We start from the raw sequence: 49,509 nt of genomic DNA on the forward strand, positions 1-49,509 counted from the left end.
GCTCCGTACCGATGTAGTTGTGGTTGAGCATCCGGGCCTCTTCCTGGGCCAGGACGACAACCCGTCGCGCTCGGTCGGTGAACCGCTCGAACATGCCCTCGTGCTCCTCACGTGCCGTGCGCCTTGATGTCAGATCTCGGCGGGGCCGGTGCGCGGACGTCCGGGACGGGCGTCCGTGCCTCATTACTCTATCGCCGCAGACCGACTCCGCTGAGGTCGTGTGTCCCCGCCGGAGGCCGCGTACGCGTCGTTTTACACAACCGTCCGCGCTCAGGGGGTGTTCCGCGACCCCCACCTGTACGCGCAGAGCGAAATTCCGCCACCGCCCGGACCGCGTCCGCGGGCCGGCGCTGGAGTCGAAGCGGCCCCGATCCGGGCCGCCCGGGCAGCCATCCACAGGCTGTGGACAGACTCTCCACCGGCTGTGGACAACCGCCACCGGGACGAAATTCTTCCCGGTCCGGCACGCCACCGGGCCGATACGGCCGCGCCGGCCCGGAACCAGCACAGCCACGCCCGGCCCGGAGCCGACCACCGGGCGGACACAGCCACGCCGGCCCGGAGCCGACCGCCGGCGGATACGGCGACGCCGGCCCGGAGTCGTGCTCCGGCCCGGCGTCTGTCGCCCGTCGGCGGTCGGGTCAGTGACCGGCCTTGGAGTGGTATTCGTCGACGATCTCCTGCGGGATCCGCCCGCGGTCGGAGATGTCCTTGCCGGCCTTCTTGGCCCAGGCCCGGATCGCCTTGTTCTGCTCGCGGTCGGCGGTCGCGCCGCCCCGGCCGCGCGCGGCCCGCCCGCCCACGACAACGCCGCCCCGGCCCACCTTGGTGCCGTGGGCGATGTACGGAGCGAATACGTCACGCAATTTCTCGGCGTTCGAGCTCGACAGGTCGATCTCGTACTGAACGCCGTCGAGCGCGAACTTGACGGTCTCGTCAGCGTCCCCGCCGTCCAGGTCATCGACCAGCTTATGAATGATCTGCTTGGCCACGTCCCACATTCCTTTCGAGCAGGGTGCTCCTGCAAACTGAGAGCACAATAACCTGTACGACGCTTGTCGCGTCAATAGGATGCGGTAACGACCCGGTGCGAGTACCCGACTACTCGGGACGCACCAGGGGGAAGAGGATGGTTTCCCGAATTCCCAGGCCCGTCAGCGCCATCAAGAGCCGGTCGATTCCCATTCCCATACCCCCGGCCGGCGGCATTCCGTACTCCATCGCCCGGAGAAAGTCCTCGTCCAGCCGCATGGCCTCGTCGTCGCCCCGGGCCGCGAGCTGCGCCTGGGCGAGCAGCCGCTCCCGCTGCACCACCGGGTCGACCAGCTCCGAGTACGCGGTCCCCAGCTCGAATCCGAGCACGTAGAGGTCCCACTTCTCGGCCAGCCCCGGCTCGCTGCGGTGCGCCCGGGTGAGCGGGCTGGTCTCCTCCGGGTAGTCGCGTACGAAGGTGGGCGCCTGGAGGCCGGGAACGACCAGTTCCTCGAACAGTTCCTCGGCGAGCTTGCCCGCGCCCCACTTCGGGTCGACGGCCAATCCGACCTTGTCGGCGTACTCGACGAGGCGGGCGTGCTCGGTGTGCACCGTCACTTCCTCGCCGAGCGCCTCGGAAAGCACCCCGAAGAGGGTCACCGAGCGCCACTCGCCACCCAGATCGAACTCGCGACCGTCGGCGTGGGTCACCACGGTCGAGCCGCCGACCGCGATCGCGGCCCGCTGCACCAGATTGCGGGTCAGCTCCGCCATCGTGTCGTAGTCGCCGTAGGCCTGGTATGCCTCCAGCATCGCGAACTCGGGCGAGTGCGAGGAGTCGATGCCCTCATTACGGAAGTTGCGGTTGATCTCGAAGACCCGATCGACGCCCCCGACGACGGCCCGCTTGAGAAACAGTTCCGGCGCGATTCGCAGATACAGATCGGTGTTCAGCGCGTTGCTGTGGGTCACGAATGGCCGCGCCGCCGCGCCGCCGTGCAGCAACTGCAGCATCGGGGTCTCCACCTCGATGAAGTCCCGCTCGTGCAGCGAGTCGCGCAGGCTGCGGACGGCCGCCGCCCGGGTGCGTACCATCTGGCGGGCCTGCGGCCGGACGATCAGGTCGACGTACCGCTGGCGGACCCGCGCCTCCTCGCTGAGCGGCTTGTGCGCCACCGGCAGCGGGCGCAGCGCCTTCGCGGTGACCGCCCACTCCTCGGCCAGCACCGACAGCTCGCCGCGCCGGCTGGTGATCACCTCGCCGGTCACGCCCACGTGGTCGCCGAGGTCGACCAGGCGCTTCCAGTCGTCCAGTCGGTCGGCGCCGACGCGGTCCAGGGAGAGCATGGCCTGCAGCTCGGTGCCGTCGCCGTCCCGGAGCGTGGCGAAGCAGAGCTTGCCGGTGTTCCGTACGAAGATCACCCGGCCGGTGACCGAGACCCGGTCGCCGGTGGCGGTGTCGGTGGGCAGCTCGGCGTACTTCTCGCGGATCTCGGCCAGCGTGCTGGTCCGCGGGAAGCCGACCGGGTAAGCCTCGACGCCCTCGGCGAGCATCCGGTCCCGCTTCTCCCGGCGGACCTTCATCTGCTCGGGAAGGTCGTCGGCGGGGTCGACTGGCACGGGAGTCTGCTCGGTCACGGCACGCTTCCTCAGAAGGAGATTTCGGGCGGGGTCAGGCCCCGAGCGTACTCAAGGGGCCAGGAGGCCGTTACCGGATAACCTGCCGGCCATGACCGATCCCACTCAAGCCCTGTCGTTCGGGGCCGTGGCGCGCGAGTACGACCGGTTCCGCCCCCGCTATCCGGAGGCCGCCGTGCGGTGGGCGCTCGCCGGAATGGCGGTGCCCGCCCGCGTCGTGGACCTGGGCGCCGGCACCGGCATCCTCACCCGGGGCGTACTCGCCCTCGGCCACGAGGTGGTACCCGTGGAGCCGGACGCCGCGATGCGCGCCCAACTGGAGGTCGCCACCCCGGGCACGACCGCCCTGGCCGGCAGCGCCGAGGCGGTGCCGCTGCCCGACGGCACCGTCGACGCGGTGGTCGCGGGGCAGGCGTACCACTGGTTCGACCGGGAGCGGGCGCACCCCGAGATCGCCCGGCTGCTGCGGTCCGGCGGGACGTTCGCCCCGATCTGGAACACCCGGGACGAACGCGTCGAGTGGGTCGCCGAGCTGAGCCGCATCGCCCACCTCGGCGACAACGCCGGCAGCGTGGTGGAGAAGTACGGCGACTTCGGCCCCGCCTTCGAGCCGACGGAGCTGGGCGAGTTCGCCCACACCACGACGCTCACCCCCGACGGGGTGGTCGCGATGCTGCACACCCGCTCCTACTGGCTGACCGCGTCCGCCGACGAGCGGGACAGGATCGACCGGGAACTCGGCAGGCTCTTTGCGAGCCACCCCGACCTGGCCGGTCGAGAGTCTGTCGAACTCCCCTACCGCACGTTCGTCCTTCGCGCCCGCCGGCGCTGAACCACTGGGGGTTCGGGGGCATCCCGGCCGGCGGAGAGGGCATAGCCTGACCTGCCCGGAGCCGGTCCGGCCGCCCGGAGCCAGCCGGGTCGCCCCCGCGACCCCACGCTCAGACGTTGCGCTCGTAGACCATCCGCAGGCCGATGAGGGTGATCATCGGCTCGTGGTGGGTGATCGTGCGGCACTCGTTGAGCACCAGGCCGGCGAGGCCGCCGGTGGCGATGACGGCCCGCACCTCGCCGATCTCCTCGACCATCCGCTCGACGATCCGGTCCACCTGGCCGGCGAAGCCGAAGTAGAGGCCGGACTGGAGGCACTCCACGGTGTTCTTGCCGATCACCGAGCGGGGCCGGGTCGCCTCCACCTTGCGGAGCTGGGCGGCCCGGGCGGCGAGCGCGTCGAAGCTGATCTCGATACCCGGGGCGAAGGCGCCGCCGAGGAACTCGCCCCGCCCGCTGATCACGTCGAAGTTGGTGGTGGTGCCGAAGTCCACCACGATCGACGGCCCGCCGTAGAGGGTGTACGCGGCGAGGGTGTTGACCACCCGGTCGGCGCCCACCTCCTTGGGGTTGTCGATGGCGAGCTGCACGCCGGTGCGCACCCCCGGCTCGACGATCACGCTCGGCAGGTCCGCGTAGTAGCGGGACAGCATCGTGCGCAGCGAGCGCAGCGCGGCCGGCACGGTGGAGCACGCCGCGACCCCGGTGATCTCGACCGCGTCCCCGGCGAGCAGCCCACGGAACTTGAGGCCCAGCTCGTCGGCCGTCGAGCGCGCATCGGTCTTGATCCGCCAGGAGTGCACCAGCTTGTCGCCGTCGAAGGTCGCCAGCACGGTGTTGGTGTTTCCGATGTCGATGCAGAGCAGCACGCCCCGCAGCCTAGACAACGACGCGCCGCCAATTCACTCGGTGCGCAGGTCCATGGCGATGTCGAGGATCGGCGAGGAGTGCGTCAGCGCGCCCACCGACAGGAAGTCGACGCCGGTCGCCGCGTACCGCGCCGCGACGTCGAGGGTCAGCCCGCCGGTCGCCTCCAGCTCCGCCCGGTCCCCCACCGAGGCGACCACCTCGGTCAGCATCTCCGGGGTCATGTTGTCCAGCAGCAGGAAGTCCGCCCCGGCCTCGACCGCCTCCACCGCCTCGGCGACGGTGTCGACCTCGACCTGCACCGGCACGTCCGGGAAGGTCTCCCGGACCCGGCGGAAGGCCGCCGTGATGCCGCCCGCCGCGAACTTGTGGTTGTCCTTGATCATCGCGACGTCGTGCAGGCCCATCCGCTTGTTCGTGCCGCCGCCGGCGCGGACCGCGTACTTCTCCAGGGCGCGCAGGCCCGGGGTGGTCTTGCGGGTGTCGAGCACCATCGCCTTCGTGCCGGCCAGGGCGTCCGCCCAGGCCCGGGTGTGGGTGGCCACCCCGGACATCCGGCAGAGCAGGTTGAGCGCGGTGCGCTCGGCGGTCAGCAGCAGCCGGGTCGGGCCGGTCACCGTGGCCAGCACGTCGCCGCGCGCCACCCGCGCGCCGTCGTGGGCCACCACCGACACCTCGACCGTACGACCGGCGCCGGTCGCCTCGCCGACCAGCTCGAAGACGGCCGCCGCCACGGCCAGCCCGGCGACCACCCCGTCGGCGCGGGCCACCAGGTCGGCCGTGTCGGTCTGCCCGGCCGGGATGGTGGCGACGCTCGTGACGTCCAGGAAGTCGGGGCCCAGGTCCTCCGCGAGCGCGTTCTCGATCACCCGTCGCACCTGCGCCGGGTCCAGGCCGGCGTCCCGCAACGCCCGCTCCGTCGACTCCGTCATCGGACTTCCTCCCACTGAGACGTCAACCGGCCCTGCGCCCCGACCGCGCCGACGAGGTGGCCGTGCCAGCGCTCGTCGGCCGTCGGGAAGTCCTCCCGCCAGTGGCAGCCCCGGGTCTCCCGGCGGGCGTACGCGGCGGCGACCAGCGCCGACGCCACGGTGAGAAGGTTCGTGGCCTCCCAGTCGGCCGTCCGGGGCCGGCCCCGGCCCGCGCCGAGCCCGGTCAGCGCCTCGGCGGTCGCGGCGAGGGTGTCGGCCGAGCGGAGCACGCCCGCGCCCCGGGTCATCGCCCGTTGCAGCGTCGGCGTCGCCTCGGCCGGCACCACCCAGCCCTCGCCGCCCACCCAGGCGCCGGTCGACGCCGGCTGGGCCTGCTCGGGCAGCCCGGCCGCGACGTCCTCGGCGATCCGCCGGGAGAAGACCAGCCCCTCCAGCAGCGAGTTGCTGGCCAGCCGGTTCGCGCCGTGCACGCCGGTGCAGGCGACCTCGCCGCACGCGTACAGGCCGGGGATCGAGGTGCGGCCGCGCAGGTCGGTGCGGACGCCGCCGGAGGCGTAGTGGGCGGCCGGGGCGACGGGGATCAGGTCGGACGCCGGGTCGACCCCGATGGCCAGGCAGGACGCGACGATGGTCGGGAAGCGCCGGGCCAGGAACTCGCCGCCCAGGTGCCGGGCGTCGAGGAAGACGTGGTCCGTGCCGGTGGCCAGCAGCACCCGGTGGATGCCCTTGGCCACCACGTCCCGGGGCGCCAGCTCCGCCAGCTCGTGCTGCCCGAGCATGAACCGCTTGCCGTCGCCGTCGACCAGGTGGGCGCCCTCGCCGCGCAGCGCCTCGGAGACCAGCGGCTGCTGGGCGTGCCCGGCGCCCGGGACGCCGGTGCCGGCCGGGGTGATCAGCGCGGTCGGGTGGAACTGGACGAACTCCACGTCGGTCACCGCCGCGCCCGCCCGCATCGCGAGGGCCACCCCGTCGCCGGTCGACACGGCCGGGTTGGTGGTGGCCGCGAAGACCTGGCCCATCCCGCCGGTGGCCAGGACGACCGCCCGGGCCAGGATGGCGCCCACGCCGTCCTCGCTGCCCTCGCCGAGCACGTGCAGGGTGATGCCGCAGGCCGGGCCGAGCCCGCCCGGGCCGTCGCCGGGCGCCCGCAGCAGGTCCAGCACCAGGGCGTGCTCGACCAGCCGGATCCACGGGTCGCGCCGGACGGCGGCGTGCAGGGCCCGCTGCACCTCGGCCCCGGTGGCGTCGCCGCCGGCGTGCACGATCCGGTCGGCCCGGTGGCCGCCCTCGCGGGTGAGCATCAGCGAGCCGTCGGGGTTGCGGTCGAACTCCGCCCCGATCCGCATCAGCTCGCGCAGCCGGGTCGGGCCCTCCTCGACCAGCACCCGTACCGCCGCCGGGTCGCAGAGCCCGACGCCGGCGATCTCGGTGTCCGAGGCGTGCGCGGCCGGGGTGTCGTGCGGGTCGAGCACGGCGGCGATGCCACCCTGCGCCCAGCGGGTCGAGCCCTCGTCGATGTCGACCTTCGTGACCACGGTGACGTGCAGGCCCGTCTCGCGCAGGTGCAGCGCGGCGGTCAGCCCCGCCACCCCGGAACCCACCACGATCACGTCGGTGGTCTCCACCCAGCCGGGCGCGGGGGCGGCCAGCAGTCTGGGCAGCGCCGGCAGGTCGACGGTCGGAAGCTCCATGCCCACAGTCAACCCGAAGGGCCCTCGCGAGGGGCAGCCGGGGCGGGACGAGTGGTTTGGGCCATCGCGTCCCGACCGGCAGGGCTACTCGGTGCGGACCGGGAGCGCGGCCGGGCCGGCGCCCCTGAGGGACCCGGTCACCGTACGGTTGTCGAGCCAGAGGTAGCAGCGGACCCCGCGGTCGCCGACGCGCCACCGCCCGGCGCCGGGCGGGCGCACCACCACCCCGCTGCGGAAGCGCAGGTCCGCGTCGTCCGGCACCCCGACGTAGCGGCCGAGCACGGAACGGCAGCCGGCGTAGAGCGGCGCCCAGTCGGCGGCCCGGGACGGGTACGCACGGTCGGGCGCCCGCCACACCCCGACGAACTCGGCGTCGTGCCGGGTGGCGCAGTCGACCGGGAGCAGCGCCCGCACCGCACCGCCACTGGCCCGCGCCCGCTGGCAGCCCAGCCGCAGCGGCGACGGCCCCGCCAGGGCGCCCCGCAGGCTGCCGGAGCGGATCACGACCGTGGCGGCGGCCTCGACGGTGCTCACCTCGGCCAGGTCGCAGCGGTACCACCGGGAGCCCGCCGCCCAGCCGGCCGCGGAGGGCAGCGCGACCGCCAGCCGGAGCCGGCCGGCCCGCCAGTCGTCGCCGACGTGCCCGGTGGCGCGCGCGTCACACTCGGCGAACGCGCCCCGCAGCTCCGCCGAGCCGGTCGCCGGCGGGGTGGCCCGGTCGGCCGGGAAGGCGCCGACGTGCACGGTCTCGATCCGGTGCGGTGCCGCGCAGTCCATCGGCGCGTACGCCGCGAGGGTCACCACGTCGGCGAAGTCGGCGGCCTGGCAGACGCCGGCGGCCGGGGTGAACGGGCCGGGCGCGGGCAGGGCGGCCCAGTCGTCGACCAGGTCACCGTCCAGCCCGGCGGAACCGGCGCAGCCGACCAGGAGAGCCGCAGTGGTGACGGCCGCGAGCAGGGTGGTCATCGAACGGCGCATCGCGGCCTCCCCCACCCACCGCGTCTCCGACGGCCACAGCCTACCCACCGCCCCCACTCAGTAACAGACCGCGCACGCCCCCTCCCACCCCACCTCCGCCGCGATCTTGCACTTACCGCCCCGACAAAAGGGACTATTGACGCAAAAGGCGGGCCGAAAGTGCAAGATCGCGGGCGAGTGGGGTGGGGAGGGCGGGGCGGGAGGGAGGGGGTGGGTTAGACGGCGGCGTAGGGGTTGGGGAGGGGGGTGCCGGCGGTGCCGGGGGCGGCGGTGGTGGGGTCGGCGTTCAGCTCGACGACCCGGTTGTCGGCGTCGACGTGCACCACCCGCGGCCGGTACGCCCGGGCCTCGGCGTCGTCCATCTGCCCGTACGAGATGAGGATGACCAGGTCGCCCGGGTGCACCAGGTGGGCGGCGGCACCGTTGATGCCGATCACGCCGCTGCCCCGCTCGCCCGGGATCACGTACGTCTCCAGCCGGGCCCCGTTGGTGATGTCGACGATCGCCACCTGCTCGCCCGGGATCAGGTCGGCGGCGTCGAGCAGGTCCTCGTCGACGGTCACCGAGCCGACGTAGTGCAGGTCGGCCTGGGTCACCGTGGCCCGGTGGATCTTCGACTTGAGCATGGTGCGCAGCATCGGGGTGCCCTTTCGCGGGAACGTGGTGGGGGTCGGGTCAGGGACGGGGGGCGAGCCGGATCGCCGCGTTGTCGATCAGCCGGGTGCCGCCCACCCAGGCGGCGACGAGCAGCCGCGCCGGACCGGACACCGGCCCCGGCTCCAGGTCGGGGTCGGTGAGCACCAGGTAGTCGAGCCGCGCGCCCGGCGTACCGGCGCCGAAGGCGGCGTGCGCGGCGGCGAGCACCGCCCCCGCGTCGGCGCCCGCGTCGGCGGCCCCGGCGCCGGCCCGCAGCGCGGCCGACAAGCTCAGCGCGGCCTCCCGCTCGGCCGGGGAGAGGTAACGGTTGCGGCTGGACAGGGCCAGCCCGTCCGGCTCCCGCACCGTGGGCACGCCGACCACCTCGACCGGCACGTCGAGGTCCCGGGCCATCCGCCGCACCAGGGTGAGCTGCTGGTAGTCCTTCTCGCCGAAGAAGGCCAGGTCGGGACGGGTGAGCTGGAGCAGCTTCAGCACCACCGTCAGCACCCCGTGGAAGAACCCGGGACGGCTCTGCCCCTCCAGGTCCTCGCCCAGCGGGCCCGGGTTGACCCGGACCCGGGGCTGGCCGTCCGGGTACATGTCCGCCACCGACGGGGCGAAGACCACGTCGGCGCCGGCCCGCCGGCAGATCTCCAGGTCGGCGTCGAGGGTGCGCGGGTAGCGGTCGAAGTCCTCGTTCGGCCCGAACTGGAGCGGGTTGACGAAGATCGTGACGAGCACGTGGTCGGCCCGCTCCCGGGCCGCCCGCAGCAGCGTCTCGTGCCCGGAGTGCAGCGCGCCCATGGTCATCACGACGCCGACGGTGCCCTTGAGCCCGTCGCGCGCCGCGGCCAACTCCTCGCGGGTGTGCACCACCTCCACCACGCGGTCACCTCCACCGCCCATTGGCCCGTTCACGCGGCCACCTCCCGTCGGATCCCGGCCAGCACGCCGAGCAGCGACTCCGCGTCCACCGGGCGGAGCCGGCCGGCGGCGATGGCCCGGTCGGCCGTACGGCGGGCCAGGGCCAGGTAGGGCGCGACCGACTCGGGCGCCGTCGCGGCCAGCCGCGCCAGGTGGCGCTCCACCGTGCCGGCGTCGCCCCGGGACACCGGGCCGGTCAGCGCGTCGTCGCCGAGGCGCAGGGCGTTCTCCAGGGCGGCGCGCAGCAGCGGGGCGAGCACCTTCTCCGGCTGCGCCACCCCGGCGTCGCGCAGCCGGTCGGCCGCCTCGTTGACCAGGGTCACCAGGTGGTTGGCGCCGTGCGCCAGGGCCGCGTGGTAGAGCGGCCGGTCCGCCTCGCCGACCCACTCCGGCACGCCGCCGAGGTCGGCGACCAGCCGGGCGGCCAGGGGACGCAGCTCCGCCGGGGCGGTCACCCCGTACGAGATGCCGGCCAGCCGCGCCAGGTCGTCCGGCGTACCGGTGAAGGTCATCGCGGGGTGCAGGGCGAGCGGCCGGGCGCCCGCCGCGACCACGGGGGCGAGCACGGCCAGCCCGTGCGCGCCCGAGACGTGCGCGACCACCTGGCCGGGGCGCAGCGCGCCGTCGTCGGCCAGGCCGGCGACCACCCCGGCGAGCGCGTCGTCCGGCACGGCCACCAGCAGCAGGTCCGTGGCCGCGCGGGCGACGGCGGCGGCGGAGCGGCGGGGCACCCGGGGCAGCAGCAGCGCCATCCGGGCCCGCGAGGCGCCGGAGCCACCCGTGGCGGCGACCACCCGGTGGCCGGCGGCGGCGAGCGCGGCGCCCAGCACGGCGCCGACCCGGCCGGCGCCGACGACACCGACGGTCAGGGTACGGGGGAAGGAGAGCGGGGCGCCGGATGTGGCGCCGCCCGACGGTACGACAGCCGCACGCGGGGCGGCCGCGCGCGGGCGCAGCGGTGCGCTCATGGCAACGATCCAGTCCTCGGAAGGGGGTACCGGTCGATCGCAAGTATGCGCCGGGGCCACGGAGCCGCAACAAGGGTCTGTGAAAACGTTCACCGGCCGGTGCGGCGGGGCGGTCCCGGCGGCGCGGGCGGCCGGCCGCGGCTACAGTGCCGCCTGTGACGCAGCGGGGCGTGGCCGACGATGCCCGACCGGCGGACCCGCTGCCCTGGCGGGTCGCCATCGACCGGGCGCTCTACGGGCCGGGCGGGTTCTTCGTCTCCGGGCCCGGCCCGGCCGGCCACTTCCGCACCAGCGCGCACGCGTCGCCCGCCTTCGCCGCTGCGATCCTGCGGCTCGTCGAGCAGGTGGACGCCGCCCTCGGCCACCCCGCCGACCTCCGCGTGGTCGACGTGGGAGCGGGCCGGGGCGAGCTGCTGCGCGCGCTCGCCGCCGCGCTGGGGGCTACCGGGGAGCCCGCCCGCCCAGGACGGTCCGGCCCGATCCCGCCGCGAGCCGGCTCCCCGGCGACCGCGCCTCCCCCGGCCGCCCGGCCCTCGGCCCCGACCGGCCCGTCGTCCGCCGGTCGCGCGACCGCCGCGCCGGTGCCGCTCGCCTCCCGCGTACGCCTCACCGCCGTCGAGAAGGCCCCCCGACCGGCCGACCTGCCGGACGGGATCGACTGGCTGGACGCGATCCCGTCCGGGATCACCGGGCTGCTGGTGGCCACCGAGTGGCTGGACAACGTGCCGCTCGACGTCGCGGTGCACACCGCCGGGGGCTGGCGCTACGTGCTGGTCGACCCGGCCACCGGCGCGGAGACCGTCGGCGACCCGGTCGACCCCGCCGACGCGGACTGGCTGGCCCGGTGGTGGCCGGCGCCGGCGGCCGGAGTCGACGGGGCCGGCCCGACCGGGTTCGGGGCGGCCCGGTCGGCGGAGGGACCGAGCCTGGCCGCCCGGAGCCGGTCGGGCCGCCCGGAACCCCTGCCGGCGGTCAGAGCCGAGATCGGCCGGACGCGCGACGAGGCGTGGGCGGACGCCGTGGGCCACGTCGACCGGGGGCTGGCGTTGGCCGTGGACTACGGGCACCTGCGGGACGACCGGCCGGTCGACGGGAGCCTGACCGGATACCGGGACGGGCGGCAGGTGCCGCCGGTGCCGGACGGGAGCCGCGACGTCACCGCGCACGTCGCCGTCGACTCGGTCGCCTCCGCCGGTGAGCGGGTCGCCGGGTGCGCGTACTCCCTGGTGTCGCAGCGGGAGGCGCTGCGGGCGCTCGGGGCCGACGGCGGGCGACCGCCGCTGAGCCTGGCCGCCGAGGACCCCGCCGGATACGTGCGGGCGCTCGCCGCCGCGTCGGCGGTGGCGGAGCTGACCGACCCGGCCGGGCTCGGCGGGCACTGGTGGCTGCGGCAACCGGTCGGCGTCGGCGTTGAGCGGTTCATGGCACGATGACGGGCATGACCACGGACGCCGGCGACCTCCGCGAGCTGACCGTCGGCACCGGGGCCGGCCTGGTGGCGGGCACCGGCGGGGAGCGGCTCGGCGCCGACATGGTGCTCAACATCGGGCCGCAGCACCCCTCGACGCACGGCGTGCTCCGGCTGAAGCTGGTGCTCGACGGCGAGCGGGTGGTGGCCTGCGAGCCGATCGTCGGCTACATGCACCGGGGCGCGGAGAAGCTCTTCGAGGTCCGCGACTACCGGCAGATCATCGTGCTGGCGAACCGGCACGACTGGCTCTCGGCGTTCTCCAACGAGCTGGGCGTGGTGCTCGCCGTGGAGCGGCTGATGGGCATGGAGGTGCCGGAGCGCGCGACGTGGCTGCGGATGGCCCTCGCGGAGCTGAACCGGGTGCTCAACCACCTGATGTTCCTCGGCTCCTATCCGCTGGAGATCGGCGCGATCACGCCGATGTTCTACGCCTTCCGCGAGCGGGAGGCCATCCAGGCGGTCATGGAGGAGGTCTCCGGCGGCCGGATCCACTACATGTTCAACCGGGTCGGCGGGCTCAAGGAGGAGGTGCCGGCCGGCTGGACGGGCCGGGCCCGGGCCGCCGTCGCCGAGGTACGCCGGCGGATGCCGGACCTGGACAACCTGATCCGACGCAACGAGATCTTCCTGGCCCGCACGGTCGGCGTCGGGGTGCTCTCCGCGGCGGACGCCGCCGCGTTCGGCGCGTCCGGCCCGGTCGCCCGCGCCTCCGGCCTCGACCTGGACCTGCGCCGCGACGAGCCCTACCTCGCCTACGACCAGCTGGACGTGCCGGTGGTGACCCGCTCCGCCGGGGACTGCCACGCCCGCTTCGAGGTGCTGCTCCACCAGGTGTACGCCTCGCTCGACCTCGCCGAGCAGTGCCTGGACCGGGTGGACCGGCTCACCGGGCCGATCAACACCCGGCTGCCCAAGGTGCTCAAGGCGCCGGAGGGGCACACCTACGCCTGGACGGAGAACCCGCTCGGCATCAACGGCTACTACCTGGTCTCGCGGGGCGAGAAGACCCCCTGGCGGCTCAAGCTGCGCACCGCGTCGTACGCGAACGTGCAGGCGCTGGCCACCCTGCTCCCCGGCTGCCTGGTGTCGGATCTGATCGCCATCCTGGGCTCGATGTTCTTCGTGGTCGGCGACATCGACAAGTGACCGGGCCCCTCGGGGCGCCGTCCTGATCGCGGGCCCCGGTCGGCCTGATCGCGGGCCCTGACCGCTCTCGTCGCCGATCCCGGTCGCCCTGGTTACCGGCCCTGGTCGCTCTCGTCGCCGGCCCCGGTCGCCGGCCGGTCGCCCTGTGCGTCGGCGGTCCTGGTCGCGGATCGGACGGTCGTCGGGTCGGGGCGGTCAGCGCCAGCGGTCGGCGGAGCGGGCGCCGCCCGCGCGGGGCGTGTCGTCCTGCGGCGGGTAGCCGTAGCGCTCCTCCTGACGGCGGCCGTACCGCTGCGGCTCGGGCTCCGGCTGGTGGGCGCGGTGCGCCTCGGGCTGCTGGCCACGCTGGCGCGGCGGGCGCCACTCCTCGGGCACCGGCACCCCGCCGGCCGGCAGGGCCGGCGCCTCCTCGGGCTCCGCCCAGCCGCCCCGCCACCCGTCGTTCGCCCGGTCCCGGCGCGGCTCGTCCCGGCGGACCGTCGCCCACCGGTCCGCGACGCGGTACTCGGTGCCGGTGGCGTCCGCGTGCACCTCGGCGCGCCGCTCCCCGACCCGCAGTTCCCGGCCCCGGTCGTCGTCCCGCACGGCCGCCCACCGGTCGCCGGCACGCAGCTCCGACCAGTACTCGCCGTCCTCCGGCCCCGCCTCGTCGGGCTGGTGCGGTCGGCCCGGCCCGGGCTGCTCGGCCGGCCGGGCCCAGCCCGCCGACCCGCCGGCGCCCGCCCAGCCCCGGGCGTCCCACTGCTGCCCGTGCCCCGGCTCCTGGCCGCCGTCGTCGCGCCGCTCCGACCAGCCGCCCTCGCTCCCCTGACCGGACCACTCGCGCTCGCCGCGTGACCAGTCGCGGTCGTCCCGGGGTGCGCCGGGCGCCGCCCACCGCCCGGGGTCGTCGCCCCGCCGGGACCGGTCGTCGTCGCGGTGGGACCGGTCGTCGTGGGCGCCGTGGCCGGCCCAGGGCCGGTCGTCCGTCTCGCCGTGGCCCGCGCGGGGACGCTCGTCCGACCCGCCGGGCCACGACCGCTCCTCCGGCGCCGGTGACCAACGTCCCGCGTACCCGGCCCCGTAGCGCGCGCCGGGGTCGCCGGGCACGGACGCGGCACCGTCCACGATGGTGTGCCGGGTGGTGACGTGCACCGTCTCGGTGTGCCGCACCACGCCCAGCGGGCGGGCGGCGGACTGGCCCTCGGGCTCCGCCGGGCGGGCCGCCCCGTACACGCCGGCCGAGCCGCCGGCGGGACGGTCGACGCTGGGCGCCCCGGCGGCGGGCCGGTCCCCGCCGTACGCGCCGGCCTGAACCGGTGCCGACCGATCGGCGCGCGGCACCGGCCGGGGCCGGCGGGTGGGCTCGTCGTCGTCCCGGTCGGCGCGTCCCCGCCGGGGCGCCGCCTCGTCCTGACCCGGCACCCGCCCCCGACCGGAGAACCCGTCGTCGGCGGCGGCCCGGGCCGGACCGGCACCGGCCTGGTCGTCCGCCCCGGCCAGCGCGGCGCTGGTGGCGTCCAGGCGCCGGCGCAGCGCCGCGACCGCCTCCTGGGCCCGTTGGGCCTGGTCGAGCGCCTGGTTGCCGCGCTGGGCGGCCGCCACGATCTCCCCCCGCAGCTCGCGGCGGAGCTGCTCGATCTCCTCGAGCAGTTCCTCGGTCCGGGCCGGTGCCGCGCCGTCGGCGCGCAACGCGATCGACAGGCCGATCAGGACCACGGCCAGGATGGCGAGCACGGCGGCGAAGCGCAGCGGACCGTTGCTGTCGGCGACGAGCAGCATCAGCGCCGCCACCGGCGCCAGCGCGACACCGATCCAGAAGAGCACGGTGAGCAGCGACGGACTGCGCTTGTCGGCGGAGGCGACCGGGGCTGGCATGGGTCCGCAGCCTACCGAGAGTTCCCCCGCCTGGGAACGGCTGGAGAGTTCCCCGGCGGGCCGGAGCAGGACCGCGCGCCGGACGGCCGGCTCGGGTCAGCCGGTGGCCCGACGCGCGTCGTCCGATGATCGGCCGGTGGCCCGGCGCCTGCCGCCCCAGGATGAGCCGGCACGCCGTCCGGGTCAGCCGGCGCGCCGCCCGGAGATCAGCCGGCGCGCCGTCCGGAGGGTCAGCCGGTGGCCAGGGCGCCGTCCGAGGAGAAGACCAGGCCCACGCTCGCGGCGCCGGTCTTCAGGGCGTTCTTGGTCTGCGGGCCGCCCTGGTCGAGCGAGCTGAACGAGCCGGACTTGAAGTTGTAGACCTGGACCAGCCCGGCCTCGCACTTCGGCCGCTGCGGGCACTCCGGCGGCCCGGCCAGCACGGTGGCCTGACCCGAGCACTTCGCGGCCAGCTCGGAGAGCGTGCGGACGCCGTACTTGTCGGCGAACGCCTTGGTCACGGCGAAGGCGTTCTGGTCCTGCGCCGCGGCCGGCGCGCCGAAGACGATGCCCGCCTTGTCGCCGGCCGTCTTGAGCGCGGCGACGGTCTTGTCCAGGTCCGGCGAGGACACCGGCGCGGCGTCCTTGCCGTTGACCTTGGTGTTGAGGAACTCGGCCAGGGTCGCCGCGTACTCCGGGACCACCTGGATCTCGCCCTTCTCCAGGGCCGGCTCGTAGAGCTCGCGGTTGCCGATCTGCTGCACCTTGACCTCGTAGCCGGCGGCGGTCAGCGCGATCTTGTAGAGCTCGGCGAGGATCTCGTTCTCCGTGAAGTTGGCCGCGCCGATCACGACCTGCCCGCCGGGCCCCTTGGCGATGCCGGCGGTGACGTTGTTGGCCGCGGCGAACTCCTCGGCCGCCTTCCGCGCCGTCTTGCGGTCCACGTCGACGGCCTTGTTGAGCTGGATCAGCTTCGGCGTGTCGAGCGCCGCCGACACCTTGTCGAGCGCCGCGATCAGCTGCGGGTTGGCGGCCTTGGCGTTGACCGCCGGGATGACGTTGTCGGTGTTCTGCAGCTTCTTGTCGTCGTCGAGGACGACGAGCTGGTCACCGGCGACCGGGGCGCAGCCGGCCCCCTTGGCCGCCGGCTCCGGGGCGTCCGTGCCGGAGGAGCCGGCGTCACCGCAGCCGGTCAGCATCCCCGCCGCGGTGAGGGCTCCCACCGCACCGATCGCCAGGCGTGTACGTGCGCGCATCAGTGCCCGCCTTCCGTGTCCCGGCGCGACCCCTGCGGGCCGGCCGCGTGTCCGACGGGCGATCCGCTCTACCGGTCGCCCGCTGTGTCCGACGGGCGGCCCCGATGTCCGGTCGCCCGCGATCTCCCACCCAACATCCTCCACGCGGGTCCGACAACCCGAGGGGACGTTTGTCACCGGATCGTCACCGGGGGTCAGCCGCCGGCCAGGGCGTCCGCCGCCCGACGCCGGGCCCGACGGCGGTCGGCCCGCAACGGGCGCGGGGTGACCAGCCGCTCGACCAGCGCCAGCACGAGCTCCACCAGGACGGCCAGCCCGGCCACGAGCACGCCGCCCGCGAGGATCTGGCCGCCGCCGGCGGCGATGTCCAGCCCGAAGCCGGCGCGGATGATCTGGCCGAGGCCGCCGCCGTTGACGAAGGAAGCCAGCGCGGCGGTCGCCACCACCTGCACCGCGGCCGTACGCAGCCCGGCGGCCAGGTACGGCACCGCCAGCGGCAGCTCGACCCGGCGCAGCAGCTGCCAGCCGGAGAAGCCCATCCCCCGGGCGGCGTCGCGCGCCTCGGGGTCGACCTGCCGCACCCCCGTGTACGCGTTGGCCAGCAGCGGCGGCACCGCGAACACGGCCAGCGCGACCACCACCGACGGCCGGCCGAACCCCAGGAAGGTCAGCGGCAGGATGGTGAGCAGGGCCAGCGTCGGCACGGCGAGCGTGACGTTCGACACCAGCACCACCAGGCCGCCGCCGCGCCCCGCATGCCCGAGCCAGAGCCCGACCGGCCAGGCGATCAGGCAGCCCAGCGCCACCGCCAGCGCCGACATCGACAGGTGCTCGCCGAGCCGGTCCAGGATCCCGCCCGGGTTGGTCCAGTTCAACGGGTCGTTGAGCCAGACCAGCGCCGCCTCGACCGGGTTCACCGGGCCCGCCCCCCGCCCGCCACCACGCGGCTGCGCCGCACCACCGTCGCGCTCATGCCGTCCTGCTCCGCAGCCAGGGGGTGAGCAGCCGGCCCACGCCCGCCAGGACCAGGTCGAGCACCAGGGCGAGCAGGACGCAGAGCACCGTCCCCGTCATGATCTGCGCCTTGTAGAAGTTGTTCTGGAAGCCGGCGAAGATCAGCTGCCCGAGGCCGCCCCGCCCGATCACCACGCCCACGGTGACCAGGGCCACAGTGGACACCGTGGCCAGCCGCAGCCCGGTGAGGATGCCCGGCAGCGCCAGCGGCAGCTCGACCCGGAACAGCCGGCCCCAGCGGCCGTAGCCCATCCCCTCCGCGGCCTCGCGGACCTCGGGGGGCACCTGGTTGAGCCCGGCGACGGCGTTGCGGACGATCACCAGCAGCGCGTAGAGGACCACCACGGTGAGCACCGTCACCGCGCCGATGCCCAGGTAGGGCGCGACGAACGCGAACAGCGCCAGCGACGGGACCGTGTAGAGCACCCCGGTGAGGGCCAGCACCGGCCCGGCCAGCGGCCGGAACCAGTACGCGGCCACGGCCAGCGGCAGGGCGATCAGGGCGGCGATCAGCACCGCGCGCACGGTCAGCGAGGTGTGCTCCCGCACGGCGGCGAGGATCGTGTCAGAGTTGTCCCGCACGTACTGCCAGGAGAACCACGGGTTATCCGGGTCGGCCCGGTAGCTCAGGCGGAAGGACATGTGTGGACGTTACCCCGGCAACCACGGGTCACGACGGGCCCCGTGCGGCGTCGATCGCGCTGGAGGGCATCCACAAGCGCTATCCCGACGGCACCGAGGCCGTACGCGAGCTGAGCCTGGACATCGCCGCCGGCGAGCTGGTGGTGCTCATCGGGCCGTCGGGCTGCGGCAAGTCCACGGTGCTCCGGATGGTCAACCGGCTCATCGAGCCGACCGGCGGGCGGATCCTGCTCGACGGCGAGGACGTCACCCGGGTGGACGCGGTCCGGCTGCGCCGCCGGATCGGCTATGTGATCCAGAACGTGGGGCTCTTCCCGCACCAGACGGTCAGCGCCAACGTCGCCACCGTGCCCCGGCTGCTCGGCTGGCCCCGCGAGCGCAGCCGCCGCCGCGTCGACGAACTGCTGGAGCTGGTGGGGCTCGACCCGGCCACGTTCGGCCGCCGCTACCCGCACGAGCTCTCCGGTGGGCAGCGGCAGCGGGTCGGGGTGGCCCGGGCGCTGGCCGCCGACCCGGTGGTGCTGTTGATGGACGAGCCGTTCTCGGCCGTCGACCCGATCGCCCGGACCCGGCTGCAGGAGGAGTTCCTCCGGCTCCAGGCCGAGGTGCGCAAGACGATCGTGCTGGTCACCCACGACCTCGACGAGGCCGTCCGGCTGGGCGACCGGATCGCCGTGCTCTCCCAGGGCGGTCGCCTGGAGCAGTACGACACGCCCGCCGCCGTGCTCGGCGCGCCGGCCACGCCCTTCGTCCGCGAGTTCGTCGGCGCCGACCGGGGCATCCGCCGGCTGGCGGTCACCCCGCTCACCGGCGCGGCCGTCGAGCCGCTGCCCGAGACCGGGGTGGTCGACCTGCCGACGGTGCCGCTGGGCGGTTCCGCGTACGACGCGCTGGGGGCGCTGCTGACGTCGGCGGCGGACCGGGTGGTGGTGACCGACGAGGGGCGGCCGGTGGGCGTGCTCAGCCGGACGCGGCTGCTCGAACTCGGCCGACCGGGCGGTAGCTGACGCGGGGGCGGAACGAGGCGGCCTGGACGGAGGGTGTCGTCGCGATGCCCCGGGCCTCGGCGGTCAAGCGCGACCGCCGAGGCTGGCCGTGCCGATGATCCAGCCGGAGAGGAAGCCGTACGTCGCGCCGGCGCCGGCCGCCTGGAGCGCCACGAGCAGCGACGCGTCGGGGCCGAGGAAGGCGGCGAGCAGCGAGGCGAAGCCGCTGGCCAGGACGTACGCGGCCCAGCCGGAGAAGAACTGCGTCCCCGAGCCCTGCACCCGGGCCACCTGCGAGGCCGGCAGCACGTAGAGGAAGACCGCCGCCAGGATCACCAGCAGTACGGCCCGCAGGTTCGCCACGACCAGCCCGCCGGCCGCCCCGTCGCCGTCGAGGCGCCAGGCCGGCCAGGCGAGCAGTTGCAGGAACCAGCCGCCGGCGGAGTTGGGGTCGGTGCCCGCGGCCCAGTCGACGTACGCCGGACTGCCGCAGACGGCGACCAGCAGGAGCGCGGCGAGCGCCCCCGTGCCTGCCGCCGTCCCGTAGCGGCCGCCGGCACGCGGCGGGTTGGAGAGCGCCATGATCCGCTCAGTTCCCGGCGGACCGAGGGGGGCAAACCTGCCCGGGGCCGCCGGCCGCCGTCACCGTCGCGGATGCTTCATCAGGTAGTCGATGAAGGCGGCCCGCAGCAGCGGCGCGGACTCCTCGTAGCCGTGCCCGGTCAGCTCCCGCCACAGTGCGGCGGCCTCGTCGATCGTCGGCCCCACCGAGTTGGGCGCGCCGTCGAGGGCGGCGGCCTCGTCCGCGTTCGGCAGGTGCCGCAGCACCGACCAGAAGAAGCCCACGTCGCGGTGCTCCCGGGCGACCGCGAAGGCCCGCTCCCGCAGCTCCTCAGTGGACAGCGCGTCGAGCTCCTCGAACGAGGGGCCCGCGGAGGTCGATGGTGTGTCGGTCATGCCGCCGAGCCTAACCGCCGAGATCACTCCCGGCCGGGTGGACGCGGCACCCCGCCGCCACCTCGGCACCGGTCGCCACCTCGGCACCGGTCGCCACCTCGGCACCGGTCGCGTCGAGTCACCGGCCGTGCCGGGTCACCGGTCGTCGCTGTCCCACCGGCGGGGCTCGGTGTCCCACCTCGGCACGCTCCAGGGATCCACCGGGTTCTCCATGGACTGCGCCGGCAGGGCGGGCGGCCAGTCGCCGACCGGGTCGGGCCGGGGCGCCGTCCAGCTCGTGCCGATCCGGCCGTCGCCGACCGGGACCGGCTCCGTCGCCGCACCGGCCGCCGGCCGCCCGTACGCCTCGACCAGGCGAGTCGCCAGCAGCCCCACGCCGAGCGCCGCCGCGCCGACCGCCCACCGGCTCACCGTCCAGCCCCGGGCCTGCGCGTACTCGACGAGGACCGCGACCAGGCAGACCGCCAGCAGGGTGCCGAACACGCCGCCCCGCCGGCCGTACGCGCTGGTGCCGGCGAGCAGCGCCACGCCGACCGCCAGCACCGTCCAGTCCAGCCCGGTCTCGGGGGCGACCGGCCCGATACCGCGGGAGGCGGCGAGCATGCCGGCGAGCGCGGCCAGCACCGTGGAGCCGACGAGCGCGCCGCAGGCCACCACCGCCGCGACCACCCCGCGGCGGCGGGCCGGGTCGGCGACCGGACGGAACCGGCCGACCAGCCGGCGTACCGCCCGCACCGCCGCGAACATCCCGCCGAGCACGGCGACGGCCGCGAACCCGGCGAAGAGGTGCAGCGCGCCGCGCCCGGGGTCGTAGTCGCCCTGCGGCAGGACGGGCGCGGAGCGCTGTTCGACGTACACGATCACCCCCGCCGCGCCGGCGAGGGTGGCGGCCCAGCCGGGGACGTGCAGCACCACCACGACCAGCGCCAGGGCGAGCCCGCCCAGCGCGGCGACCGCGACGGCCGGCCCGGCCGCCGCCGTGACCCCCCGGTCGCCCTGCTCGGCCACGTGCAGCGCGGCGGCGACCGCCACCGGGCCGACCGCCAGGTTGACCGCGGCGGTGCGCAGGCTCAGCCCGGCGGCCAGCGCCAGCAGCCCGAGCACGACCGCGTCGAGCAGCAGCGAGCGCAGCCCGTCTCCGCGCAGCGCGTCCGGTTGCTCCCGCCAGAGCAGGAACGTCCCGGCGGCGAGGGCGGCGAGGAGCAGCAACTCCCAGACGACGTGCACGCCGAACCGGTCCCGGCCGGGTTCCCCGTGCGCCGGGTCGTCGAAGACGTTCTCCAGGACGGCGGCGGGGATGCCGGACGAGGGCTCGGCGGACGGGTCGCGCCCCGGTTCGTCGTACCCCATCGCGGCCGCCTCCCACGTGGCCGCTCGTCCAGGTCCGACGCGCGGGCGGGCCGGGGCGGCCGTTGCTCTCCGGTCGCAGGCACCGTACCCGCGCGGAGGGCCGGGCGTAACCCCCCGGCGTCAGCGTGAGCCGGGGCGGTTGTCCCGGTCGCCGGGCTCGCGGTCCTCGTCGTCCTCCTGCTCGGGCACCCGGCAGGAACGCTCCAGCCAGAGCGCCGCCGCCACCAGGGCCAGCCCGGCGAGCAGACCGGCGCCGGCGATCGGCCGGTCGTCCGCCGCGGCCTCCGTCCGCTCGACGAGGAGCCACCCGGTCAGCCCGCCGTAGAAGCCGGCGAAGATCGCACCGGCCAGGGCGGATGCCTTGGCCAGCACCACGAAGCGGGCGACCAGCAGCGGGTTGACCGGGTCGCGGCCCGGCCGGCGCTCGATCCGCCCTCGGGTGTTGACCGCGGCGTACGCCTCCAGCACGGCGAGCGCCGCCAGCGTGACCACGGGCAGCCACGGCAGGTCGGGCAGGTAGTCGTAGTAGAGGGTGCTGATCAGCAGCCAGGCCACCGCGGCGGCGGCGAGGCCGGCCACCACCAGGGTGGAGATCCGGGTGGGCCCCATCCGGGACCGGTCGGGACCCGTTCCGCCCGGGCGTGGGGATCGCGCCTGCGTCATGCCGGCCGGCTCCACTGGGTCATGCCGTCGACTCTATCGCCAGATCCGGCCGGGGGCGCAGATCCAGGGCGTCGGCGGCGGCGGGTCCGGTGTTGAGCAGGTCGGTCAGCCAGCCGTGCCCGGGCAGCCGGCCGTACGGCTGGATGTCGATCCACGGCCGCAGCACGAAGGCCCGCAGGTGCGCGCGGGGGTGCGGCAGCGTCAGCTCCGGGTCGTCGCTGAGCACCGGCTCGTCGTCGGCCCAGACGGCGATGACGTCGACGTCCAGGGTGCGCGGCCCGAAGCGCCGCCGCGGGTCGCGGGTCCGCCCGGCGGCCCGCTCCGCCGCCCGGGCCCGCTCCAGCCAGTCGCGCGGCGTCGCGGCCGGATCCTCGGCGAGCAGCACCGCGTTCAGGTACGCGGGCTGGTCCGCGTCCCCCCACGGTGGAGTCTCGTAGACGCCGGAGACCAGGAGCACGTCGGCGCCGAACCCCGACACGGCCGAGCGCAGGTGCGCCAGCCGGTCGCCGAGGTTGCTGCCGAGGGAGAGGACGGCGCGGGTCACCGGTCCCGCCGCCGGGTCATGGTGACGGCCACGTCGGTGAAGGCGTGCGGGACGGGTGCCTCCGGCTTGTGCACGGTGACCGTGGCCGCCTCGACCCGGGGGTCGGCCAGGCAGACTGCCAGCAGCCGGTCGGCGAGCGTCTCGATCAGGTTGACCGGCTCGCCGGTCACCACCGCCACCAGCCGCTCCGCCAGTTCGCCGTAGTGGACGGTGTCGCCCACCTCGTCGGTGCGCGCCGCCGGGGCGAGGTCCATCTCCAGCACGGCGTCGACGACGAAGTCCTGCCCCTGCTCGCGTTCGAAGTCGTACACCCCGTGCCGGCCGTGCGCCCGCAGGCCGGTCAGCTCGATGCGGTCGGTCATCGGTCTCCTCCGTGGTCGGCGGCGCGGTCCGCCGGGGCCGCGCCGGTGCTCGCGTACGCCAGGCGGGGCGCGCCGGTGGCCCGCCAGACGGCGAGGGCGTCGGCGGTGGCGCGGACGTCGTGCACCCGGACGCCCCAGGCGCCGGCCGCGACCGCGAGCAGGCTGGTGGCGACGGTGGCCACGTCCCGGTCGTCCGTCGGCCGGGGGTCGCCGTCGGGGCCGGCCAGCAGCCGGCCCAGGTAGGCCTTGCGGCTGGACGCGAAGAGCAGCGGGAAGCCGAGGTCCAGCAGCTCGGGCAGGCGGGCGCTCAGCTCCCAGTTGTGCGCGGCCGTCTTGGCGAAGCCGAGCCCCGGGTCGATCACGATCCGGTCGGCGGCGACGCCCGCCCGCAGCGCCTCGTCGACGCGCCGGCCCAGCTCGGCGCGGACGTCGGCGACCACGTCGCCGTAGCGGGCCAGCTCGCCCATCTCGCGGGCGTGGCCCCGCCAGTGCATGAGCACCCAGGGGCAGCCGGCGTCCCGGACCACCCGGGCCATGTCGGGGTCGGCGAGGCCACCGGAGACGTCGTTGACCACGCCCGCGCCGGCGGCGAGGGCCGCCTCGGCGACCCGCGCGCGGGTGGTGTCGATGCTGACCGGCACCCCGGCGGCGGTCAGCTCCCGCACGACCGGCAGCACCCGGGCCGTCTCGGTCTCCGCGTCCACCCGGTCGGAGCCCGGCCGGGTGGACTCGCCCCCGACGTCCACCAGGTGCGCGCCGTCGGCCAGCAGGCGCACGCCGTGTCCGACGGCGGCGTCGAGGTCGGCGTACCGTCCGCCGTCGGAGAAGGAGTCGGGCGTGACGTTGAGGACGCCCATCACCACCGGGGCCGCGGCCCGTACCAGATCGGTCACGACTAGACGGTACCGGTCGGCCGGAGTGCCCCGGGCCGGCCGGGTCGAGGGCGGTGACATGCACATTCGAACGGGTGTACGATCGGACGCCTGGGCCGGATCGGGCAGACTCTTCGCGGCTTGTCGCAAAGAGTGGGTGCCCGTACGCTTTGGAATTGCCCGGCATCGAGATGGCGAAGCCCGGAGGGAGGGCCGAAGCGGGAAAATCCGCCCAAAGCTCGCCACCCTCCGTGGTGAGCAACGAACGCAGGGTCGCCGACGCTACGCCCGGTGACCACCGTTCCCGCAAGGCACACCTACTGCACCACCGCGGCACCGCCGGCCGCGACTTGGGGAGGTTCCAGTGATCGCCATCGAGCTGATGGAGACGGTGACGTCTGCCGCCGCCCACACGCTCTCCACCCTGGCGTCGACTCCACTCGCCGAGCCGGCGCCGAAGGGCATCGACACCGAGGGCGTCGTCACCTTCTTCGCCAGCAAGATCGCCCCGATCCTGCTGGCCGTGCTGGGCGTCATCTTCATCGGCCGGGCCAGCCGGGGCGAGATCTCCAAGGTGCTGACCAGCTCGGCCATCGCGATCGTCGGGCTCGCCTTCATCGCCGGAGCGGCCACGCTCTTCTTCATCGGCGACTACCTGATCGACCTGATCTTCGAATAGGCGCGGGCACGAGATGCGGCTGCGCACCGACGACGACATCTACCGGGCCCGCCTGGTCTACCTCGGGCCGCCCGGCTACACCCTTCCGGTCCACCTGCCCTACGCCCAGTACGGGCTGTTCATGCTGCTCGTCCCCCTCTACATGTTCATCCACTGGCTGTTCACGTTGCAGGTCGAGCTCTTCCCCGCCTGGGAGATCGCGCTCGCAATCGTGACCACCTCGTTCATCTTCCGGTACGTCGATCCGGACCGGCCGGCGCGCATGGTGATCCGCACCGCGCTGACCGACTGGCGACGCACCCGGGAGCCGGCCGCCGAGCAGCGGGACCCCCGCCTGATCGGCAGCCGGATCAGGATCCGGGAGGAACTGGCATGACCGGGCGTACGTCGATCAGGCAGTCGAACGACGCGGGTGAGGCGGTCGCATGAGTCGCTCTTCCACGCCGGGATCCCCGGCCGGGCGTCCGGCCGCCCCGAACGGTAACCGTGCGCGGTCGTTCGACTACGCTGACGACCCCGAGCGGGACGAGGTCGTCCTCGACCCGGCCCTGGTGACCACGCCCGGGCACGGCGGGGTCGGCGTCTTCCAGGCGCCCCGCCCGGCGCAACGCCGCACGCCACCGGCCGGCCCGGTCCCGCCCACGGACAGCGCCGACATCGACTCGCCCTTCCTCGACCTGTTCGGCGGCACCCGGCCCGGCGCGGCGCGACCGGCCACGCCGCAGCGGGTCACCGGGCGGGAGCAGCGGGCCATCCCGCAGCAGCCGGCCGCCGTCGAACCCGCCCCGCCGGGCCCGGCCGACCCGCCGCCCGCCGGCCGTCCCGCCGGCCCGGTCGACCGGGCGCCCGCCGTGGAGCCGCCCTCGGAGGCGCACGAGCCGCCGGCCGGCCCGCACGTGCCGCCGGCCCTCGCGTACGAGCCGCCGGCCCTCGCGTACGAGCCGCCGGCCCGGTCGGCGCGGGTGCCGCAGCAGGCCGGGGACCGGCTGCCGACGCTCCACCCGCCGGCGGAGGAGCCGGCCGCCCCGCCGCCCCCGCCCCCGTCCGCGCCGTCCCTGCCCGCGCCAGCCGCCCCGGCGTCGGCGGAGCAGCCGTCCCGGCGGTCCGGGGAGCGGCTGCCGGAGCGCGCGAGCCGCGAGGTGACGCCACCGCGCCAGCGCTCCGCCGGCCGGCGGAACCAGCCGGTCAAGCCGGTCCGGGTCAAGCCGCCGAAGATCAAGTTCGGCGACCGGGACCCCTCGGTCGAGCTGGCCATCACCGAGATCGCCGGTCACCTGACCTTCACGCCCAACACCGTCACCGCCTGGTACTGGCTGCCGGAGGTGCGCTGGGCGTTCCGGCCCGACGCGGAGCGGGAGGCGCTGCTCTCGGCGATCTCGGAGCAGTACGCCGGGCTGGCCGGCTTCCGGCTGCACCTGCGCCGCACCACCCGGCCGTTCCCCGCCGACGAGTGGGCCCGCACCATCGACGCGCACACCCCCGCCCCGCTGCCCGACGTTGCGGGCACCGCCGGCTGGGCCGACCACCTGGTGGCCGCGCAGCGGCACCTGCTCTCGGTCAACCACGCCGAGGGGCAGACCTACCTCGGCGTCACGTTCGCCCGCCGCTCCCTCGGCGACTCGCTGACCGAGCGGCTGCTGCGCACCTTCGGCCGCGGCGTGGCCGAGGGCGAGCGCCGCAAGCTCGGGCGCACCGTCGAGCAGTTCGACGAGGTGCTCGGGGCGTTCGGCATGCGCGGGCGGCGGGTCACCGCGCAGGAGCTGGAGTGGCTGCTCTACCGCTCGGTGGCGCTCTGCATGGCGCCGCCCGGCCGGCTCTCCCCGATCACCGACGGGCGGTGGGAACGCGGCGACCTGCTCGCCCTGACCGAGCAGGTCGAGCGCTACCGCACCCCCTACGGCTCGACGGTCAAGCTGGTCAACCGGATGACCGGCGAGGAGCGGCACGTCGCAGTGCTGGCGGTGGGCCGGATGGAGCCGCTGGAGATCCCCGAACGGCACGAACCCTGGCTGCACTTCCACGAGCGGCTGCCCTGGCCGATGGAGATCTCCACCCGGGTCGACATCCTCGGCTCCGGCGACTCCTTCCGAAACCTCGAGCACCGGCTGCGAATGATCCGCTCCCAACAGCTCGACTACGCCGAGCACGGCATCGACGCCCCGCCCGAGCTGGAGCGGCTGGCCAAGCGGGCCCTGGTGATCGGCGACGAGATGACCACCGGCCTGCCGGTGGACTCCGCCCGGGCGCACGGCTGGCACCGCATCGCGGTCGGCGGGCGGACCCGCGAGGAGTGCCTGGAGCGGGCCCGGCGGCTGATCCAGCTCTACTCCCGCGAGCTGCGCATCTCGCTGCAACACCCGAAGAACCAGGACTGGCTGGCCCGCGAGTTCATCCCCGGTGAGCCGATCGCCAACACCGGCTACGTCCGGCGGATGCCGGTCAACCTGCTCGCCGCGGCGCTCCCGCAGGCGGCCTCCACCGTCGGCGACCGGCGCGGCGACCTGATCGGGCGCACCGCCGGCACCTGCCGCCGGCCCGTCTTCCTCGACCTGCACTTCCCGATGGAAGTACGCGAACGCTCCGGGCTCGCCGTCTTCGTCGCCGAACCGGGCGGCGGCAAGTCCACCCTGCTCGGCGCCCTCGGCTATCTGGCGGCCCGGCGCGGTGTCCAGGTGACGCTGCTCGACCCGTCCGGCCCGCTCGCCCGGCTCTGCGCCATGCCCGAGCTGCGGCCGTACTCGCGGGTGCTGAACCTGACCGGCTCCGAGCACGGCACCCTCGCGCCATACTCGCTGATCCCGACGCCGCTGCGCAGCGAGTTCGGCAGCGGGGCGGCGGGCGACCGGGAGTTCGAGATCGCCGTCTCCAACGCCCGCGCCGAGCGGCGCATGCTCGTGCAGGACATCTGCATGATGCTGGTGCCGCCGCAGGTGGCCCGCGAGGCGTCCACCGCCACGCTGTTCCGGCACGCCGTACGCCAGGTGCCGGCGGAGGAGACCTCCACCCTGGACGACGTGGTCGCCTGCCTCAGCCAGCTCGACGACGACGCCGGCAAGGAACTGGCCAACCTCCTGCTGGACACCGCCGAGATGCCGCTGGCCATGCTCTTCTTCGGGCGGCCACCCGAGGGGCTGCTCGGCGCGGATGCGGCCCTCACCGTGATCACCATGGCCGGGCTGCGGCTGCCCGACCTGAAGATCGAGCGCGAGTACTGGTCGGCCGAGGAGGCGCTCGCCCTGCCGATGCTGCACACCGCGCACCGGCTGGCCGTACGCCGCTGCTACGGCGGGTCGATGTCGTCCCGCAAGCTCGTCGGCCTGGACGAGGCGCACTTCATGGAGGGATGGCGCTCCGGGCGTTCCTTCCTGGTCCGGCTCGCCCGCGACTCCCGCAAGTGGAACCTGGCCGCGCTGGTGGCCTCGCAGAACCCGCGCGACATCCTCGGTCTCGACGTGCAGAACCTGGTCTCCACGGTCTTCGTCGGCCGGATCGCCGAGGACGCCGAGATCGCCTCCGAGGCGCTACGCCTGCTGCGGGTTCCGGTCAACGACGGCTACGAGGCGACCCTGGCCTCCCTGTCGACGGCGGATGCGACGTCGGCCGCGCGGCTCGGCTTCCGCGAGTTCGTGATGCGGGACGTCGACGGTCGGGTGCAGAAGGTCAGGGTCGACGTCTCGTACGTCGACGGGCTCCTGGACCATCTCGACACCACCCCCGCCGCGATCGCCGCGGCCGCCGGGGTGCTGCCGGCCCTCCTGCCGGAGGAGGCGTGACATGGCGCGGGCCCGGGCACGGCTGGCGGCGTTCCTGCTCACGCTCGGCGTACTCGCCGTGGCCACGATCGGCTGGCCGGCCCTCGGGGCGACGCCGGCCTCCGCGGCGCCGCTGACGACCCAGGCGGCAGCCGACCTCTGCACGACGCAGGAGTGGCAGGCCGACTTCCGCGCCTGCGTCGCCAAGCTCAACGAGGTCGCCGAGACCGAGGTGAAGTGCCGGAACGCGCCGACCCCAAGCGCGCCGGATTCCGGCCTCGCCGGCTGGTTCGCCTCGCGTCCGGAATCGGCCACGAAACCGGGCCCGAAGGGCTTCTACAGCGACTACGGATACGCCGGCTACAGCTACTCCACGTACGACGTCGACAGCGGCTGTGCGACGGCCGTGCTGCACCCGGACTACAAGTTCACGAACACGGTGGCCAACGGCGAGTTCATGATGGCCACGGCGATCGTCGGCGCGTCGAACGCGCTGCGCGAGCGCGCCTGGAATCCGCGGTCGATGTGGGGCTGGGCGGACCCGCTGGTGGACCAGGCGACCAAGGCCGTCTACCAGAAGGTGTTCAGCGTCTTCGGCATTGTCACGCTCTGCGTGGTCGGTCTCTACCTGCTCTGGCGCTCCCGCCAGTCGGACATGAGCAACGCCATGACCACGGCGGGCTGGGCACTGCTGGTGATGGTGGCGGTGACCGCCCTCGCCGCGTGGCCGGTCAAGTCGGCCAACATCGCCGACGGCACCCTCGTCACGACACTCGGCGTGGTGCACGACGCCGTCGGCCCGGCCTCCAAGGACATTCCTGCAGACAAATGTGCCCTGCCCAACCCAGATGCGTGCATCGACAAGCGGCCGCCCGCCGTTCGGGCCAGTGACACGGCGACCGAGGCGATGCTCTATCGCAACTGGCTACGGGGGGTGCTCGGCTCGGCCGACAGCGAGACGGCGAAGAAATACGGTCCGGCTCTCTACGACGCCAAGTCGCTCTCCTGGGAGGAGGCGGCGAAGCTCCGGTCGAATCCCGCCACCCGCCCCGCCACCATCAAGGCCAAGCAGCAGCAGTGGGCCCGGGTCGCACAGCAGATCGAGACGGAGGACCCGGAGGCGTACGAGTACCTCCAGGGCGTCCGGGACATGGACCGGATCGGCGCCGGCTTCATAGCGGTGCTCGCCGCCCTGCTCTTCGCGATGTTCGACCTGACCGCCTCGCTGCTGGTGCTGCTGGGCTTCCTGATCTTCCGCTGGGCGGTGATCGCCGCGCCGATCCTCGGCACCGTGGGCCTGCTGAGGCCGGCCAGCGCGGGGCTGCGCCGGCTCGGGAACGCGGTGGTCGCCGCCGTCTTCAACATCGCCATCTTCGGCACCGGCGCCGCGATCTATCTCTTCGCGGTCGATCTCATCATGAGCACGCCGACGCTCCCCGGCTGGCTCCAGGTGGTGCTGGTCTGGCTCTGCGGCGTGGTCGGCTGGCTGCTCCTGCGTCCCTATCGGCGGATCACCCAACTCGGCGGCAAGGACAGCAGCGAGGCCGTCAGCTCGGCCGGCTCGTGGCACCGGCGCTTCTTCCGGGACATGCGCACCGCCGCCCGGCTCGACGTCGCGGAGCCCGGCGGCACGGCTGAGCCGGCGATGGGCCGGCGCCGCGCGGTCGTGGCGGAGAAGAGCACCCTGCGGCCGGAGGCCCGGCGGGAGGATCCCTCGCACGCCTCCACGGGCGACGGCCAGGAACGGCAGCGGCCCGACGGCCGCGAGCAGGCCGCCGACGCTCCGGAGACCGCGGAACGGGAGGCCCCGCGCCCCGTCGCGCCCCGCCCTCGCCGCCGACAGCCGGCCACCTGGACGGAGCCGGACGTGCCCGACGAGAACCCGTCGTTCGTCATCTACCGTCCGGGCTCCGCAGAGCGTGAGCCGGAACGGCCGGCTCCGCGGATTCGCACCGAGGCACGGTGAGTGCGGTGCGTCGGGCGGTCGAATTCCTCGTCACCCGGGTGCTCCGGTCCCGGCTGGGCATCGCGCTCGCCCTCGCCGTCGTGGTGTTCGGGGTCATCGGAGCAGCCCGGCTGGTCTCCGGCCCCGGTGACCCGACGGACGGCCTGAGCAACCGCCCGAGCCGTCCGATCACCACGGTCGCCCCGACCGCCGGTGACGACGGGGCCTTTTCGACGGGCGCTCCCCCGTCCCCGGTCACCCGCCCGGGCGAGCCCACCCCACAGGAGACCGCCGAGCGCTTCGTCGCCGCGTGGCTGGGCAAGCCGGACATCACGGCGGACCAGTGGCAGGAGGCGCTGCGCCCGCTGTCGACCCCGGCGCTGACCGAGAAGCTGGCCGGCGTCGACCCGGCGGGGGTGCCGGCCTCGCAGGTGACCGGCGAGGTCACGCTCCAACCCCGGACCGAGAACTTCGTCGAGGTGCTGATCCCGCTCGACACGGGACGGCTTCGCCTCGAGCTGGTGGCGCCCGACGGGCGGTGGCTGGTGGACGTGGTGGACTGGGAGCAGGAATGAGCGACGAGACCCGACCCCGCCCTCGACAGCTCCGGCTCGGCGCGCTGGCTGTCGCGCTGACCGCGGCGTTCGCCCTGCTGTGCTGCACCGGCGGCGCCGGCGCCTTCTTCCTGACGGAGTTGGGCGGCGACGCCGACGACCGGATGACACCGGCGAGTCTGGACTGCAAGGAGGACTTCCGGGTCGACATTCGGGGCAGCATGCCCCGCATGTCCCAGTACGGTGAGCGCCAGCTCCGCAACGCCACCCGGATCATCAAGGTGGGGCAGGAGATGAAGGTCCCGCCGCGCGGCTGGGTCATCGCCGTGGCGACCGCGATGCAGGAGTCCCGCCTCCTCAACCTTGCGAACCGGACCGTCGCCGAGTCGGGAGACCTCCCCAACGAGGGCGTCGGAGCCGACCACGACTCCGTCGGCCTCTTCCAGCAGCGGGCGAGCTGGGGCAGCGTCGCGCAGCGGATGACGCCGGAGTACGCGGCCCGGAAGTTCTACGAGAAGCTGGTCAAGGTGCCCGGCTGGGAGCGGATGCCGCTGACGCGGGCCGCCCAGGCCGTGCAGATCAGCGCCTTCCCGGACGCCTACGCCAAGCACGAGGAGGTCGCCTCGCAGATCGTCAACGCCCTGGCCGGCGGGGCGGCCCGGACCGTGCTGGTCGGTGGGAAGCAGGCGTGCGACCGGGCCGCCGGCGGTGAGATCGCCGCCTCGGGTTGGACGGCCCCCATCCCGGGCGGCGTCGGGTCGGGCTTCCGCACGGCTAGCCGGCCTGGGCACCACGGGGTCGACATCGCCGCCCCGAAGGGCACCCTGATCCGGGTCGCGGCCACCGGCCGCGTCCTGGTTTCCCGCTGTGACCCCGACAATCGCGGACGGCTCAGCTGCGACGTCGACGGTTGGCCCAACAAGGGTGGGTGCGGCTGGTTCGTCGACGTCCTGCACGCCGGCGGTTTCATCACCCGCTACTGCCACATGGTGAGCAAGCCCCGAGTCTCCGTCGGCCAGACCGTCAAGGCTGGAGAGGTCATCGGCGAGGTCGGCAGCAGCGGCAACTCCTCCGGCCCGCACCTGCACTTCGAGGTGCACGAGGATGCGGACCGCAGCAGCCGGGGCGCGACCGACCCGGTGCCGTTCATGCAGAGGCGGGGCGCCCCGCTCAAGGGCGCCGCATGAGGCGCTCGGAACCATGAGCGAGCCGCTTCCCGACCCGTTCGCCGACCAGCCCGACTGGGCCCCCCGGCCGCCCCGGCCGATAGCGATCGTGCCGGCCACCGGCCGGGTCGAGCTACGCGGGCGGCGGGTGCTGGTCGGGCTGCCCGGGCTGGGCTGGCGTGGCGACCTGCGGGCCGATGAGCGGATGGTGCAGGGCAGCCGCACCTACGTGCCGGTCATCCCGGAACACGAGTGGTACCGGGCGGAGTCCGACCAGGTGGAGGTCTTCGCCCCGCTGGTGCCCGTGGAGCGGGTCTGGGTGGAGACGGTGGGAACCCGGCGGCCGGACGCGCCGGTCGACCGGGAGGCGGGCATCCGCCTCGTCTCCCTGGACGCCCCGGCGCACCGCGCGCCGACCCCCGTCTTCGAGGCGGACGCCGTGACGGGCCGCCGGGTGGTGCACGTCGTGGAGTCGGTCGAGCACCGGGACCTACGGGCGGTCACCGAGACCTACTCGGGTGCCGACGGCGACATCTGCGTGCGGGTGACGCCCGAGGTGGAGTGGTACCGCTGGGCCTGGCGGGGTCAGTCACCGACCACCCTGGAGGTTCCGGTCCACCTGCTCTGGGTCGAGTGACAGTCAGGCCAGCCTGGACCCCGCGCAGACCCGCCACTCGCCATCGCGCCGAGTCGTGAACCGCCAGGGCTGTCTATCGCTCTGCGAGATCCCGTCGACGTAGGCGGAAATGATCAGGTCTACCTGTATCTCGGCGTTGTCGCCCTGTTTCTGGACCTGCAGACTGCCCCAACTGATCGTGAATGTGGTCGCAAACCGCTTTTCGCGTGCGACCAGATCCTCACGCAGCGCCCTAAGCTCCCCGATCTCGCCCGCTCCCTCACAGGTGTAGAGGCCTGCTCGGGTGTCGTTGCGATCCACGAGGAACGCGCGGAGGTAGTTGTCCACCACCACGTCGGGCGCGCTGCGGTCCGGTGCCGTTGCCCGGTTGTAGAGGATGTAACCGGCGGTGACGCCGCCGAGGACGAGTGCGGCGAGGACGCTCGCGACGACCGTCAGGACGGTGCGCGTGCGCCGCTTCGGCCGCTCCGGCGCCGGCGCCGTCGACGGCGGCGCCAGGTGGTCGGAGGGGGGCCGTTGCGCCGGTACGCGGGAGACCTGGGAACCGGCGGGGGGCTGCACTGATTCCACCCTCTGAGGCTAGCGGCTGGGGCCCGGAGACCCAATGCCCCAGATGCAGCGGATCGTGACGGACCACTCCCCATTGGTGAGATCCACGACAACACCGGCGCAGCGCCGCCGCGCATCCCGGACGAGCTGCTCCGGCTGGGTTACCGTCTCTGCGCGGGGAGGGGTTGCCAACCTCGGGCAGAGGGGGTGGACGCGGTGACGGGTCCGAAGGCACGTACGAACCGCGCCGCCGCTCTGCACCGGCGGGCCGCCGCCACCGCGTCCGCCGCCGCCGGCATCCTCGACGACACCCGCCCCGTCCCCGCCGACCAGCACCGGCAGTACGAGCTGGCGGACCGGCTCCGGTCGGCGGCGGCGGTGCTCGCCCCCGGCTGGGCTGGCGCCGCCCTGGAGACGGTCGACCCGACCGCACCGGCCGGCGAGGGGCCGCCCCCGTTCGTCCGGGTCGGTACGGCGGCGCCGCTGGACGACGCGCGCTTTCCCGCGCTGGTGCCGCTGCTCGGGGCGGGGCATCTCGCGGTGGACGCCGACGCGCGTGATCCCCGGGTGGCGGGGCTGCTCCGGGCCGTACTGCTGCGGGTGTTGGCGGCGACCCCGGCGGGGGCGCTGCTGGTCCGCGCGGTGGACGCCACGGGCGAGGCGCTGGCGTCGTTCGCGGCGCTGGCGGACGCGGGTCTGCTGCCGCCGCCGGCGGTCGACGTCGCGGGTCTGCGGGCCGTGCTCACCGAGGCCGAGCAGTGGGTGGCTCCGGGGGCGAGCGGCCGCCGCCGGCACGACCGGACGCTGCTGCTGGTGATCGCCGCGCTGCCGGAGCAGACCGGTCCCACCGACCTGGCCCGGGTCGAGGCGCTGGCCGAGCAGGGCCGGTCCGCGGGGCTGCACCTCGTGGTGGCCGGCTGGCCCCCGGCGGGCCCGCACGCCGACCGGGCACCGCTGCCGCAGGCGACGACGCTGGCGATCCGCAACGCGTACGCGCTGCTGGGTGATCCGCCGGGCGGGTCGTTCGCGGGTCCCGGCGCCGACCCTCCGGGCGGGCTGAACTCCCCTGTCTTCATCGAGGCCGATCCGCCGGCCGAGCTCGTCGACGCGGTCTGCCGCCGGCTGGCCGGCCAGGTGGAGGCGGGTTCCCGGCTGGCCCTGACCGATCTGCTGCCGCCGCCCGACGGGGAGCTGTGGGCGGCGACCGCCGTCGACGGGCTCGCCACGACCGTCGGCGACGCGGGCGGCCGGCCGGTGTCGCTGGGGTTCACGGAGCTGACGCCGCACTGGCTGGTGAGCGGCCGCTCCGGCGCGGGCCGGTCCACGTTCCTCACCTCGGCGCTGCTCGGCCTGGCGGCCCGGTACGGCCCCGACGAGCTGACCCTCTATCTGGTGGACCTCGCCGACGCCGAGTCCTTCGTGGAGTTCCTCCAGACCGAGCGGGACCGCTCGTGGATCCCGCAGGTCCGGGCGGCCGCGCTGGCCGCCGACCGGGAATACGTGCTGAGCCTGCTCGACGAGCTGACGGCGGAGGTGCGCCGCCGGGAGGAGGCCGGCACCCGGGCGGGCGGGCAGCGCTTCGCCGAGCTGCGGCAGCACCGGGCCATGCCCCGGATCGTCTGCGTGCTGGACAATCTCCCGCTGCTGTTCGCCGAGCGCGACCGGCTCGCCGCGGACGTCGCCGCCCGGCTGGACGCGCTGGCCCGCGCCGGGCGCGCGTACGGGGTGCACCTGGTGCTGGCCGGCGAGGGCGACCTGGGGTTGGGCTCGCGTACGGACCGCGACTCGGTGCTGGGGCAGTTCCCGGTACGGGTGGCGCTGCCCGGCGGGGGCGCGGTGCTGGAGCCGACGAACGACTCGGCCGCCGGGCTGCCGGTGGGCAGCGCGGTGGTGAACACGGCGGGCGGGCTCGGCGGGCCCCGGGGCGCGATCCGGGGGCACGAGCGGATGGTGCGCTTCCCCGACCCGCAGGACCATCCCGAGACCGTGGCGGAGCTGCGGCGCCGGCTCTGGTCGGCCCGCCCGGAGGGGGCCGCCCCGCCGGTGGTCTTCGCCGGCTACGCCCGTCCGCTGCTGCGCAACGATCCCCGGCACCGGGCCGCGCTGGCCGGGCGGGCGCCCGGTCCCGCCGCGCTGCTGGGCCGGGCGGTGGACGTGCCCCGGACGACTGTCGCGGTGCCGCTGGGGCCCGCCCCGGGCCGCAACCTGGCTGTGCTCGGCCCCGGCCCGGAGGCGGCCGGGCTCCTGGCCACGGCGGCGCGCAGCACCGCCGCCCACCATCCGCCGGGGACCGCCCGCTTCGTGCTCGCCGCGCCCGACGAGGGCTGCCGGCCGCTCGTCGACGCCCTGGCCGCCGAGCTGGGCGGGCGGCATCCGGTCGAGACGGTGGACGCCGCTGGCCTGCTCGCCGCCGTGGACGACGCCGAGCCGGCCTACCTGGTGGTCTTCGGCCTGGACGTGCCGTCACCGGAGCAGTTGCCCCCGGATCGGCTGCGCGCGCTGCTGCGCGAGGGCCCGCCCGCCGGCCGGCACCTGCTCGGCCGCTGGCGGACGGCGCCCTCCTTCGCGGCGCTGCTGGAGCCGGACGGCGAGGTGGACAAGCTCGCGGCGGTGGCCGTGGTGGACCTGCCCGGCGCGCAGCTCGCGTCGGTCTTCGGCCGGCCGGTCGAGTGGCGGCCCCGGCCCGGCCGGGCGGTGCTCTGGGACTCTCCCGGCGAGCGGGGCGTCGTGCTGGTCCCCTTCGCCGAGGAGGGAGAGCCGGCATGACCCGCGACGGGGCACGGAGCAGGACGGCGCAGGCCGGTCCGGGGCGGCAGCGTGCGGCCGCCGGGGCGGCGCCGGCCCGGGCGGGGACCGCGACGCCGTCGGGCGCCGTCGCGGGCGGCGACCCGGTGGCCGCCGCGTGGACCGAGTACCTCGCCGCCGCCCGGCAGCTCGACGGGGTACGCCGGGACGCGGCCACCGCCGCCGGCGAGCAGGCCCGGTCGGTGCAGGCTGCCCGGGAGGAGCTGGCGGCCGTCCGCGCCCGGCTGGCGTCGCAGGAGACGCGGCTGCGCGAGCGGGGCGTACCGCCGATCTCGCTGGTCCCGACGCCGCCTGAGCTGACGGAGGCGGCCCGGTCGATGGCGGGCGGGCCGGCCGCGGTGCTGACCGCGCTGCGCGCCGCGCGGGGCCGCGCGGACGCGGCCGACGCCGCCCTGACCGCGCGCGGCCTGCCGCGCCTGGCCGCCCTGCCGGCGCGGCCGCGCAACCTGCTGGTGTACGCGCCGCTGGCGCTGCTGGTGCCGCTGGTCCAGGTGGCGCTGTTCGTGGCGACCGGTTCCGGGGTGGCGACCGTGGTCGCGCTGCTGCTCGGGCTGCCGATGCCGGCGGTGGCGTTCGCGGCGGGCTGGCTCGGCGTCGGCCGGCTCTTCCCGCCTGCGGAGGGCGGCCGCGTGGACCGCACGGCCCGGCTGGGCGCGCTGGTGTGCCTGGTCCCGGCGGTGTTGGTCAGCGCGGGCCTGCTGCTCGCGATGCTCGCGGGCTGAGCGGCACCGCCGCGCACCGCCGCGCACCGGCCCGCACGGCTGCGGCGGGGCCGACGGCTCGACGCGCGCGACGGCCCACACGGCTGCGGCAGGGTCGGCGGCTCGACGCGCGCGACGGCCCACACGGCTACGGCAGGGCCGGCGGCTCGACGCACGACGGCCGGCCGACCCGGGTGCGGGTCGACCGGCCGGTCGTCGGTCGTCGGTCAGCGGGGGATGATCAGCGCCATCGCCTCGGCGCGCGACTTGGCGTCGTTCTGCAGGGTGCCCCGCACGGCAGAGGTGATCGTCTGGGCGCCCGACTTCTGGATGCCGCGCATCGCCATGCACATGTGCTCGCATTCGAGCACCACCACCACGCCGCGCGGCGCGAGCCGCTCCATGAGCAGGTCGGCGATCTGGGAGGTGAGCCGCTCCTGGACCTGGGGCCGGCGGGCGAAGACCTCGACCAGCCGGGCCAGCTTGGACAGCCCGGTGATCCGGCCGTCCGGCCCGGGGATGTAGCCGATGTGGGCGCTGCCCCGGAACGGCAGCAGGTGGTGCTCGCAGAGGCTCATCACGTCGATGTCCCGGACGAGCACCAGTTCCTGGTGGTTGGCCTCGAAGGTGGTGCTGAGCACCTGGGCCGGGTCGACCCGCAGGCCGGCGAAGAGCTCGGCGTACGCGCGGGCCACCCGGGCCGGGGTCTGCTGGAGACCGTCGCGGTCGGGATCCTCGCCGACGGCGATCAGGATCTCGCGGACCGCCTTCTCGATCCGCCCGAGGTCGACGGTGTCCTCGACGGGCCCACCGGTGAGCTTGCCGCTGATCAGACGCGCGGCCACGTAGTCGAGGGCGTCGTCGCCGTCGGGCTCGGTAGCGGAGACGGCCAGCCCCCGGTCGTCCCGGGAGCTGGCCGTCGCGTCGTCGGTGCTCAGTGCGTACCGTCCGAGTTGTTCGAGGAGCTGCTCGAGGCGGTACCGCCGACCGTCGCCTGGGCGCCGTCGGCCTGCGCCTGCACCTTCAGCGCCTCCTTCTCGGCCGGGGTGAGCACGGGCGGCTCGGTGGAGGGCTGACGCTTGCCGAAGCCGTTGTACGGCGCCATCGGCGGCCGCTTGGCCACCCGGGCGCAGATCCGGGCCATGTCGGCGGTGGAGAGGGTCTCCTTCTCCATCAGCTCCAGCACGATGTTGTCCAGGACGTCCCGGTATTCGACCAGGATCTCCCAGGCCTCGTCGTGGGCCAGCTCGATCAGCGCCCGCATCTCGCCGTCGATCTCGGCGGCGACGGCGTCGGAGTAGTCCCGTTCGTGGCCCATGTTGCGGCCGAGGAACGGCTCGTCGCCGCTGGTGCCGTACTTGATCGCGCCGAGCTTGGAGCTCATGCCGTACTGGGTGATCATCGCGCGGGCCAGCTGGGTGGCCTTCTCGATGTCGTTGCCGGCGCCGGTGGTCGGCTCGTGGAAGACCAGTTCCTCGGCGGCCCGCCCACCCAGCGCGTACGCCAGGGTGTCGACCATCTCGGCCCGGGTCTGGGTGTACTTGTCTTCCGTGGGGAGCACCAGGGTGTGGCCCAGCGAACGGCCACGGGACAGGATCGTCACCTTGTGCACCGGCGCGGCGTGCGGCAGCGCCCAGGCGACCAGCGCGTGCCCACCCTCGTGGTACGCGGTGATCTTCTTCTCCTGGTCGCTCATCACCCGGGTGCGGCGCTGCGGGCCGGCGATCACCCGGTCGATCGACTCCTCCAGGGAGTCGTTGGTGATCGCCCGCTGGTCCTTGCGGGCGGTGAGCAGCGCGGCCTCGTTGATCACGTTGGCCAGGTCGGCGCCGCTGAAGCCCGGGGTGCGCCGGGCCACCGAGTCGAGGTCGACGTCGGGGGTGAACGGCTTGCCCTTGGCGTGCACCCGCAGGATGGCCTTGCGGCCCTCCATGTCGGGGGCGTCCACCGGGATCTGCCGGTCGAAGCGGCCCGGGCGCAGCAGCGCCGGGTCGAGGATGTCCGGCCGGTTGGTGGCGGCGATCAGGATGACCCCGCCCTTGGTGTCGAAGCCGTCCATCTCGACGAGCAGCTGGTTCAGGGTCTGCTCGCGCTCGTCGTGGCCGCCGCCCATGCCGGCGCCGCGGTGCCGGCCGACGGCGTCGATCTCGTCGACGAAGACGATCGCCGGGGCGTTCGCCTTGGCCTGCTCGAAGAGGTCGCGGACCCGGCTGGCGCCGACACCGACGAACATCTCGACGAAGTCCGAGCCGGAGATCGAGTAGAACGGCACCCCGGCCTCGCCGGCGACCGCGCGGGCCAGCAGCGTCTTACCGGTTCCGGGCGGACCGAAGAGCAGCACGCCCTTGGGGATCTTGGCGCCCAGGGCCTGGTACTTCGCCGGGTTCTGCAGGAAGTCCTTGATCTCGTGCAGCTCCTCGACGGCCTCCTCGGCGCCGGCCACGTCCGCGAACGTGGTCTTCGGCGTGTCCTTGGTGATCATCTTCGCCTTGGACTTGCCGAAGTTGAGCACCCGGGAGCCGCCGCCCTGCATCTGCGACATGAAGAAGAGCAGCAGGAGCACCAGCAGGGCGATCGGAAGCAGGTTGACCAGCAGGCTCACCCAGATGCTGTCGGACGACACCTTGGCGTCGGCCGGGCCGGTGACCCGGTTGTTGGCCTTGGCCTCGAGGACCTCGTTCCAGACCTCGTCGCCGACCTCGTAGGGGAACTGCGCCTCGATCCGGTCGGTGGTGGTGTCACCGAACTTGGTCTTCTCGGCCAGGTCGAGCTGGAGCGTCTGCTCCTTGTCCTGGAAGACGACCTTCTTGATCTTGGAAGTGTTGAGCTGGTCGAGCGCAACGGAAGTGTCCACCCGGTGGTAGCTGGGACCAGCGGTGAACAGTTGACTGAGCACAACGGCGCCGAGGATGACCAGGATGATCCAGACCACCGGTCGGCGGAAGAAACGCGTACGTTCCATGCTGTTGTCGAGCGCCGAGGCGCCCGCATCCTCCTGATCGACGTCCTGACCGTCTGATGGTGTCGCCGCCTGGGCGGCGGCCGGAGCCGCCTTGCGGGCCGGCTCGACCCCGAGGCACGAAACTGCCGCGCCGCGGTCATTCGACGGTACACCGTGCGCGCGAGGAGTGAGCTTGCGAGCCCCGCAGCCGCGCACGAACGGAACATCGTCGTGCGCGCCCGGCGACCTCGCGAGCCCGGCACCTGCGCGTCGGGCGAACCGGGTCCAGCCGACGTGACGCGAGCCCCGCGCCCGGCCACCCGACCGCCCGGTCCCGCGGTTCGAGGGGTCGGGCGTGGAGGGTGCCTCCACGCCACCGGCCTATACCGTAGTCCGACTGACTGAGAGCCCGCTGAACGTCCGCTCGATGGAAGCCGATGCGGGGGCGACTCAGGCCCGGGCGTAGACCTCGGGCTTGAGCACCCCGACGTACGGCAGCTCGCGGTAGCGCTCGCCGAAGTCGAGGCCGTAGCCGACGACGAACTCGGTGGGGATGTCGAAGCCGACGTACTTGACCGGCACCGGCACCTTGACGGCGTCCGGCTTGCGGAACAGCGCGACGACCTCGACGCTGGCCGCCGAGCGGGACTCCAGGTAGCGCAGCAGCCAGGAGAGGGTCAGGCCGGAGTCGACGATGTCCTCGACCACGACCACGTGCCGGCCGGCGATGTCCCGGTCCAGGTCCTTGAGGATGCGGACCACGCCGGAGGAGGTCGTGCCCTGGCCGTAGGAGGAGACGGCCATGAACTCCAGCTCGGCGGGCGGCCCGTTGCGGCCCAGCGCCCGGGCGAAGTCGGCCATGAACATCACCGCGCCCTTGAGCACGCAGACCAGCAGGAGCCCGTCATCGACGTCGGCGTAGTCCGCCGAGACCTGCTTGGCGAGTTCCGCGGTCTTCTCGCGGATCTGCGCCTCGGAGATGATCACGTGGTCGATGTCGGCGTCGTACCAGGAGCCGTCAGCCATGACTCCTAGCCTGCCGTACGCCCGACGGCCTCCGTCGGCGGGGCCGCCCCTTTTGGAGCGGTCCCGCCCGGGATGAACTCCGCGAAGGCGGCCAATCACCTCAGCTGGTACGCGACCGCCAGCGGCGGCCGTCGTCGGTCGCCTTCCAGTCGGCGGAGTCCCGGCTGTCGGCGGTGAGGCCGGCGACCGAGGCCACCGCGAGGAGGGCGACGAAGAGCAGCAGAAACAGGAACTCCATGGCGGCGCTCGCTTTCGCACGAATGGTGTGGGTTTCGCCGCCGGTGCGCACCGGACTGGAACCAGTCTGCGCCGGGCGACACCGCCCGGACAGTGGCAGGAATGCCACTCCCCCTCGATTTCCTGCCAACCCCCGGGTTACCCTCGTCACATGCTGAGGTCGGTCGCCGTCATCGCCATGGAGGGCGTCACCGCGTTCGAGCTGGGCGTCCTCGCGGAGGTCTTCGGCACCGACCGCACCGCCGACGGGTTCCCCGGCTACCGGTTCGACGTGTGCAGCCCCGACGGCGCGCCCGTACGCACCAAGTCGGGCTTCCACCTGACCCCGCACGACGACCTGGGTCCGGTCGAGGAGGCGGACCTGGTCGCCGTGCCGGCCCACGAGCAGGACGCCACCGTCCCTGACCGGGTGCTCGACGCGCTGCGCCGGGCGGCCGACCGCGGGGCGCACGTGCTGAGCGTCTGCTCCGGGGCGTTCGTGCTGGGCGAGGCCGGGCTGCTCGACGGCCGGGAGTGCACCACTCACTGGATACACGTCGACGAGCTGCAACGCCGTCACCCCACCGCGAAGGTCCGGTGCAACTCGCTCTACGTCCAGGACGGCCGCCTGCTCACCAGCGCCGGCACGGCGGCCGGCATCGACGCCTGCCTGCACCTGATCCGCCAGGAGCACGGCTCGGCGACGGCCACCCGGCTGGCCCGGCGGATGGTCGTCCCCCCGCACCGCGACGGCGGGCAGTCCCAGTACGTCGAGGCGCCCATCCCCGAGACCCCCGAGGCGCCCACCCTGGAGCCGGTGCTGGAGTGGCTGATGGGGCACCTCGACCAGCCGGTGACCGTCGACGAGCTGGCCGAGCGGGCCGGCATGACCCCGCGCACCTTCGCCCGGCGGTTCCGGGCCGAGACCGGCACCACGCCGCACCACTGGCTGACCAACCAGCGGGTGCTGCTGGCCCGCCGGCTGCTGGAGGAGACCCGGCTCAGCGTGGAGGCCGTCGCCGACCGGGCCGGCTTCGGCGACGCGGCCGCGCTGCGACACCACTTCGTCCGCCGGGTCGGCGCCACGCCGCTGACCTACCGGACCACCTTCCGCGACCGCGTCGGGGCCTGACGCCCGGCCCGGGCCCGCCGCCCGCCCTGACACCGGCCCGCCCGCGCCCCGCCCTGACGCCGGCCCGCCCGGGCCGGGCCGGCCAGGCCCGCCACCCGGCCTCTCCGAGCCCACCGCCGGCCTACCGCAGGGCAGCCCGGCCGGTCACCAGCCGCCCATGCCGCCGTCGACCCGGGACTCGGAGCCGCCGACGTAGCCACCCTCCGGCAGCCGCCAGATCGCCTGCCCGTACCCGAAGACCGCCGGCTCCGCCGCGACGGCGACCTCGTGGCCCCGGGCCCGCAGCTCGGCGACGGCCGCCCGGCCCTCGGCGGTGTCGACCAGCTCCGGCTCCACCAGCACGGACCGCCCGGCGTGCCAGTACCAGCGCGGCGCGTCCAGCGCGGCCTGCGGGTCGAGCCCGCCGTCGAGGGTCGCCGAGACGAGCTGCACGTGCCCCTGCGGCTGCATGTGCCCGCCCATCACGCCGAACGGCCCGACGGGCCGGCCGTCGCGGGTCAGGAAGCCCGGGATGATCGTGTGGAACGGCCACTTCCCCGGCCCGACGACGTTCGGGTGCGCCGGGTCGAGGCGGAACCCCAGCCCCCGGTTCTGCAGCGCGAAGCCGTGCCCGGGCAGCACCACGTGCGAGCCGAAGGCCAGGTAGGTCGACTGGATCAGGCTGACCATCATGCCGCTGGCATCGGCGGTGCACAGGTAGACCGTGCCCCCGCGCTCCGGGTCGCCGGCGGTCGGCGTACCGGCCCGGTCGGTGATCAGCGCGCGCCGGGACGCGGCGTACCCGGGCGAGAGCAGCGCCTCCGTCGGCACCGGCACCCGCTCCGGGTCGGCGACGTGGGCGTGCGCGTCGGCGAAGCCGAGCTTCACCGCCTCGATCTGCCGGTGCAGCCGCTCGGCGAGGGGCAGCGCCGCCAGCTCCGACCCGTCCAGGATGCGCAGGGCCAGCAGCGCCGCCAGGCCCTGCCCGTTGGGCGGCAGCTCCCACACGTCGTGGCCCCGGTAGCGCGCGGACACCGGGGTCACCCAGGAGGAGGTGTGCCGGGCCAGGTCGTCGCCGGTGAGGAGCCCGCCGGTGCGGGCCGAGTACGCGTCGAGGGCCTCGGCGATGCCGCCGGTGTAGAAGTCCTCCGCCCCGGTCTCCGCGATCCGCCGCAGGGTCCGCGCCGCGTCCGGATTGCGCCACCGCTGCCCCGCCCGGGGCGCCCGGCCGCCGGGGGCGAACACCCGGCCGAACTCGGCGTACTCCTCGCCGGTCAGGCCGGCGTGCGCGGCCAACGCCCGGGACCAGGTCGCCGCCGCGCCGGTGGAGACCGGGTAGCCGTGCTCGGCGTACCCGACCGCGTCGGCGAAGAGCTCCGCGAAGGGCAGCGAGCCGAACCGGTCGTGCAGGTCCCGCCAGCCGGCCGGCGCGCCGGGCACGGTCACCGGCAGCCAGCCCCGCGCCGGCATCGCCGGCCCCGCCGACTGCGCCCCGCCGAGCGCCTCGACCGGGGCCGCGCCGCGCCCGCCGGTCGCGGCGAGCACCCGCTCGCGGGTCAGCGCCGCCGGGGACCGGCCGGAGGCGTTGAGGCCGTGCAGCCGCCCGCCGTCCCAGACGATCGCGAACAGGTCGCCGCCGATGTCGTTGGACGGGGGCTGCACCACGGTGAGGGTGATCGCGGTGGCCAGGGCGGCGTCGACGGCGTTGCCGCCGCGCCGCAACACCGCCAGGCCGGCCGCCGCCGCCAGCGGCTGGCTCGTCGCCACCGCGCCGTGCGGCGCGAAGAGCGGCTGTCGGGGGTACGCCATCCGCCATGTCTACCGCCTCCCGGCGGCTCCCGTTGCCCCCCGGAGGCCCCCCACCGCCGCCGGGTCCCCGCGCGCCGGCGCCGGGAGCCGGGCGGGCCGGGAGCGGTCAGTGGGGAACGACGGTGGTGAGGCGGCCGTCGCGGCGGACCACCCGCAGGCCACCGGGCAGGTGGGCGGCCCCCTGCCCCCGCCACGCGGTGACCAGGGTGTCCAGCGCGGTCACGTGCCGGTGCGACAGGGCGGCCGGCGCGGCGCCCAGCTCCCGGGCCCAGGCGTGCAGCACCCGGCCGCGCACCGCGGGCGACAGGGCGGCCAGCGCCCGCACCGCCAGCCCGCCGTCGGGATGGCGGACGTCGGCCAGCGCGGCGGCGGCGAGCTCGTCGAGGACGGCGTTGTCCGCCGCGACCAGCCGGGCCGTGCGGGCCAGGTTGTCCAGCACGCCCGGCCCGAGCGCGCGGACCAGCGCGGGCAGCACGTCGGACCGGACCCGGGCCCGGGCGTACGAGGCGTCGGTGTTGTGCGGGTCGTCCCAGGGGCTCAGCCCCAGCACCGCGCAGGCCGTGCGGGTCTGCTCCCGACCGATCTCCAGCAGCGGGCGCAGCAGCGGCACCCCGTCGAGGTCCCGCCGGGCGGGCATGCCGGCCAGGCCGCGCGGGCCCGCGCCCCGGGCGAGGGCGAGCAGCACCGTCTCCGCCTGGTCGTCGCGGGTGTGCCCCGTGAGCAGCGCGGTCGCCCCGCACCGGCCGGCCACGTCGGCGAGCGCCCGGTAGCGGGCCTCGCGGGCGGCCGCCTCGGGCCCGCCCGGCCGCCCCGACACGTCGACCCGGACCGACTCGACCGGCGCCAGGCCGGTCTCGCGGGCCCACGCCACCACCGCCGCGGCCCGCCGCGCCGAGCCCTCCTGGAGGCCGTGGTCGACCGTCACCAGGCCGGCGGCGCGACCCAGCCGGGGCGCCACGAACGCGGTGGCGGCGGCCAGCGCGAGGGAGTCGGCGCCGCCCGAGCAGGCGACCAGCACCGGGCCGCCGGGGGGCAGGTCGGCCAGGGCGCGGCGGACCGCAACCCGGATCGCGGCCACCGGTGGAGCGAGCGCGGGCACGGGCCTGCGGTCAGCCGACGGCCTGCGCCGGGCCGACCGGCCCGTGCACCCGGGCCACCCAGGCGTCCGGGTCGCCGAGCTCCTCCAGGCGGGGCAGGGTCAGCGGCGAACCGAAGATCTTGTTGAAGCCGTCCATGCCGACGCGGTCGACCACCCCGTGCACGAACTTGCGGCCCTCGGCGTACTGGCGCATCTTGACCTCCACGCCGAGCAGCCGGCGGATGGCCTTCTCCAGCGGGTTGCCGGCCTCGCGGCGCCGGTTGAAGGACGCCCGGATCCGCTCGACGCTCGGGATCACCTCGGGGCCGACGCCGTCCATCACGAACTCGGCGTGCCCCTCCAGAAGGGTCATGAGCGCGGTGAGCCGGTCCAGCACGGCCCGCTGCCCCGGGGTCTGCACGATGTCCAGCACGCTGGTGCGGCTCTCCGGATCCTTGATCGCGTCGGAGAGGGTGGCCACGCCGCGGCGCAGCCGCTCCAGCAGGTGCTCGCCGCCGCTCGACGACGCGTCCACGAAGGCCTGCACCTCGCTGAGGAAGTAGGCCCGCATCCACGGCACGGCGGTGAACTGCGTGCGGTGGGTCACCTCGTGCAGGCACACCCAGAGCCGGAAGTCGCGGGGATCGGCCTCCAGCTTCCGCTCCACCTCGACGATGTTCGGCGCGACCAGCAGCAACTGCCCCGGATCGGCCGAGAACACCTCGTACTGGCCGAGCACCCGGCCGGAGAGGTAGGCCAGGACGGTGCCGGCCTGCACGCCGGTCACCCGGGAGCCGATCGCCTCGGTGAGCGGGCCGGGCTGCTTGTCCCTGGTGAGCCGGCCGACCAGCGGGGTGATCACCTCGCGCAGCCCGGCGATGTTGGTGGCCGCCCAGTCGCGCCGGTCCACCACCCGCACGGGCGGGTGCGCCACCTGCGAGCGCAGGCCCGTGTAGTCGGCGACGTGCCCCGCCGCCTCGTCGGTCAGCCGCCGCAGGTCACTGACCACGTCGGTGGCCTCGGCGTACGACACCCGGGGGCCCGACTTGCCCAGCGCCCCCGCGGTAGCGGCGGCCAGATCCCAGTCCACGAACTGCGCCATGCACCCACCGTACCCGCGCCGGGACACCCCGGCCGGGCGCGCGAGAGCGGCCCTTCCCCGGCCGGAGCCGCGCCCCGGCCGGGCGGGCCGCTGGCGGGCCTGCGGGGCCGGCCGTGCCCGGCGGCCGTCGACGTCCGGTCCGGCGGGCCATGGGGCTGGTCGGCGGAGCCGGGCGTGCCCGGCCCGCAGGCCCCGGCCCGGCGGGCCGCTGGCGGGTCAGCCGCAGCCGCAGGCGGCCAGCGCGGCGGCGATCCGGTCGAGGGCCTGGCGGGGGCCGTCGGAGGCGACGTGCGGCACCCGGTCGGTGAGCACGGCGAAGCTGAGCAGCCGACCGTCGGCGGTGGTGACCACGCCAGCGAGGGCGTGCACCCCGGTCAGGGTGCCCGTCTTCGCGCGCACCACACCGGCACCGGCCTTCCCCACCGTGTCGTACCGGTCGACCAGGGTGCCGGACCAGCCGGCCACGGGCAGCCCGCCGAACATGACGGCGAGTTCCGGTCGGCTGCCGTTGCCGGCGAGGACGATCAGGTCGGTCAGCAGGGACGGGCTGATGCGGTTGTTCCGGGAGAGCCCGCTGGCGTCGGCGAGGTCGATCTCGTCGGCCGGCAGCCCGAGCTCGGCGACCACCGCGTCCATGGCGGCCGCACCGCCCTCGAACGAGGCCGGCTGGTTGCGGGCCAGCGCCACCTGTCGGGCCAGCGCCTCGGCGATCACGTTGTCGCTGTCACTGATCATGACGTCGACCATCCGGTTCAGGGGCAGCGACTCCACCTTGCCCAGCTCGGCGCCCGGCCCGGGCACGCCCGTCGTGGCGTCGCCCGCGGCGGGAGCCTTGCCGCGCTTCACCGCGTCGGTCGGCACGCCCAGCAGGCGGGCGAACGAGCGGCCGGCCGCGAGGTCGGGCTCCCGGGCCCGCTGGGCCGCGTGGTTGCCGTTCGCGTCGTCCCGCTTGGCGCGCGGCACGTCGGTGCGGGCGGCGTCGGTCATCAGCGCGGTGATCGCGCTGCCGTAGCCGTCGGTGGGGATGTCCTCGTCCCAACCCGGCTCGTGGACCGGCCCGGAGTAGAGCGACCCGTCGACTGTCACCTTCGTCGGCTTCGTGCTGCCGAGCGCCTTGCGCACCTGTGCGGCCAGGTCGTCCAGGCGCGCGGCCCCCGGGTAGAAGCCCTGCTTGTCGACCGCCAGGGTGGGGTCGCCGCCGCCGACGATCACCACCTCACCCGGACTCGCGCCGGCGACCGCCCGCGTCGGGATGCGGTACGTGGGACCGCGCGCCGCCAGCACCGTCACCGCGGTCACCAGCTTGGTCACCGAGGCGGGCACGGTGGGGTCGTCCCCGCCCCGGGCGTAGAGGGGGTCGCCGGTGCCGGCGTCGACCACCGAGATGTTCACCCGGCTGCCGAGGACCTCCTGCCCCAACAACGGTTCGAGCGCGGCGCGTACGCCCTCGGGGGTGGGCCGTGGGGCGTTCGGGTCCGCGCCCGCCAGCACCGCCACGGGCGCCGGCTCCGCCGCCTGCGCGGTCTTCCGGTCGGCCGGCTCGTCGCCCAGCCAGTCGGCGACCGGTCCCGGCCGGACCACGGCGACCCCGACGAGGGCCAGTACGAGCACGAGCGCCGCGGCCAGCGCGACGGGCAGGACCCGGCGGCGGCGCGGGCCGGGCTCGGGGGGTGCGGCCGGGGGCGGAGCGCCCCGGTCGGGCGGCCCGCCGGCGGGCCGCGCCGCGGCGGCGGCCCAGAGGTCGGTCCCCTCGGGACGCGGCGCCTGGCCGGCCGGAGCCGGACCGCCGTGGCCCGTCACGCCCGGACCGCCGTGGCCGTGTCCGGTTCCGGGGTGGCCGCCCGTGCCGGGCGCGAACTCGGAGTGGCCGCCGTGCCCGGACGCCGGTCCGTGGCCGGACCCGAACCGCGGTTGGCCGCCGTGACCGGGCGCCGGCCCGTAGCCGGGGTGGCCGCTTCCGCCGGGCGGAGCGGCGTGGCCGGCGGCGGCCGGCGGACGCCAGGGCGGCGGGGCGTCCCGGTGGGCTGCCGAGCGGTCGGGGGGCGGGCCGTACCCGTGGCCGGGGTCGCCGGCCGGCGCGGGCGTGCGGGGCGGGTGGGCGTCGGGCACCCGGAAGCGCCCGGCGGCACCGCCCGGAGCAGGTCGCCCGGTACCTCGTCCAGTACCGGCCTCCGGGCGGTAGTGTGAATCTTCCCTCCCCACGACCCCCTCCTCCCCCCGTGAAAACTGCTTGGGTGACACTACTTCGGTCCGAACACTATGCGGCGGCCGGAGCCCGCGAGGGACCATTCACCTCGGCGGGAGCGGCGTGCCGCTGGTTCCGTTAGCCAGCGTGGGCAAACGAGGGAGCGTGCAGATGGATTTCGACGTGACGGTTGAGATCCCCAAGGGCCACCGCAACAAGTACGAGGTCGACCACGCGACCGGCCGGATCCGGCTGGACCGCACGCTCTTCACCTCCACGCAGTACCCGGCGGACTACGGCTTCATCGAGGGCACCCTGGGCGAGGACGGCGACCCGCTGGACGCGCTCGTGCTGGTCCCCGAGCCGACGTTCCCCGGCTGCCTGATCCGGTGCCGCACCATCGGCATGTTCCGGATGACGGACGAGAAGGGCGGCGACGACAAGGTCCTCTGCGTGCCCTACGAGGACCCGCGCCAGGAGCACCTGCGCGACATCCACCACCTCGGCGAGTTCGACCGGCTGGAGATCCAGCACTTCTTCGAGGTCTACAAGGACCTCGAGCCGGGCAAGTCGGTCGAGGGCGCCACCTGGGTCGGCCGGCAGGAGGCCGAGGCGGAGATCGTGGCGTCGTACCGGCGCGCCAAGGAGGCCGAGGAGCGCGGCGAGTCCACGCACTGACCCGGCACCGACGTCGAACGGGCCCGCGGGCCGCTCAGCCGAGCAGCCCGCGGGCCCGTTCGTACAGGTCGAGCACCGCGCAGGCGACCGGCACCACGGAGACCACCAGGGCGGTGTCGGCCAGGTCGGCGACCCGACCGACGTACGGGGAGACTGGCCGGCGGGCGTACGTGGTGCCGGCGGCCACCGCCACGAGGGCCAGCGCCAGCCCGCCGACGACCAGCGCGAGCCGGCCGGCCGGGCCGGAGCCGGCCGCGAGGACCGCGCCGAGGACGGCGTACCCGGCGAGGCCGGCCGCCACGGTCGGCACCCGGTGGCGCAGCGCCACGAACAGCCGGGAGCGCAGCAGCAGCACGGCCGCGGCGACCGCCACCAGCAGCCGGCCGGCGACCCCGCCGGCGAGGCCGAGCACCAGCGCGGCGCCGACCGTCAGCACCGCGTGGCCGAGCAGCATCCCGGTGAGCGACTCCTCGGTGCGGGCCACCGCCGCGTAGACGCGGTCCCGGTCGGGCAGGTCCCGGGCGCGGTCGGCGCTGCCCGGCTCGCCGGTCGGCAGCGTGATCGGGGGCAGCGGCACCTTCCCGAGCCGGATCGCCAGCAGCGGGATCGCCCCCACGGCGAAGACCAGCACGCAGAGCAGCACCGCCGCCGTGCCGGCCGGGCCGAGCGGCAGCGCCAGGAGCGCCGTGAGCGCGCCGACCGCCCCGACGGTGGCGCCGGCCACGAAGACCCGTAGCCGGGTGGCGACGCCGGCCAGCCCGAGCACCGAGACCAGCAGCAGCGCCACCGCGCCGGCCAGCAGCTCGGGCGCGCCCACCCAGCGCAGCCCGGGCACCGGCCCGACCGGGTCGCCGGAGCCGACCGCCAGGGCGCCCGCCGCCGCCGCGTACGGCAGGGCGTAGCCGCCGAGGGTCGCGCCGGGGGGGGGGGGGCCCGGGGGGGGGGGCGGCCCCGCCCCCGCCGGGGGGGGGGCCGGCGCCCCCCCCGCCGCGGGGGGGCCCCCCCCCCCCCGGCCCCGCCCCCCCGCCGCCCCCCC

General features: G+C 75.2%; 45 protein-coding genes. 15 read left to right on the forward strand and 30 right to left on the reverse strand.

Annotated features, from left to right (window positions below):
• Window positions 1-641 precede the first annotated feature (641 nt).
• Together ACWENR_RS08385 and lysS are read right to left on the reverse strand one after the other, a co-directional pair.
• Window positions 642-992, reverse strand: coding sequence for a histone-like nucleoid-structuring protein Lsr2 (locus tag ACWENR_RS08385; RefSeq protein WP_342672168.1), 351 nt, complete (start codon window positions 990-992; stop codon window positions 642-644).
• Window positions 993-1,101: 109 nt separating this feature from the next.
• On the reverse strand, window positions 1,102-2,610 hold the full coding sequence (gene lysS, locus ACWENR_RS08390; protein ID WP_452276358.1) for a lysine--tRNA ligase: 1,509 nt from the start codon (window positions 2,608-2,610) through the stop codon (window positions 1,102-1,104).
• A 91-nt stretch (window positions 2,611-2,701) separates the two neighbouring features.
• Between lysS and ACWENR_RS08395 the strand changes: the two genes are divergently transcribed.
• Complete coding sequence (locus ACWENR_RS08395; RefSeq protein ID WP_452276359.1) at window positions 2,702-3,442, forward strand: class I SAM-dependent methyltransferase; 741 nt, start codon at window positions 2,702-2,704, stop codon at window positions 3,440-3,442.
• Window positions 3,443-3,551: 109 nt separating this feature from the next.
• Here the strand turns inward: ACWENR_RS08395 and ACWENR_RS08400 are convergent, their stop codons facing one another.
• The 7 genes from ACWENR_RS08400 to ACWENR_RS08430 form a co-directional block, all read right to left on the reverse strand.
• Window positions 3,552-4,310 (reverse strand): type III pantothenate kinase, encoded by a 759-nt coding sequence (locus ACWENR_RS08400; RefSeq protein ID WP_452276360.1) that lies wholly within the window; start codon window positions 4,308-4,310, stop codon window positions 3,552-3,554.
• 33 nt (window positions 4,311-4,343) lie between these two features.
• On the reverse strand, window positions 4,344-5,240 hold the full coding sequence (gene nadC / locus ACWENR_RS08405) for a carboxylating nicotinate-nucleotide diphosphorylase (RefSeq protein ID WP_452276361.1): 897 nt from the start codon (window positions 5,238-5,240) through the stop codon (window positions 4,344-4,346).
• Entirely contained in the window at window positions 5,237-6,931 is a 1,695-nt protein-coding gene (locus ACWENR_RS08410; RefSeq protein ID WP_452276362.1) for an L-aspartate oxidase, read from the reverse strand. The genes nadC and ACWENR_RS08410 overlap by 4 nt, the downstream gene beginning before the upstream one ends.
• Before the next feature lie 84 nt (window positions 6,932-7,015).
• Window positions 7,016-7,909, reverse strand: a complete 894-nt coding sequence (locus ACWENR_RS08415; protein ID WP_452276363.1) for a septum formation family protein — start codon at window positions 7,907-7,909, stop codon at window positions 7,016-7,018.
• A 215-nt stretch (window positions 7,910-8,124) separates the two neighbouring features.
• Window positions 8,125-8,547, reverse strand: coding sequence for an aspartate 1-decarboxylase (panD, locus tag ACWENR_RS08420; RefSeq protein WP_452276364.1), 423 nt, complete (start codon window positions 8,545-8,547; stop codon window positions 8,125-8,127).
• A 37-nt stretch (window positions 8,548-8,584) separates the two neighbouring features.
• The gene (gene panC / locus ACWENR_RS08425) at window positions 8,585-9,433 is read right to left on the reverse strand and encodes a pantoate--beta-alanine ligase (protein WP_452276395.1); all 849 of its coding nucleotides are present in this window, start codon (window positions 9,431-9,433) and stop codon (window positions 8,585-8,587) included.
• A 29-nt stretch (window positions 9,434-9,462) separates the two neighbouring features.
• Window positions 9,463-10,440, reverse strand: a complete 978-nt coding sequence (locus ACWENR_RS08430; RefSeq protein ID WP_452276365.1) for a Rossmann-like and DUF2520 domain-containing protein — start codon at window positions 10,438-10,440, stop codon at window positions 9,463-9,465.
• 200 nt (window positions 10,441-10,640) lie between these two features.
• Here ACWENR_RS08430 and ACWENR_RS08435 point away from each other — a divergent pair, with 200 nt between their 5' ends.
• Both ACWENR_RS08435 and ACWENR_RS08440 read left to right on the forward strand, forming a co-directional pair.
• Complete coding sequence (locus ACWENR_RS08435) at window positions 10,641-11,873, forward strand: SAM-dependent methyltransferase (protein WP_452276396.1); 1,233 nt, start codon at window positions 10,641-10,643, stop codon at window positions 11,871-11,873.
• The gene (locus tag ACWENR_RS08440; protein ID WP_452276366.1) at window positions 11,870-13,057 is read left to right on the forward strand and encodes an NADH-quinone oxidoreductase subunit D; all 1,188 of its coding nucleotides are present in this window, start codon (window positions 11,870-11,872) and stop codon (window positions 13,055-13,057) included. The genes ACWENR_RS08435 and ACWENR_RS08440 overlap by 4 nt, the downstream gene beginning before the upstream one ends.
• A 195-nt stretch (window positions 13,058-13,252) precedes the next feature.
• On the opposite strand, the gene ACWENR_RS08445 is transcribed toward ACWENR_RS08440, so the two are convergent.
• From ACWENR_RS08445 to ACWENR_RS08460, 4 genes are all read right to left on the reverse strand, one after another.
• The gene (locus ACWENR_RS08445) at window positions 13,253-14,914 is read right to left on the reverse strand and encodes a hypothetical protein (RefSeq protein ID WP_452276367.1); all 1,662 of its coding nucleotides are present in this window, start codon (window positions 14,912-14,914) and stop codon (window positions 13,253-13,255) included.
• A 230-nt stretch (window positions 14,915-15,144) separates the two neighbouring features.
• A complete protein-coding gene (locus ACWENR_RS08450) occupies window positions 15,145-16,149 on the reverse strand; it encodes a glycine betaine ABC transporter substrate-binding protein (RefSeq protein WP_452276368.1) in 1,005 nt (334 codons plus the stop codon).
• A gap of 194 nt (window positions 16,150-16,343) precedes the next feature.
• Window positions 16,344-17,066 (reverse strand): ABC transporter permease, encoded by a 723-nt coding sequence (locus tag ACWENR_RS08455; RefSeq protein WP_452276369.1) that lies wholly within the window; start codon window positions 17,064-17,066, stop codon window positions 16,344-16,346.
• 52 nt (window positions 17,067-17,118) lie between these two features.
• Window positions 17,119-17,805: an ABC transporter permease gene (locus ACWENR_RS08460; RefSeq protein WP_452276370.1), complete on the reverse strand. Its 687-nt coding sequence runs from the start codon at window positions 17,803-17,805 to the stop codon at window positions 17,119-17,121.
• Between the two features lie 2 nt (window positions 17,806-17,807).
• Between ACWENR_RS08460 and ACWENR_RS08465 the strand changes: the two genes are divergently transcribed.
• Window positions 17,808-18,812, forward strand: a complete 1,005-nt coding sequence (locus ACWENR_RS08465) for an ABC transporter ATP-binding protein (RefSeq protein WP_452276371.1) — start codon at window positions 17,808-17,810, stop codon at window positions 18,810-18,812.
• A gap of 63 nt (window positions 18,813-18,875) precedes the next feature.
• On the opposite strand, the gene ACWENR_RS08470 is transcribed toward ACWENR_RS08465, so the two are convergent.
• The 7 genes from ACWENR_RS08470 to folP form a co-directional block, all read right to left on the reverse strand.
• Window positions 18,876-19,373, reverse strand: a complete 498-nt coding sequence (locus tag ACWENR_RS08470; RefSeq protein ID WP_452276372.1) for a hypothetical protein — start codon at window positions 19,371-19,373, stop codon at window positions 18,876-18,878.
• A 60-nt stretch (window positions 19,374-19,433) separates the two neighbouring features.
• A complete protein-coding gene (locus ACWENR_RS08475) occupies window positions 19,434-19,748 on the reverse strand; it encodes a hypothetical protein (RefSeq protein ID WP_452276373.1) in 315 nt (104 codons plus the stop codon).
• 135 nt (window positions 19,749-19,883) lie between these two features.
• Window positions 19,884-21,098, reverse strand: a complete 1,215-nt coding sequence (locus tag ACWENR_RS08480) for an ABC transporter permease (protein ID WP_452276374.1) — start codon at window positions 21,096-21,098, stop codon at window positions 19,884-19,886.
• 120 nt (window positions 21,099-21,218) lie between these two features.
• A complete protein-coding gene (locus tag ACWENR_RS08485; RefSeq protein WP_452276375.1) occupies window positions 21,219-21,761 on the reverse strand; it encodes a DUF3180 domain-containing protein in 543 nt (180 codons plus the stop codon).
• A 19-nt stretch (window positions 21,762-21,780) separates the two neighbouring features.
• Window positions 21,781-22,305, reverse strand: a complete 525-nt coding sequence (gene folK, locus ACWENR_RS08490; RefSeq protein WP_452276376.1) for a 2-amino-4-hydroxy-6-hydroxymethyldihydropteridine diphosphokinase — start codon at window positions 22,303-22,305, stop codon at window positions 21,781-21,783.
• Complete coding sequence (gene folB / locus ACWENR_RS08495) at window positions 22,302-22,667, reverse strand: dihydroneopterin aldolase (protein ID WP_452276377.1); 366 nt, start codon at window positions 22,665-22,667, stop codon at window positions 22,302-22,304. Before folB ends, folK begins: the two co-directional genes overlap by 4 nt.
• A complete protein-coding gene (gene folP, locus ACWENR_RS08500; protein ID WP_452276378.1) occupies window positions 22,664-23,560 on the reverse strand; it encodes a dihydropteroate synthase in 897 nt (298 codons plus the stop codon). Before folP ends, folB begins: the two co-directional genes overlap by 4 nt.
• A gap of 343 nt (window positions 23,561-23,903) precedes the next feature.
• Here folP and ACWENR_RS08505 point away from each other — a divergent pair, with 343 nt between their 5' ends.
• The 7 genes from ACWENR_RS08505 to ACWENR_RS08535 are packed head-to-tail and all read left to right on the forward strand — an operon-like array spanning window position 23,904 to window position 32,272.
• The gene (locus tag ACWENR_RS08505; protein ID WP_091101477.1) at window positions 23,904-24,218 is read left to right on the forward strand and encodes a hypothetical protein; all 315 of its coding nucleotides are present in this window, start codon (window positions 23,904-23,906) and stop codon (window positions 24,216-24,218) included.
• A 13-nt stretch (window positions 24,219-24,231) separates the two neighbouring features.
• The gene (locus ACWENR_RS08510; RefSeq protein WP_452276379.1) at window positions 24,232-24,594 is read left to right on the forward strand and encodes a hypothetical protein; all 363 of its coding nucleotides are present in this window, start codon (window positions 24,232-24,234) and stop codon (window positions 24,592-24,594) included.
• Window positions 24,595-24,643: 49 nt separating this feature from the next.
• A complete protein-coding gene (locus ACWENR_RS08515) occupies window positions 24,644-27,991 on the forward strand; it encodes an ATP-binding protein (RefSeq protein ID WP_452276380.1) in 3,348 nt (1,115 codons plus the stop codon).
• A gap of 1 nt (window position 27,992) precedes the next feature.
• Window positions 27,993-29,936 carry an MFS transporter gene (locus ACWENR_RS08520; RefSeq protein ID WP_452276381.1) on the forward strand — a complete coding sequence of 648 codons (1,944 nt, stop codon included), beginning with the start codon at window positions 27,993-27,995 and terminating at the stop codon, window positions 29,934-29,936.
• Entirely contained in the window at window positions 29,933-30,490 is a 558-nt protein-coding gene (locus tag ACWENR_RS08525) for a hypothetical protein (protein WP_452276382.1), read from the forward strand. The genes ACWENR_RS08520 and ACWENR_RS08525 overlap by 4 nt, the downstream gene beginning before the upstream one ends.
• Window positions 30,487-31,656 carry a M23 family metallopeptidase gene (locus tag ACWENR_RS08530; RefSeq protein ID WP_452276383.1) on the forward strand — a complete coding sequence of 390 codons (1,170 nt, stop codon included), beginning with the start codon at window positions 30,487-30,489 and terminating at the stop codon, window positions 31,654-31,656. The genes ACWENR_RS08525 and ACWENR_RS08530 overlap by 4 nt, the downstream gene beginning before the upstream one ends.
• A gap of 13 nt (window positions 31,657-31,669) precedes the next feature.
• On the forward strand, window positions 31,670-32,272 hold the full coding sequence (locus tag ACWENR_RS08535) for a hypothetical protein (protein ID WP_452276384.1): 603 nt from the start codon (window positions 31,670-31,672) through the stop codon (window positions 32,270-32,272).
• Window positions 32,273-32,275: 3 nt separating this feature from the next.
• Here ACWENR_RS08535 and ACWENR_RS08540 read toward each other — a convergent pair whose 3' ends face one another.
• On the reverse strand, window positions 32,276-32,833 hold the full coding sequence (locus ACWENR_RS08540) for a hypothetical protein (RefSeq protein WP_452276397.1): 558 nt from the start codon (window positions 32,831-32,833) through the stop codon (window positions 32,276-32,278).
• A 195-nt stretch (window positions 32,834-33,028) separates the two neighbouring features.
• Between ACWENR_RS08540 and ACWENR_RS08545 the strand changes: the two genes are divergently transcribed.
• Together ACWENR_RS08545 and ACWENR_RS08550 are read left to right on the forward strand one after the other, a co-directional pair.
• Window positions 33,029-35,587, forward strand: coding sequence for an FtsK/SpoIIIE domain-containing protein (locus ACWENR_RS08545; RefSeq protein ID WP_452276385.1), 2,559 nt, complete (start codon window positions 33,029-33,031; stop codon window positions 35,585-35,587).
• Entirely contained in the window at window positions 35,584-36,348 is a 765-nt protein-coding gene (locus tag ACWENR_RS08550) for a hypothetical protein (protein ID WP_452276386.1), read from the forward strand. Before ACWENR_RS08545 ends, ACWENR_RS08550 begins: the two co-directional genes overlap by 4 nt.
• Before the next feature lie 206 nt (window positions 36,349-36,554).
• Here the strand turns inward: ACWENR_RS08550 and folE are convergent, their stop codons facing one another.
• The 4 genes from folE to ACWENR_RS08570 form a co-directional block, all read right to left on the reverse strand.
• On the reverse strand, window positions 36,555-37,220 hold the full coding sequence (folE, locus tag ACWENR_RS08555; RefSeq protein WP_452276398.1) for a GTP cyclohydrolase I FolE: 666 nt from the start codon (window positions 37,218-37,220) through the stop codon (window positions 36,555-36,557).
• Between the two features lie 41 nt (window positions 37,221-37,261).
• Window positions 37,262-39,289 carry an ATP-dependent zinc metalloprotease FtsH gene (ftsH, locus tag ACWENR_RS08560; protein WP_452276387.1) on the reverse strand — a complete coding sequence of 676 codons (2,028 nt, stop codon included), beginning with the start codon at window positions 39,287-39,289 and terminating at the stop codon, window positions 37,262-37,264.
• Between the two features lie 429 nt (window positions 39,290-39,718).
• Window positions 39,719-40,294, reverse strand: coding sequence for a hypoxanthine phosphoribosyltransferase (hpt, locus tag ACWENR_RS08565; RefSeq protein ID WP_091101431.1), 576 nt, complete (start codon window positions 40,292-40,294; stop codon window positions 39,719-39,721).
• 100 nt (window positions 40,295-40,394) lie between these two features.
• Window positions 40,395-40,532, reverse strand: coding sequence for a hypothetical protein (locus ACWENR_RS08570; RefSeq protein WP_452276388.1), 138 nt, complete (start codon window positions 40,530-40,532; stop codon window positions 40,395-40,397).
• A gap of 150 nt (window positions 40,533-40,682) precedes the next feature.
• Between ACWENR_RS08570 and ACWENR_RS08575 the strand changes: the two genes are divergently transcribed.
• Window positions 40,683-41,642: a GlxA family transcriptional regulator gene (locus tag ACWENR_RS08575; RefSeq protein WP_452276389.1), complete on the forward strand. Its 960-nt coding sequence runs from the start codon at window positions 40,683-40,685 to the stop codon at window positions 41,640-41,642.
• 144 nt (window positions 41,643-41,786) lie between these two features.
• Here the strand turns inward: ACWENR_RS08575 and ACWENR_RS08580 are convergent, their stop codons facing one another.
• The 4 genes from ACWENR_RS08580 to dacB all read right to left on the reverse strand — a co-directional run bounded on the left by ACWENR_RS08580 (window position 41,787) and on the right by dacB (window position 47,248).
• Window positions 41,787-43,430 (reverse strand): gamma-glutamyltransferase family protein, encoded by a 1,644-nt coding sequence (locus ACWENR_RS08580; protein WP_452276390.1) that lies wholly within the window; start codon window positions 43,428-43,430, stop codon window positions 41,787-41,789.
• A 106-nt stretch (window positions 43,431-43,536) separates the two neighbouring features.
• Window positions 43,537-44,529, reverse strand: a complete 993-nt coding sequence (tilS, locus tag ACWENR_RS08585) for a tRNA lysidine(34) synthetase TilS (RefSeq protein WP_452276391.1) — start codon at window positions 44,527-44,529, stop codon at window positions 43,537-43,539.
• A 10-nt stretch (window positions 44,530-44,539) separates the two neighbouring features.
• Window positions 44,540-45,610: a zinc-dependent metalloprotease gene (locus ACWENR_RS08590; RefSeq protein ID WP_452276392.1), complete on the reverse strand. Its 1,071-nt coding sequence runs from the start codon at window positions 45,608-45,610 to the stop codon at window positions 44,540-44,542.
• A gap of 216 nt (window positions 45,611-45,826) precedes the next feature.
• Complete coding sequence (gene dacB, locus ACWENR_RS08595; RefSeq protein WP_452276399.1) at window positions 45,827-47,248, reverse strand: D-alanyl-D-alanine carboxypeptidase/D-alanyl-D-alanine endopeptidase; 1,422 nt, start codon at window positions 47,246-47,248, stop codon at window positions 45,827-45,829.
• Between the two features lie 718 nt (window positions 47,249-47,966).
• On the opposite strand from dacB, the gene ACWENR_RS08600 reads away from it, so the two are divergent.
• Window positions 47,967-48,473 (forward strand): inorganic diphosphatase, encoded by a 507-nt coding sequence (locus tag ACWENR_RS08600; RefSeq protein WP_452276393.1) that lies wholly within the window; start codon window positions 47,967-47,969, stop codon window positions 48,471-48,473.
• Between the two features lie 34 nt (window positions 48,474-48,507).
• Here the strand turns inward: ACWENR_RS08600 and ACWENR_RS08605 are convergent.
• Window positions 48,508-49,509: type VII secretion integral membrane protein EccD (locus ACWENR_RS08605; protein WP_452276394.1), on the reverse strand; the 1,002-nt coding region annotated here is incomplete at its 5' end.

The sequence above is a fragment of the Micromonospora sp. NPDC004336 genome (assembly GCF_053602615.1).

Coding starts and splice junctions, on each gene's coding strand:
- hpt (WP_091101431.1), bottom strand. CDS start 40,294: ATGGCTGACGGCTCCTGGTACGACGCCGACATCGACCACGTGATCATC.
- ACWENR_RS08470 (WP_452276372.1), bottom strand. CDS start 19,373: ATGGCGCTCTCCAACCCGCCGCGTGCCGGCGGCCGCTACGGGACGGCG.
- ACWENR_RS08515 (WP_452276380.1), top strand. CDS start 24,644: ATGAGTCGCTCTTCCACGCCGGGATCCCCGGCCGGGCGTCCGGCCGCC.
- ACWENR_RS08590 (WP_452276392.1), bottom strand. CDS start 45,610: ATGGCGCAGTTCGTGGACTGGGATCTGGCCGCCGCTACCGCGGGGGCG.
- ACWENR_RS08530 (WP_452276383.1), top strand. CDS start 30,487: ATGAGCGACGAGACCCGACCCCGCCCTCGACAGCTCCGGCTCGGCGCG.
- ACWENR_RS08535 (WP_452276384.1), top strand. CDS start 31,670: ATGAGCGAGCCGCTTCCCGACCCGTTCGCCGACCAGCCCGACTGGGCC.
- ACWENR_RS08570 (WP_452276388.1), bottom strand. CDS start 40,532: ATGGAGTTCCTGTTTCTGCTGCTCTTCGTCGCCCTCCTCGCGGTGGCC.
- ACWENR_RS08440 (WP_452276366.1), top strand. CDS start 11,870: ATGACGGGCATGACCACGGACGCCGGCGACCTCCGCGAGCTGACCGTC.
- ACWENR_RS08550 (WP_452276386.1), top strand. CDS start 35,584: ATGACCCGCGACGGGGCACGGAGCAGGACGGCGCAGGCCGGTCCGGGG.
- nadC (WP_452276361.1), bottom strand. CDS start 5,240: ATGACGGAGTCGACGGAGCGGGCGTTGCGGGACGCCGGCCTGGACCCG.
- ACWENR_RS08415 (WP_452276363.1), bottom strand. CDS start 7,909: ATGCGCCGTTCGATGACCACCCTGCTCGCGGCCGTCACCACTGCGGCT.
- ftsH (WP_452276387.1), bottom strand. CDS start 39,289: ATGGAACGTACGCGTTTCTTCCGCCGACCGGTGGTCTGGATCATCCTG.
- ACWENR_RS08485 (WP_452276375.1), bottom strand. CDS start 21,761: ATGACGCAGGCGCGATCCCCACGCCCGGGCGGAACGGGTCCCGACCGG.
- ACWENR_RS08410 (WP_452276362.1), bottom strand. CDS start 6,931: ATGGAGCTTCCGACCGTCGACCTGCCGGCGCTGCCCAGACTGCTGGCC.
- ACWENR_RS08430 (WP_452276365.1), bottom strand. CDS start 10,440: ATGAGCGCACCGCTGCGCCCGCGCGCGGCCGCCCCGCGTGCGGCTGTC.
- ACWENR_RS08445 (WP_452276367.1), bottom strand. CDS start 14,914: ATGCCAGCCCCGGTCGCCTCCGCCGACAAGCGCAGTCCGTCGCTGCTC.
- ACWENR_RS08600 (WP_452276393.1), top strand. CDS start 47,967: ATGGATTTCGACGTGACGGTTGAGATCCCCAAGGGCCACCGCAACAAG.
- ACWENR_RS08450 (WP_452276368.1), bottom strand. CDS start 16,149: ATGCGCGCACGTACACGCCTGGCGATCGGTGCGGTGGGAGCCCTCACC.
- ACWENR_RS08480 (WP_452276374.1), bottom strand. CDS start 21,098: ATGGGGTACGACGAACCGGGGCGCGACCCGTCCGCCGAGCCCTCGTCC.
- panD (WP_452276364.1), bottom strand. CDS start 8,547: ATGCTGCGCACCATGCTCAAGTCGAAGATCCACCGGGCCACGGTGACC.
- ACWENR_RS08580 (WP_452276390.1), bottom strand. CDS start 43,430: ATGGCGTACCCCCGACAGCCGCTCTTCGCGCCGCACGGCGCGGTGGCG.
- ACWENR_RS08510 (WP_452276379.1), top strand. CDS start 24,232: ATGCGGCTGCGCACCGACGACGACATCTACCGGGCCCGCCTGGTCTAC.
- ACWENR_RS08575 (WP_452276389.1), top strand. CDS start 40,683: ATGCTGAGGTCGGTCGCCGTCATCGCCATGGAGGGCGTCACCGCGTTC.
- ACWENR_RS08460 (WP_452276370.1), bottom strand. CDS start 17,805: ATGTCCTTCCGCCTGAGCTACCGGGCCGACCCGGATAACCCGTGGTTC.
- folB (WP_452276377.1), bottom strand. CDS start 22,667: ATGACCGACCGCATCGAGCTGACCGGCCTGCGGGCGCACGGCCGGCAC.
- ACWENR_RS08520 (WP_452276381.1), top strand. CDS start 27,993: ATGGCGCGGGCCCGGGCACGGCTGGCGGCGTTCCTGCTCACGCTCGGC.
- ACWENR_RS08395 (WP_452276359.1), top strand. CDS start 2,702: ATGACCGATCCCACTCAAGCCCTGTCGTTCGGGGCCGTGGCGCGCGAG.
- ACWENR_RS08475 (WP_452276373.1), bottom strand. CDS start 19,748: ATGACCGACACACCATCGACCTCCGCGGGCCCCTCGTTCGAGGAGCTC.